Origin of the sequence: Bradyrhizobium lablabi (genome assembly GCF_018129385.1) — a bacterium.
In the GTDB taxonomy this organism is placed as follows: domain Bacteria; phylum Pseudomonadota; class Alphaproteobacteria; order Rhizobiales; family Xanthobacteraceae; genus Bradyrhizobium; species Bradyrhizobium lablabi_C.
In genome coordinates this window covers 111258-165065 of the sequence record NZ_JAFCLN010000017.1, presented here as the reverse complement: position 1 = coordinate 165065, position 53808 = coordinate 111258, and the positions used below count along the sequence as shown (strand labels likewise).

Annotated in this window: 62 protein-coding genes and 1 tRNA gene; 26 read left to right on the top strand and 37 right to left on the bottom strand. The window is 62.3% G+C overall.

Annotated elements, in window-relative coordinates; all coding sequences use genetic code 11:
• Window positions 1–54 precede the first annotated feature (54 nt).
• A complete protein-coding gene (locus JQ628_RS26660; RefSeq protein ID WP_212227074.1) occupies window positions 55–2736 on the top strand; it encodes a PAS domain S-box protein in 2682 nt (893 codons plus the stop codon).
• 686 nt (window positions 2737–3422) lie between these two features.
• Here the strand turns inward: JQ628_RS26660 and JQ628_RS26655 are convergent.
• The 4 genes from JQ628_RS26655 to JQ628_RS26640 all read right to left on the bottom strand — a co-directional run bounded on the left by JQ628_RS26655 (window position 3423) and on the right by JQ628_RS26640 (window position 6483).
• Window positions 3423–4403: a DUF3108 domain-containing protein gene (locus tag JQ628_RS26655; RefSeq protein ID WP_212227072.1), complete on the bottom strand. Its 981-nt coding sequence runs from the start codon at window positions 4401–4403 to the stop codon at window positions 3423–3425.
• Complete coding sequence (locus tag JQ628_RS26650; protein WP_212227069.1) at window positions 4337–4696, bottom strand: hypothetical protein; 360 nt, start codon at window positions 4694–4696, stop codon at window positions 4337–4339. Before JQ628_RS26650 ends, JQ628_RS26655 begins: the two co-directional genes overlap by 67 nt.
• An 11-nt stretch (window positions 4697–4707) precedes the next feature.
• Window positions 4708–5628: an SDR family oxidoreductase gene (locus tag JQ628_RS26645; protein WP_212227067.1), complete on the bottom strand. Its 921-nt coding sequence runs from the start codon at window positions 5626–5628 to the stop codon at window positions 4708–4710.
• 117 nt (window positions 5629–5745) lie between these two features.
• A complete protein-coding gene (locus tag JQ628_RS26640) occupies window positions 5746–6483 on the bottom strand; it encodes a hypothetical protein (protein ID WP_212227065.1) in 738 nt (245 codons plus the stop codon).
• A gap of 131 nt (window positions 6484–6614) precedes the next feature.
• Here JQ628_RS26640 and JQ628_RS26635 point away from each other — a divergent pair, with 131 nt between their 5' ends.
• From JQ628_RS26635 to JQ628_RS26620, 4 genes are all read left to right on the top strand, one after another.
• The gene (locus JQ628_RS26635; protein ID WP_212227063.1) at window positions 6615–7235 is read left to right on the top strand and encodes a TetR/AcrR family transcriptional regulator; all 621 of its coding nucleotides are present in this window, start codon (window positions 6615–6617) and stop codon (window positions 7233–7235) included.
• A 429-nt stretch (window positions 7236–7664) separates the two neighbouring features.
• Window positions 7665–8312: a hypothetical protein gene (locus tag JQ628_RS26630; protein ID WP_212227061.1), complete on the top strand. Its 648-nt coding sequence runs from the start codon at window positions 7665–7667 to the stop codon at window positions 8310–8312.
• A 187-nt stretch (window positions 8313–8499) separates the two neighbouring features.
• The gene (locus JQ628_RS26625) at window positions 8500–9171 is read left to right on the top strand and encodes a hypothetical protein (RefSeq protein WP_212227059.1); all 672 of its coding nucleotides are present in this window, start codon (window positions 8500–8502) and stop codon (window positions 9169–9171) included.
• A complete protein-coding gene (locus JQ628_RS26620) occupies window positions 9168–9809 on the top strand; it encodes a hypothetical protein (protein ID WP_212227057.1) in 642 nt (213 codons plus the stop codon). The genes JQ628_RS26625 and JQ628_RS26620 overlap by 4 nt, the downstream gene beginning before the upstream one ends.
• Window positions 9810–9938: 129 nt before the next feature.
• On the opposite strand, the gene JQ628_RS26615 is transcribed toward JQ628_RS26620, so the two are convergent.
• Complete coding sequence (locus tag JQ628_RS26615; RefSeq protein ID WP_212227055.1) at window positions 9939–10289, bottom strand: GrlR family regulatory protein; 351 nt, start codon at window positions 10287–10289, stop codon at window positions 9939–9941.
• A 337-nt stretch (window positions 10290–10626) separates the two neighbouring features.
• On the opposite strand from JQ628_RS26615, the gene JQ628_RS26610 reads away from it, so the two are divergent.
• Window positions 10627–11070 carry a hypothetical protein gene (locus JQ628_RS26610; RefSeq protein ID WP_433996166.1) on the top strand — a complete coding sequence of 148 codons (444 nt, stop codon included), beginning with the start codon at window positions 10627–10629 and terminating at the stop codon, window positions 11068–11070.
• A 95-nt stretch (window positions 11071–11165) separates the two neighbouring features.
• Here JQ628_RS26610 and JQ628_RS26605 read toward each other — a convergent pair whose 3' ends face one another.
• The gene (locus JQ628_RS26605) at window positions 11166–11549 is read right to left on the bottom strand and encodes a VOC family protein (protein WP_212227118.1); all 384 of its coding nucleotides are present in this window, start codon (window positions 11547–11549) and stop codon (window positions 11166–11168) included.
• Window positions 11550–11987: 438 nt separating this feature from the next.
• Here JQ628_RS26605 and JQ628_RS26600 point away from each other — a divergent pair, with 438 nt between their 5' ends.
• Together JQ628_RS26600 and JQ628_RS26595 are read left to right on the top strand one after the other, a co-directional pair.
• Window positions 11988–12398 carry a hypothetical protein gene (locus JQ628_RS26600; protein ID WP_212227053.1) on the top strand — a complete coding sequence of 137 codons (411 nt, stop codon included), beginning with the start codon at window positions 11988–11990 and terminating at the stop codon, window positions 12396–12398.
• 138 nt (window positions 12399–12536) lie between these two features.
• Window positions 12537–12968 carry a hypothetical protein gene (locus tag JQ628_RS26595; protein ID WP_212227051.1) on the top strand — a complete coding sequence of 144 codons (432 nt, stop codon included), beginning with the start codon at window positions 12537–12539 and terminating at the stop codon, window positions 12966–12968.
• 162 nt (window positions 12969–13130) lie between these two features.
• On the opposite strand, the gene JQ628_RS34895 is transcribed toward JQ628_RS26595, so the two are convergent.
• Window positions 13131–13484: a KTSC domain-containing protein gene (locus tag JQ628_RS34895; RefSeq protein ID WP_212227049.1), complete on the bottom strand. Its 354-nt coding sequence runs from the start codon at window positions 13482–13484 to the stop codon at window positions 13131–13133.
• Window positions 13485–13597: 113 nt separating this feature from the next.
• On the opposite strand from JQ628_RS34895, the gene JQ628_RS26585 reads away from it, so the two are divergent.
• Complete coding sequence (locus JQ628_RS26585; protein WP_212227047.1) at window positions 13598–13861, top strand: DUF3551 domain-containing protein; 264 nt, start codon at window positions 13598–13600, stop codon at window positions 13859–13861.
• Window positions 13862–14510: 649 nt separating this feature from the next.
• Complete coding sequence (locus JQ628_RS26580) at window positions 14511–14822, top strand: hypothetical protein (RefSeq protein WP_212227045.1); 312 nt, start codon at window positions 14511–14513, stop codon at window positions 14820–14822.
• Between the two features lie 1184 nt (window positions 14823–16006).
• Here JQ628_RS26580 and JQ628_RS26575 read toward each other — a convergent pair.
• Both JQ628_RS26575 and JQ628_RS26570 read right to left on the bottom strand, forming a co-directional pair.
• Window positions 16007–17179 (bottom strand): alpha/beta fold hydrolase, encoded by a 1173-nt coding sequence (locus JQ628_RS26575; protein WP_212227043.1) that lies wholly within the window; start codon window positions 17177–17179, stop codon window positions 16007–16009.
• Window positions 17180–17220: 41 nt separating this feature from the next.
• Complete coding sequence (locus JQ628_RS26570) at window positions 17221–17847, bottom strand: permease (RefSeq protein WP_212227041.1); 627 nt, start codon at window positions 17845–17847, stop codon at window positions 17221–17223.
• Between the two features lie 306 nt (window positions 17848–18153).
• Here JQ628_RS26570 and JQ628_RS26565 point away from each other — a divergent pair, with 306 nt between their 5' ends.
• Window positions 18154–18738 carry a winged helix-turn-helix transcriptional regulator gene (locus tag JQ628_RS26565; RefSeq protein ID WP_212227039.1) on the top strand — a complete coding sequence of 195 codons (585 nt, stop codon included), beginning with the start codon at window positions 18154–18156 and terminating at the stop codon, window positions 18736–18738.
• A gap of 55 nt (window positions 18739–18793) precedes the next feature.
• Here the strand turns inward: JQ628_RS26565 and JQ628_RS26560 are convergent.
• Together JQ628_RS26560 and JQ628_RS26555 are read right to left on the bottom strand one after the other, a co-directional pair.
• Window positions 18794–18870, bottom strand: a tRNA-Arg gene (locus JQ628_RS26560).
• Between the two features lie 47 nt (window positions 18871–18917).
• Window positions 18918–19178, bottom strand: a complete 261-nt coding sequence (locus JQ628_RS26555) for a hypothetical protein (RefSeq protein WP_212227037.1) — start codon at window positions 19176–19178, stop codon at window positions 18918–18920.
• A gap of 230 nt (window positions 19179–19408) precedes the next feature.
• Here JQ628_RS26555 and JQ628_RS26550 point away from each other — a divergent pair, with 230 nt between their 5' ends.
• Window positions 19409–19855, top strand: a complete 447-nt coding sequence (locus JQ628_RS26550; RefSeq protein ID WP_212227023.1) for a hypothetical protein — start codon at window positions 19409–19411, stop codon at window positions 19853–19855.
• Between the two features lie 6 nt (window positions 19856–19861).
• On the opposite strand, the gene JQ628_RS26545 is transcribed toward JQ628_RS26550, so the two are convergent.
• From JQ628_RS26545 to JQ628_RS26535, 3 genes are all read right to left on the bottom strand, one after another.
• Window positions 19862–22120: a cation:proton antiporter domain-containing protein gene (locus JQ628_RS26545; RefSeq protein ID WP_212227021.1), complete on the bottom strand. Its 2259-nt coding sequence runs from the start codon at window positions 22118–22120 to the stop codon at window positions 19862–19864.
• Between the two features lie 108 nt (window positions 22121–22228).
• On the bottom strand, window positions 22229–22660 hold the full coding sequence (locus JQ628_RS26540; protein ID WP_212227013.1) for a nuclear transport factor 2 family protein: 432 nt from the start codon (window positions 22658–22660) through the stop codon (window positions 22229–22231).
• Window positions 22661–22705: 45 nt separating this feature from the next.
• Window positions 22706–23833, bottom strand: a complete 1128-nt coding sequence (locus JQ628_RS26535) for an S-(hydroxymethyl)glutathione dehydrogenase/class III alcohol dehydrogenase (protein ID WP_212227011.1) — start codon at window positions 23831–23833, stop codon at window positions 22706–22708.
• Window positions 23834–23933: 100 nt separating this feature from the next.
• On the opposite strand from JQ628_RS26535, the gene JQ628_RS26530 reads away from it, so the two are divergent.
• Entirely contained in the window at window positions 23934–24806 is an 873-nt protein-coding gene (locus tag JQ628_RS26530) for a DMT family transporter (protein ID WP_212227009.1), read from the top strand.
• Between the two features lie 100 nt (window positions 24807–24906).
• Here the strand turns inward: JQ628_RS26530 and JQ628_RS26525 are convergent, their stop codons facing one another.
• Window positions 24907–25194 carry a hypothetical protein gene (locus JQ628_RS26525; protein WP_212227007.1) on the bottom strand — a complete coding sequence of 96 codons (288 nt, stop codon included), beginning with the start codon at window positions 25192–25194 and terminating at the stop codon, window positions 24907–24909.
• 485 nt (window positions 25195–25679) lie between these two features.
• Between JQ628_RS26525 and JQ628_RS26520 the strand changes: the two genes are divergently transcribed.
• The gene (locus JQ628_RS26520) at window positions 25680–27410 is read left to right on the top strand and encodes a methyl-accepting chemotaxis protein (protein ID WP_212227004.1); all 1731 of its coding nucleotides are present in this window, start codon (window positions 25680–25682) and stop codon (window positions 27408–27410) included.
• Window positions 27411–27478: 68 nt separating this feature from the next.
• Here JQ628_RS26520 and JQ628_RS26515 read toward each other — a convergent pair whose 3' ends face one another.
• On the bottom strand, window positions 27479–28138 hold the full coding sequence (locus JQ628_RS26515; RefSeq protein WP_212227002.1) for a peroxiredoxin: 660 nt from the start codon (window positions 28136–28138) through the stop codon (window positions 27479–27481).
• Window positions 28139–28517: 379 nt separating this feature from the next.
• Here JQ628_RS26515 and JQ628_RS26510 point away from each other — a divergent pair, with 379 nt between their 5' ends.
• The gene (locus tag JQ628_RS26510) at window positions 28518–29087 is read left to right on the top strand and encodes a hypothetical protein (RefSeq protein WP_212227000.1); all 570 of its coding nucleotides are present in this window, start codon (window positions 28518–28520) and stop codon (window positions 29085–29087) included.
• 35 nt (window positions 29088–29122) lie between these two features.
• On the opposite strand, the gene JQ628_RS26505 is transcribed toward JQ628_RS26510, so the two are convergent.
• Window positions 29123–30961 (bottom strand): alkaline phosphatase family protein, encoded by a 1839-nt coding sequence (locus JQ628_RS26505; RefSeq protein ID WP_212226998.1) that lies wholly within the window; start codon window positions 30959–30961, stop codon window positions 29123–29125.
• 859 nt (window positions 30962–31820) lie between these two features.
• On the opposite strand from JQ628_RS26505, the gene JQ628_RS26500 reads away from it, so the two are divergent.
• On the top strand, window positions 31821–32195 hold the full coding sequence (locus tag JQ628_RS26500) for a YkvA family protein (protein ID WP_212226996.1): 375 nt from the start codon (window positions 31821–31823) through the stop codon (window positions 32193–32195).
• Window positions 32196–32240: 45 nt separating this feature from the next.
• Entirely contained in the window at window positions 32241–32945 is a 705-nt protein-coding gene (locus JQ628_RS26495) for a PepSY domain-containing protein (protein WP_212226994.1), read from the top strand.
• Window positions 32946–33001: 56 nt separating this feature from the next.
• On the opposite strand, the gene JQ628_RS26490 is transcribed toward JQ628_RS26495, so the two are convergent.
• From JQ628_RS26490 to JQ628_RS26465, 6 genes are all read right to left on the bottom strand, one after another.
• Window positions 33002–33199: a hypothetical protein gene (locus tag JQ628_RS26490; RefSeq protein ID WP_212226992.1), complete on the bottom strand. Its 198-nt coding sequence runs from the start codon at window positions 33197–33199 to the stop codon at window positions 33002–33004.
• 403 nt (window positions 33200–33602) lie between these two features.
• Window positions 33603–33881, bottom strand: a complete 279-nt coding sequence (locus JQ628_RS26485; RefSeq protein WP_212226991.1) for a hypothetical protein — start codon at window positions 33879–33881, stop codon at window positions 33603–33605.
• Between the two features lie 35 nt (window positions 33882–33916).
• A complete protein-coding gene (locus JQ628_RS26480) occupies window positions 33917–34453 on the bottom strand; it encodes a DUF4142 domain-containing protein (protein WP_212226989.1) in 537 nt (178 codons plus the stop codon).
• Window positions 34454–34504: 51 nt separating this feature from the next.
• Window positions 34505–35140: a cysteine hydrolase family protein gene (locus JQ628_RS26475; RefSeq protein WP_349628129.1), complete on the bottom strand. Its 636-nt coding sequence runs from the start codon at window positions 35138–35140 to the stop codon at window positions 34505–34507.
• Window positions 35137–35553, bottom strand: a complete 417-nt coding sequence (locus JQ628_RS26470) for a DUF3147 family protein (protein ID WP_212226987.1) — start codon at window positions 35551–35553, stop codon at window positions 35137–35139. The genes JQ628_RS26475 and JQ628_RS26470 overlap by 4 nt, the downstream gene beginning before the upstream one ends.
• Before the next feature lie 8 nt (window positions 35554–35561).
• Complete coding sequence (locus tag JQ628_RS26465) at window positions 35562–35900, bottom strand: DUF3147 family protein (protein ID WP_212226985.1); 339 nt, start codon at window positions 35898–35900, stop codon at window positions 35562–35564.
• Between the two features lie 74 nt (window positions 35901–35974).
• Between JQ628_RS26465 and JQ628_RS26460 the strand changes: the two genes are divergently transcribed.
• Complete coding sequence (locus JQ628_RS26460; RefSeq protein WP_212226983.1) at window positions 35975–36526, top strand: phosphatase PAP2 family protein; 552 nt, start codon at window positions 35975–35977, stop codon at window positions 36524–36526.
• A 25-nt stretch (window positions 36527–36551) separates the two neighbouring features.
• Here the strand turns inward: JQ628_RS26460 and JQ628_RS26455 are convergent, their stop codons facing one another.
• From JQ628_RS26455 to JQ628_RS26425, 7 genes are all read right to left on the bottom strand, one after another.
• Window positions 36552–36809: a hypothetical protein gene (locus tag JQ628_RS26455; protein WP_249128444.1), complete on the bottom strand. Its 258-nt coding sequence runs from the start codon at window positions 36807–36809 to the stop codon at window positions 36552–36554.
• Between the two features lie 180 nt (window positions 36810–36989).
• Complete coding sequence (locus tag JQ628_RS26450) at window positions 36990–37685, bottom strand: calcium-binding protein (protein WP_212226981.1); 696 nt, start codon at window positions 37683–37685, stop codon at window positions 36990–36992.
• Between the two features lie 32 nt (window positions 37686–37717).
• The gene (locus JQ628_RS26445) at window positions 37718–38458 is read right to left on the bottom strand and encodes a calcium-binding protein (RefSeq protein WP_212226979.1); all 741 of its coding nucleotides are present in this window, start codon (window positions 38456–38458) and stop codon (window positions 37718–37720) included.
• 305 nt (window positions 38459–38763) lie between these two features.
• The gene (locus tag JQ628_RS26440) at window positions 38764–39672 is read right to left on the bottom strand and encodes an AraC family transcriptional regulator (protein WP_212226977.1); all 909 of its coding nucleotides are present in this window, start codon (window positions 39670–39672) and stop codon (window positions 38764–38766) included.
• Between the two features lie 62 nt (window positions 39673–39734).
• A complete protein-coding gene (locus tag JQ628_RS26435) occupies window positions 39735–40703 on the bottom strand; it encodes a helix-turn-helix transcriptional regulator (protein ID WP_212226975.1) in 969 nt (322 codons plus the stop codon).
• Between the two features lie 212 nt (window positions 40704–40915).
• Window positions 40916–41425 (bottom strand): ferritin-like domain-containing protein, encoded by a 510-nt coding sequence (locus tag JQ628_RS26430; protein WP_212226973.1) that lies wholly within the window; start codon window positions 41423–41425, stop codon window positions 40916–40918.
• A 106-nt stretch (window positions 41426–41531) separates the two neighbouring features.
• The gene (locus tag JQ628_RS26425; RefSeq protein ID WP_212226971.1) at window positions 41532–42257 is read right to left on the bottom strand and encodes a DUF72 domain-containing protein; all 726 of its coding nucleotides are present in this window, start codon (window positions 42255–42257) and stop codon (window positions 41532–41534) included.
• A gap of 163 nt (window positions 42258–42420) precedes the next feature.
• Between JQ628_RS26425 and JQ628_RS26420 the strand changes: the two genes are divergently transcribed.
• Both JQ628_RS26420 and JQ628_RS26415 read left to right on the top strand, forming a co-directional pair.
• Window positions 42421–42912 (top strand): ferritin-like domain-containing protein, encoded by a 492-nt coding sequence (locus tag JQ628_RS26420; protein WP_212226969.1) that lies wholly within the window; start codon window positions 42421–42423, stop codon window positions 42910–42912.
• Between the two features lie 222 nt (window positions 42913–43134).
• A complete protein-coding gene (locus tag JQ628_RS26415; RefSeq protein WP_212226967.1) occupies window positions 43135–43383 on the top strand; it encodes a hypothetical protein in 249 nt (82 codons plus the stop codon).
• Window positions 43384–43462: 79 nt separating this feature from the next.
• Here the strand turns inward: JQ628_RS26415 and JQ628_RS26410 are convergent, their stop codons facing one another.
• Window positions 43463–43636, bottom strand: coding sequence for a hypothetical protein (locus tag JQ628_RS26410; RefSeq protein WP_212226965.1), 174 nt, complete (start codon window positions 43634–43636; stop codon window positions 43463–43465).
• 136 nt (window positions 43637–43772) lie between these two features.
• Here JQ628_RS26410 and JQ628_RS26405 point away from each other — a divergent pair, with 136 nt between their 5' ends.
• The gene (locus tag JQ628_RS26405) at window positions 43773–44219 is read left to right on the top strand and encodes a PPC domain-containing DNA-binding protein (protein WP_212226963.1); all 447 of its coding nucleotides are present in this window, start codon (window positions 43773–43775) and stop codon (window positions 44217–44219) included.
• Between the two features lie 9 nt (window positions 44220–44228).
• Here JQ628_RS26405 and JQ628_RS26400 read toward each other — a convergent pair whose 3' ends face one another.
• Complete coding sequence (locus tag JQ628_RS26400; RefSeq protein WP_212226961.1) at window positions 44229–44699, bottom strand: DUF6496 domain-containing protein; 471 nt, start codon at window positions 44697–44699, stop codon at window positions 44229–44231.
• Between the two features lie 115 nt (window positions 44700–44814).
• Between JQ628_RS26400 and JQ628_RS26395 the strand changes: the two genes are divergently transcribed.
• Both JQ628_RS26395 and JQ628_RS26390 read left to right on the top strand, forming a co-directional pair.
• A complete protein-coding gene (locus JQ628_RS26395; protein WP_212226959.1) occupies window positions 44815–44976 on the top strand; it encodes a hypothetical protein in 162 nt (53 codons plus the stop codon).
• A gap of 12 nt (window positions 44977–44988) precedes the next feature.
• Window positions 44989–45216, top strand: a complete 228-nt coding sequence (locus JQ628_RS26390) for a DUF6894 family protein (RefSeq protein ID WP_212226958.1) — start codon at window positions 44989–44991, stop codon at window positions 45214–45216.
• A 197-nt stretch (window positions 45217–45413) separates the two neighbouring features.
• Here JQ628_RS26390 and JQ628_RS26385 read toward each other — a convergent pair whose 3' ends face one another.
• Complete coding sequence (locus JQ628_RS26385; protein WP_212226956.1) at window positions 45414–45800, bottom strand: hypothetical protein; 387 nt, start codon at window positions 45798–45800, stop codon at window positions 45414–45416.
• Between the two features lie 124 nt (window positions 45801–45924).
• Window positions 45925–46125 (bottom strand): DUF3072 domain-containing protein, encoded by a 201-nt coding sequence (locus JQ628_RS26380; RefSeq protein WP_249128440.1) that lies wholly within the window; start codon window positions 46123–46125, stop codon window positions 45925–45927.
• Between the two features lie 60 nt (window positions 46126–46185).
• Here JQ628_RS26380 and JQ628_RS26375 point away from each other — a divergent pair, with 60 nt between their 5' ends.
• Complete coding sequence (locus JQ628_RS26375; protein WP_212226954.1) at window positions 46186–46458, top strand: hypothetical protein; 273 nt, start codon at window positions 46186–46188, stop codon at window positions 46456–46458.
• Here the strand turns inward: JQ628_RS26375 and JQ628_RS26370 are convergent.
• Complete coding sequence (locus JQ628_RS26370) at window positions 46426–46857, bottom strand: CBS domain-containing protein (RefSeq protein WP_212226952.1); 432 nt, start codon at window positions 46855–46857, stop codon at window positions 46426–46428. The two genes, JQ628_RS26375 and JQ628_RS26370, sit on opposite strands and share 33 nt — an antisense overlap.
• 242 nt (window positions 46858–47099) lie before the next feature.
• On the opposite strand from JQ628_RS26370, the gene JQ628_RS26365 reads away from it, so the two are divergent.
• Window positions 47100–47489: a septal ring lytic transglycosylase RlpA family protein gene (locus JQ628_RS26365; protein ID WP_212226951.1), complete on the top strand. Its 390-nt coding sequence runs from the start codon at window positions 47100–47102 to the stop codon at window positions 47487–47489.
• Between the two features lie 74 nt (window positions 47490–47563).
• Complete coding sequence (locus JQ628_RS26360) at window positions 47564–50284, top strand: bifunctional diguanylate cyclase/phosphodiesterase (RefSeq protein WP_212226950.1); 2721 nt, start codon at window positions 47564–47566, stop codon at window positions 50282–50284.
• A gap of 204 nt (window positions 50285–50488) precedes the next feature.
• Here JQ628_RS26360 and JQ628_RS26355 read toward each other — a convergent pair whose 3' ends face one another.
• The gene (locus tag JQ628_RS26355) at window positions 50489–52945 is read right to left on the bottom strand and encodes a hybrid sensor histidine kinase/response regulator (RefSeq protein ID WP_212226949.1); all 2457 of its coding nucleotides are present in this window, start codon (window positions 52943–52945) and stop codon (window positions 50489–50491) included.
• Between the two features lie 52 nt (window positions 52946–52997).
• Window positions 52998–53759, bottom strand: coding sequence for a thermonuclease family protein (locus JQ628_RS26350; protein ID WP_212226948.1), 762 nt, complete (start codon window positions 53757–53759; stop codon window positions 52998–53000).
• Window positions 53760–53808: the final 49 nt, after the last annotated feature.

Genomic DNA, 53808 nt, shown 5'->3' with positions numbered 1-53808 from the left:
AGCCTGAAATCCAGCGTATATTGTTGCCGTTTTTAGCCCGGTCGCATCATCATCATGTCCGCCGAATCGCAGCCGAATTCCCCGAAAACGCGCTCGTTCGCGTTCTCGATCGGCCAGTTGACCTTCGGCAGCTTCCTGCTGGTGCTGGCGGTGATCATCATCACCTCGACCGCCAGCGTGATCGCCATCCGCCATATCGGCCAGACCTTCGGCGAATTGCAGCGGCTACAGAGCGTCAGCGACCTTGCGGAGGACATCGACCGGCGCATGAACGAATTGCGGCTGGCGGCGCGCGACTTCGTCATTGAACCCGGCACGCAGTCGAACCAGGTCGCCGAGGCCGTCACGGCGCTGGCCGACGTCTTGAAGAAGACCCGGATCGAGCTTGCGCCCGAGCAGCAGGACATGATCGACGGCGTCACCGAACGCCTTGCCACCTATCGCGGGGGCATCGAGCGGATTTCCGCCCTGATCAGCCGCCGCGCCGATCTGATCGTCGCCCTGCCGCCCTTGCGCGAAAAGTTCGACGCAGCCGTCGCCGCCAGCTCCGATCCGGACCTGAAGTCGACCCTGTTCGAGATCCAAAGCCGGATCGCCACGGCCCTGTTGGCCCGCAATCCCTCGGCTGCCGAGGTGGCGGCCGAGGGCATGCGGCGGTTGCAGATTTCCGATCCGGCGCTGCGCGGGGCCGTCGACGGCTATGCGGAAGCGATCGTCGCCATCGCGGTCCGGGAACGGCAGATCGCCGATATCGACAGGGAGGTGCTCGGCACCGAGGGCAGGCTGATCCAGCGCGTCACCGAGCTCCTGCGCCAGGTAGCTACCCAGCGCGGCCATATCCTGTCGCGCGATTTTGCGAGGACGCTGGCGGAGGCGAGATGGCAGAGCATCGTGCTCGGAACGGCCGGCGTCATCATCGGCGTGTTCGCGGCGCTGCTGGTGGTCCGGCGCACGGTGCGTCCGCTCGCCAGGATCGCCACCGCGATCCGCGCGGTGGCCGGCGGCGAGAAGAGCACGCGCATCCCGGCGATCGACGTCGACAACGAGATCGGCGACATCGCACGCGCCGCCGAGGTGTTCCGCCAGACCCTGGTCGATGCCGATGCCGCGCGCGAAGCGGCGGTGAAGGCGCTCGCCGAGCAGCGGCTCGCCGAGGAGAGCTACCGGAAACTGTTCGAATCCTCGGTCGACGGCATCTATGTCACGACGCCCGGCGGCGATCTGCTCGACGCCAATCCGGCGCTGGCGCGGATGATGGGCTACGGCACGCCCAGGGATCTGATCGACGGCATCAAGGATGTCGCCACCAACGTCTACCTGCATCCGTCCGCGCGCGAGCAATACCAGCACCTGATGCAGCGCGACGGCATGGTGCGCGAATTCGAATACCAGGTGCAGGCGCGCGACGGCACGATCCTGTGGCTGTCCGACAGCGCCAGCGCGGTGCGCAACGAGGCCGGCGAGATTACCCGCTATGAGGGCGTGGTGCGCGACATCACCGACCAGAAGCGCGCCGAAGACGCCATCGCCGAAGGCCGGCGCCTGCTTCAGCAGGTTATCGACACCGTGCCCGCGGTCATCAACGTCAAGGACAAGGACCTCCGTTACGTCCTGATGAACCGCTACATGGCGGGCATTTTCGGCGTGGAGCCCAACGAGGCGATCGGGCGCACCACCGGCGATCTGATGTCGCGCTATGGCGCCGCCAAGACCGACGAACATGACAAGCGGGTGCTGGCGGGCAGCAGGGAGCTCGGCTTCTACGAGGAGGAGTACAAGGATTCCGCGGGCAATATGCGGCAATGGCTGGTGAACAAGCTGCCGCTGCTCAATGCCGACGGCGAGATCGAGAATATCGTCACGGTCGCACTCGACATCGGCGACCGCAAGCGCGGCGAACAGGAGATGCGCAAGGCGCGCGATGCCGCCGAGGCCGCCTTGCGCAATCTGCGCGAGACCCAGAATTCGCTGATCGAGGCGGAAAAGCTCGCAGCTCTCGGACGGCTGGTGGCAGGCATCGCACACGAGGTCAACAATCCCGTCGGCATCAGCCTGACGGTGGCGTCCGCGCTCGAGCGCAAGACGGCGGTGTTTGCCGGCGAGGTCGAGCGTGGCAATTTGCGCCGCTCCAGCCTCAACGACTATCTTCAGACCAGCCGCGACGCCTCCGCGCAGCTCGTCGCCAACCTCAACCGCGCCGCAGAGCTGATCACCTCGTTCAAGCAGGTCGCCGCCGATCGCAACTATTCCGACCAGCGCGTGTTCGACCTCGGCGATCTCACCGAGCAGGTCGTGATGAGCCTGCGGCCGGGCTTGCGCAAGCACAATCTGACGCTCAACGTCGAATGCCAGCCCAACCTCACCATGAACAGCTATCCCGGCCCCTACGGCCAGGTGCTGACCAATTTGTTTCTCAATGCGGTGGCGCACGCGTTTCCGGACGGCAAGGCGGGCACGGTCGACATCCAGGTACGTGCGTCCGGCAAGGACAATGTCGAGATCATCTTCTCCGACAACGGCGTCGGCATGAGCCTGGACGTGCGGCGCCGCGCCTTCGATCCCTTCTTCACCACGCGCCGCGACCAGGGCGGCACGGGTCTCGGGCTGCATATCGTCTACAGCATCGTGACCACGCGCCTCGGCGGCCGCCTCGACCTTGATTCCGAGCCGGGAGCCGGCACCCGCATCCAGATGATCCTGCCGCGTGTGGCCCCGCTGGAGCAGGCAGCGGAGTAGGGGTCTTTCCGAGGCGGTGTTGCTCGACGAACTCATTGATTGAAACGCTGGCCCTACCATGACGCGCATAAGCAATCCCGCGGCGCTGATACGCCCGGGCTGTGCGATCTCCTTGCTCCCCTCCAGAGAGAGGGCGCAGGGGTGCCGGGTGCGCGCTGCACCCGCGGTTTCGTGTGCCTAGTTGCGCAAGCAAAAAGATGCACACGAACATACAGGTGAAGCGGAGAACACTCCGACAGCCCCTGCGCAATGGTGTTACGGCTTACTTCGTGATCTTCCCGGCGGGGCGAACTCGTTGTCACCGTCGCCCGTGAGAGGCGCGAGGCTTCCCACGAACTTGACGCCAGTATCCGCGGCGTCAGAACCACACGACTTGACCGTACGCCTTGGCTTCAATCGCCGAGTGAAGCCACCGCGTCCATCGCAATCCCGCGCCCCACGTGTCGTGACGATGGCGAAACGCCCCTCTGGCGGGCGCGAGACGGGCGGACTTGTGCCAGTGATTTGCCCGACATGTTAAGCGAAATATTTTCGCGCGGGGGCCTTGACACGAATTCTGATAATCAGAACTGATTTGCACGTCGTGCTGAAATTGTCACACCCATCCGAACAGCATCGGCCCTGCGTCGCCAACGGCTGGAGGGGCTCCGTTAGCCGCCCGGATAATCACTGCACGCCGCCGTCTCTTAATTTGCTCGATTTTGCCTGGAAGTACCGGGTGGCGAACTTCCATCCGTGAATTCCGTCAAGGTGACGCTAACGGCACCATATTGCGTTCGGGCTTGCAGCGACATCGGCAGGTGAAGATCGAGTACGTTGACGCGGCCGAATGTGACATCAATCTGACTCTCATCGGCATTTGCCGCCCTCGAATTTTCTCCAGCGCCCATCATCCCAGCCAGGGGTTTCAGCACAACGCGGCAAACCGCCGTCGGTCCCGCAAAGCCTTTCTGGCTGGTGGTGCCGGTTGCCTGCGGCTCGAGCCTGACATCGTAGCGCCGCAAGCCGTCGAGGATCGACAGGGTACGATCGCAGGCCCCGACTTGTGTCTTGTTCTCGACCCTCACCGCCGAGATGAGCAGAGCACTCAAGGGATCGGCTATCGCGCTCAGGTGCCTGGCTTCGATCGGGAGCTGATCGGACGTCAACTCGAGAGGCGGATCGACCATCATCGTCCTGACGACGCCCTCGGCGATGCCGAGCGCGACCTTTTGCCTGCGCCGGCCATTGCGATATTCGAGATCGAAGCCGGCCGGAACGAAACGGCCGCCGGTGTAGGCGCCGTTGGACGTCGCCACCCCCGCTGCATCGCGCAACAGCCTGGCCGCGCCGGAGGTCTGATAGCTGACGCGAGCCGTGTAGACATTGCCGCGCACCGCCAGGTCAAACGTCGCGTTCGCGAAAGGCAGGCCGGTGAACGTTATGGCGTATGAAGCGCGAATATCGCCATCGGCCGCCGCCGTGACGGGAACGGCAAGCAGGAGCCAGCAAGTCCCGAGCCCCAACATCCATCGCTTCATCTTCTTTGCGCTCCCCAACGCGAATTTCGCCTGTTGCCAGGCCAGGTGGCGATGATCACGCTCGATCCGAGCGAGTGCACTCAAGCCGTCGCCGCGGCGGCGATCACAAGCAGCCCGAACGCTGCGACAGCGACCTTCGGCTCCCAATGTTCCATGAAGAGAAAACCGATCACGACCCAGCCGGACGTCGCGGCGAGACTGACCATGACGGCCGTCCACTGGTCGAGCAGCTTGACCGAGTGCGAGGCGATCCAGAGTGCGAGGATGCCGAACACCACCTGGCCCAGCGCGTAGGCGCTGTGCAGGCCGTAATACAACGACACTTCGACGCCGGGCGGATGCTTGCCCCGCAGATATTGCGAGACCACATCGACGGCAAAGTGCCCGGTGCCGATGAAGACCAGCCAACCGTATGCGGCGTACACAAGGTTTGTGTGCATGCGATGCGGCATCATGGCAGCGCGAAGTTCGCGCCGGTCAATCGTGCCGAAACATCCCACAGACGCGATGCCACGGCGTCGTCGTCGGCTTGCGGCGGCACGCGCGCCACCGCAGGCGAACCGCGCGTTTCTCCGAGCTTGTCCGGACCATAATAGCCGCCGGGTACGGCGTCCGGAGAGGTCGCTGCGAACAGCGTCGGCAGCGCGCCTTGCGCCGGCGGCTGAAACAGGAACCACAGGAAGGTTCGCACGAGGCCGGCAAGGCTGATCCTGCCGGCGCCGTTCGGAATCAATTCGGTGCGCGATACGCCGGGATGGGCGGCAACGCTGGTGATCCCCCACCCGGCTGCCGAGCTCCGACGCTGCAACTCGAACGCAAACATCAGATTTGCCAGCTTAGACTGGCTGTAGATCGGCATCGGCTTGTAGCTGCGCTCCGCCTGAAGGTTTTCAAAGTCGATCGCTCCGGCCCGCGCGGCCACGCTGGAAACGTTGACGACGCGCGGCGCGCTGCCCTTTCGCAGGAGCGGAAGCAGTTCGGCCGTCAGCGAGAAATGGCCGAGGTAGTTGGTGCCGAACTGCAATTCGAAACCATCGGGCGTCACTTGCCGCGTGGGCGGCGTCATCACGGCGGCATTGTTGATGAGCAGGTCCAGGCTGTCGCGTTCGGCCCGCAAGCGGGAGCCGAACGACCTCACCGAGCGAATATCCGCCAGATCCAGCAACGCGAAGCGCACATTCGCATTCGGCTGACGAGATCGGATTCGCGCGATGGCATTGGCGCCCTTGGCGGGATTTCGGCCGGCGATGATCACCTCGCCGCCGGCACGCGCCAGGGCGAGCGCATCTTCGTAGCCCAGACCGCCCGTACCGGTGACGACGGCAGATCGCCTCTGCTGCGATGGAATATCGCTGGCACGCCAACCCGACATCCGATTACTCCCATCAAGTGCAACCTTGCACCCGATACAATTATTACACTCAGTGTAATTTTAGAAGTAACGATCCTGTGGGCGGTTATTTGTGCCGTGTCGCAAGCGGCGTCCGGTTCACCTCTGTCCAGGCGTGCTCTTTTGCGAAAGGGACTTTCCGGCTCCGCGTAGCCACACAAGCGCGATTGCGGCCAACGACCGCAACCTCGACAGCATCCCGGCGCGAATGACGGTCAGCGCGGGCAGCAGCGCGAGCAGCAGACTCAGGCCGATCCAGCGCGCCAGGCGGCCGGCCAGAAAGGCCTGAATCGTCGGCGTCCAGTCGTTGACGACGAGATCGACGGTGGCGACGAACGCCGCCTTGGCACCGAGGCACAAAAAGCTGCGGGAAATGATGTCCGACAAATTGAAGCAAGGGTGAAACGAGATGGCGCACAGCAGGACGAAGACGCCAATATTGGTGAGGTACGGCGACCGCAGTGCTTGGACTGCGCGGGGGAGATTTCGAGCGGCGAACCCGCGCTCGCGGGCTTCCGGATGCGAAGCTTGCAATGCGCCGTCCACGCGAACCTCGGCGGGATGATCGGTTCGCAGATCGTGCACTGCCCGATGATGCGTTCGCTGCTCCCGAAGAGGTCTTGCCAGAGAACGGCGACGCCGGTGTACTCCGGTTTCGTCGCGTATGATCGCGATGTGACTTGGGCGAGCCCGGCGTCGAAGTTCGAAATTGCCGGAGCGGTGCATGCACCTCTCATTGTCGACCACCAACTGCCGCAAACCGGGCTCGGTGTCCTGAGAATCGCTGCGCGAGGCGTCGGCATCCCGGCCGCTCACCAGACTGTCCTTGTCAGTCATTTGATCCTCTTCGCTTTTTGCCTTCAGACATCGCACCGGGGCGAGCCTTGCCCCGCGGCTTGGCATGCAGTAACTTCGCACTTGATGCGAAATTTATTCGCACTCAGTGTAATTTTGAATGAGGCCGTTTCGTGTCGAGACCGTCGGCGGCGGACGCACCTGCCAAAAAGGAGGGACTGCGGGAGCGCAAGCGCCGGGAAACGTTGCGGCGCATCGCGGAGACCGGGATCAGGCTGTTCCTGCAAAACGGCTATGCGGCCACGACGCTCGAAGCGATCGCCGAGCAAGCCGGGATCTCGCGCCGAACTTTCTTCTATTATTTCAAGTCGAAGGAAGAAATCATTCTGGTCTGGCAGAGCGGCTTCGCGGAATTGATCCGACGCGCCATCCTGGAGCAATCGACGAAGCAAGCGCCGCTCGACGCGGTAAGGAATGCGCTGGTCAAGCTCACGGGCGCCTATGAGAGCGCTCCGGCCCGCAAACAAATGATGGAGATCGACCGCTTCATTCGCTCCAACGAGACCCTGCGCGCGCGCGAAGCCACCAAATACGCGCAGCAGGAGCAGGCCGTATTCGAAACACTATGCGAGATGTGGCCGCAGCCGAAGCGGCGGCAGGCACTCCGCATCGTCGCCATGATGTCCATCGGCGCCTTTCGGCTGGCGATCGACAATTGGAGCAAGGATGAAGGACGGCGCCCCTTCGCGGCTTATTTGCGGGACTGTTTCGCCAGCATTAAAGCGGAAACCTGACGCAGGGGATGCGACGCCTGCCATTATTACGGTGACAGAATTACGGTGACAGTGCATTCAATTGTGACCTGCGGCTCGCGAAAGCTATTGGCGTCCGCTGCGGAATTAAGTGCACTGTCACCCGTAATACGTAATTAAGCGCACTGTCACCGTAATAGAACTGAGGTTACGTGTAGAGATCAATCTAAAATCGCCGAACAATTTTATGCAATCTTCACTTGCCTGCCGATCTGAGTTAGACATGGCATTGGAACGTTGAACTGCTGGATTCGCTGTTGCGTGTGAAGTCGGAGGCGAGATGATGGTTGACAGGCCGGCTGACGAAACTCCGGCTCAGCTTTGGCTTCCATCGCCTCAGGTCCGGATAAAGTCGCGGCGGCTCGATCTCCACGGCCTGCTCGGCGCAATCGTTTCTCTGCGCGGTGCGTCATGAAAGTCCGCAAATGGATACCGTTAGCGATCGTGCTGGGCCTTGCGACCGTCTACGGCGCGCCGTTGTTGCTTACCTATATTACGAATGGTGAGCAGGATGAATGCTCCTTTGGCCCGGTATCGAACGCTCAATACCGCGACTATTTGCGCCGAGCGAAGGAGCTGTCGTCAATAGCGCCCAGCAGTTTTTCGTCGAATAACAAGGAAGCGCAGGCTCGTTTCAATGAGCTCTTCGAAAGGCTGATTGATGGAAATCCTTCTGTCTACGAGAGGGTGGCGGCATCGCACGCGTTGCTTCGTTCGTTTGGGGCTCAATATCGAAACACGAGCGACATACGCCCTGACCCATATGGGACGGTCGCGGCAAAGGGCGGGGTTGTACGCTTCAACTATTATCTGGATATAAACCGGCTGGGCTTCTTCCAACCCTTTCAGTTCTTCATGCGGCAGGTGTGGATCATAGCAAACCTGACCGGACCGGGGGATTTCTATCGCGGGCTCGAACCGTCAGTTGCTGGGGACATTCGCTTTACCGTGAACTACCCGGCCTTCGAACCGCATCCTTCCATTGATCGTGCTCCGGAGCCATGTCCTCTCGTCCCAAGTCAAGCGCTCTCCGGGAGTTTCTCGCGCGCGACGAAATAGGAAGCGGCAATGCCAGCAGCTCTTCGCATATTCTTGGTGTCGAAAGAAGAGTTACGGTGACAGTGCATTCAATAAATGTCCTGCGCTTCGCGAGGGCAGTTGGCGTCCGCTGCGGCTGAATTAAGTGCACTTGTCACCGTAATGCACAATCTTTCAAGGTGCCGCAAGGAATGGTGAGACTCTTCGCATGAAATGGGCAATTGGCGTGGCGGTGATTGTTGCGGTTGGAGTAATCGCATTCAAAATTGCTTTCCCAAGCTATTCGTATCGCTACCGACTTCAGATATCTCTGTCAGTTGATGAGAAGATATACGCTGGCTCAAGCACCATCGAGGTCACCTGGAAGTGTGGGCCTAAAATTGCTGGGATAGGTCGATGCACACCGAGCCTAGGCGGGCAGGCGGCTGTCATCGACCTTGGTCCTCGCGGCGTTGTTGTTGCAGCGCTTCGCAGCGGGGAGACCTTCAGCCCAATCACGGATCGACCTGTTGACGCGACGGCGCTTTGCGCAAACGCGTTTGGCCACCAAAGTACGGATGAGCAGCTACCCGAACTGCCGCGCCTGACGGGCCGCCGCGATCTGTCGCCTTCCAATTTTCCACGGCTGATATGGTTTCCAAATCCAGCCGACATGAAATCCGCTCAAAAAATCGTAGCTCAGAACGTCGCAAGCGTTCTTGGACCTACAGCACACATCACGGAAGCTTTCGTTGAGATTACGAAAGATCCGATCGTGGTGGACATACCGAAGCAATTGCCGTGGTTTCCGGCACTGCTCGTGCAAAAGGGCAAGATGATTGGTTCTGAGCCGGGGCAGTTCCGGCTCATCTACAACATGTTCGTGGGAGAAAATTCATGAGTCCCGACGGACATTTAGCGTACCGTCGCAAGTGGAGTGCGCGTTGTGCTGTCGCGGCACTGTTTCTAGTTGCGACTTTCCATTCATCCCCCGCTTTTGATCAGCATCTTGCGGGAGACGTTTTTTTAACGCCGCGCACCTGCGTAGACGAGGAACGACCTGTGCTTCTGGCTCAAACCAGCAGCAATGAGGAGACGCTGCTCAAGTATTTCCTTCAGGAGCAACCAACGATCCTGGAAGGATCGACGCTGACCAAAGCCGCGCAAGACATAGTCGTTGCCCGCGTGCGCATCCTAGGCAGCCCGATCTATTTGATGGGACGCAGTCAGAGAGATCCAAAACCTCCCAAGACCGCGTTTTCGGTGCGGTTGAGAGTGAATGAGGTCCGACAGGGGGAGGCTGAACTTGATGCGACCCTCAGAGCCTACTTTGGCGTTATCGGCCCGACGTCTAGTCCGTCGCATTTGCCGCAAACGCCCGGTCAACTCACGCGCGACTATTTCGTCGTTATGTTCACCAATGAAGATGGTCAGCACGAGTTGGCGGGATTTGCACTGACGAGGCAAGAATACGAAGCTTGGAGTGACGAGGTCGAACGCCACAGGCGGGCTCAAAGGCCCGGAAAAACTGCTCGATAAGCAGAACAATACGAATCGGGGAGAGATAGATGGCTTGGGTGAGCGATACTCGCGTGACCCTGGGACGGCCCGCGCGAGGGCCTCAAGCCCTCCGTCCCGACTGCTTGCAGGCTACGAGCAATGACTGCCTTAATCCGCGTCCGCGAGCTTGTGCAGCGTGGCGCCAAAGATCTGGCTGGCCTTGCCGACCAGCGCGGTGCCGTTCATCACGCCGCGGGTGTCGGTGAAGGTGCCGGAGACGCCGATGCCGACCGGGGCAGGGCCTCCGAACAGCGGATTCTCATTCTGGCGCGGGGTGGTGTGCCGCTGCACCAGCACCTCGCCCTTGAAGGTGTCGTCCTTCACCGTGTAGCTGCCGGTGTAGAAAAGGTAGGCGTCTCCGCCGAGGATTTTTCCATCGCGGAACATGATAACTCCGCTGCCCTTGCCGACGCGCCCGTCGAGCAGGGTGACGTGGATCGAATACAAACCGTTCTTCATCAACGTCCCGATGCCGGCCTTCGTCGCCCAACGAAAGCCGGTTCCGCAACTATGCCAAAGCGCGGCAGGCGGTGCAACGCGGCCGCATTGACCGGTTTGGACCGCGAATCGGGAGGGCCCTCTGTTTCTGCCAATAAGTGACACCGCTGCCACGCTCAGCGAATCAAGTTGGCCCGGCACATGCATAGCTTGATGGCACTGGGGTAGGGCATTTCCCGGCCGAGTGGGAACCGGTTGGCCGCCAGGAAATGCTCCCAAAGAAACGCGTGCGCGCACTCGTATCGCAAGGCCGGTAGCCACTTTTTGCGGAGCGCGCGCCGGGTGCTGGAGCAACAAAGTGAGCAACTGGAGCAATTCCGGCGGCCATGCGGCGCGCCGTTGCGATGACATGCGTGCAGTCAAGGACCTCGATGGTGCGGCCCGATCAAGGAGAGCGCTGGGCCTCGGCCTTGCCGTGCTGCTGTCAGTGACGTCAGTTCAACTCGTTCATGCGCGCGATCCCGACGGCCGCTACGCCAATTCGCCGCTCAAGCAGTGGTTCGACAGTCTCAAGAGCGGGAAGGGACCCTGCTGTTCGGATGCCGACGGCAGCGCTGTCTCCGACGTCGATTGGGAATCGAAGAACGGGCATTACCGTGTTCGCATCGAGGGCGAGTGGTTCGACGTGCCCGAAGACGCCGTGATCACCGAGCCGAACCGCGTCGGCCGCACCATGGTGTGGCCGATCCGCGGTTACGGCGGAATGACCATCCGCTGCTTCATGCCGGGGTCGATGACATGACCGTTCCGGAGTGAGACCGGTCCGCTGTCCGCCGGAGCTTTGGCGAGGGCGGAAGCCGCGAAGCATGACAATGAGATGACATAGCGGAGTGCGGCTCACGCGTATTTCTTGTCGCGCTCCAGCAACTCGATCGAAATGCCTTGCGGGCCGCGCAGGAAGCAGATGCGTACGCCTGGGCGGATGGTGGTCGGCTCCTTGGTGAACTCGACGCCTTTGGCCCTGATCTCGGCGGCAACGGCGTCGATGTCTTTCACCGTCAGGCCGAAATGGTCGAGCCCCTGATAGGGCGTCACCGGCGGCGAATGGACGCCATCGCCGGCAGCGACCGGCGCGATGAACACATTGGCGCCGCCGAGCCTGACGTCGATCCGGCCAGGCGAGCGGACGATCTCGCCGCCCAAAATGTCTTCCAGCCATTTTGCGGTCGCTTCGGGATCGGGACTGCGCAGGTGGACATGGTCCCAGGTGACGGTCGGCATGTTGTTCTTCCCCGTGCTGATGTTGTTGTTTCGGCGCTTGCCGTCGCGGTGCAGCGCAATGTCGCAGACTGTAGCTGCGCCCTTGTCCCCATACCATGCCGACGTCCCGGCCAGGCGCCGCAATATTGCCGCTCCGGCCTGCAACTAAACGGCCTGTCAGCGATTGGTAGGGAGTGGCGGACCCCGTGCGCGGCTTTCGTCCTTGAGAGCCGCACGGCGTTTACGCCGGGGCGGCTTTTTGGTGGGCAACACAGCCGGGTCGTGCTGTGTACGCGCTGAGGTGAGGCTATGGCGTCAGGTTTCTGGTCGTCGTTGCAAAACTCCCGGGCAGGTCTCTATGCGCTGCCTGTCATCGCAATTGCCGGATGCGGCCTATGGCTGATGCTTCCGGGATCGAGTGGCGCCCAAAATTCCCCAGCCCCATCACAGCAGGACGCGGTGCCTCTCAATACTGCGGTCATACCCACGGAGGAGCCGGCAGCCTCCTCGCAACCGTCGACATCGACCGTTGGGGTTGCTCCGGCCGTTGCTCCCGCAGCGGAAGGCTCGCCGCTGGACGGGCTGAAGATCTCGTCCCAGTCATGGCGCCGGGGAGGGCTGGGCTCAAAGGCGCTCGTCACCTTCACGCTGCGCAACGCCAATGATTACGCCGTGAAGAACATCGAGATCGCCTGTAGCTTCACCCGCCGGGACGGCAGCCATCTGACGGACCGCAAGCGGCTGATCAGTGATACCGTCGAAATGAAGAGCCGGAAGACCTTTGCCAAAATGCACGTCGGTTTCGTCAATGTGAACGCCGACAAGGCCAAATGCGCGCTGGTATCCGCCAACCGCGCCTCTTCGGGCTAGAAACCCCGAAAAACCGCCGATTCTCCCGAAAAAGTGAGCGCCCCGGTTGAACCGCCAGGGGGTGGCCGGGACTAACTGGCATATCAGCCAATTCGGCCAAGGATCCGCGCGAGCCCGTGCGGGTGGAGCGGTAGGAAAATGAACCTCGTGGCGCGTTACTTCCTGTTTGTCGGCGGAGCGCTTCTGGCCGTGCTGTTCGCGTTCGATGCCTTTGCCCCGAAGGCCTCGGCCAACAATACCGCCCAGCCGACAGCCGGCGTCGACAAGTCCACCTTGCGCATCCAATCCAACCAGAAATGGCCGGAGAAGATCGTTTTCGACACCACCCAGCCGACCGTCACTCCGAAGGCGGCGCCCGTCCAGCAGGCTGCCGCACTGCCGGGCCCCGAACCCGCGCCGGAGATGTCGGCCAAGGCTCGCGTCCGCGAAACCTTCGCCCAGTTCGTGCCGGTCGAGCCGAAGGCTGACACCCCGGCGCCGCGCAAGCGCAAGGTCGCCAAAGTCCGCCACAACCAGCCGATGCGCTTTGCCCAGCAGCCCTACGGCTTCTTCGGCCCCAGCACCTGGTAAGCGGCGCGATCAAATCCGAAGTTTCGAAAGGCCTCAGCTAGAGCGGGATGACGATTCTTCGAATCGTCATCCCGCTCTAGCTTTTTGTTTGAGCATGATCTCCGCGCAAACGCTTCGCGTTTGTCGCAGGGAAAACCGGTGTCCACTTTTCCGGATCATGCTCTAGGTTGGGCCTTTTCCATTTTGCCGTAACGCAGAGCGAGGGCAGGTGAAGGGGCCATCGACATCGGACCTGGCAAAGGTCTGCCGGTAATAGTAGCCGAGCGAGCGCGCCGTCACGAACGCCTCGAAGGTCGCCGGCGGCACCTCGCAATAGTCGCGATACGAACCGCGGACGCCGACCAGCAAATGGCGGCTCACCTTGTCGTAGCAAATGCGCTGGATCATCGTGCTGCGCGGCGTATCCGTGCAGGCGAACGGGGTGAGATCGACCGGGCTGTTGGCGACGTCGACCTTTTCCGTCACCACCGGCGCGGTCCACAGCAAGGCCAACGTAGTCGCAATGGTCCGGATCACGATCTCGCCTGGAAACGAACGGACTTTCGGGACGTTGATGCAACGCCTGCACTGAGAATAGGCATTGTTACCCGATCGCGATATATGATGGCAGGCCCAAACGGGAGGTTCTGATGCGCATACTCGCTCTGACTATTTTCGCCATCGCAGCAATCGCCGCAGCACCGTCAGCGCGCGCCCAGACCTATGACCCGGCCTATCCGGTCTGCCTGCAAGTCTACCAGGGCTTTACCGACTACTATTTCGAGTGCGCCTATACCTCGATTCCGCAATGCCAGATGTCGGCCTCCGGCCGCTACGCAAGCTGCGTGGTCAATCCCTATTACAGGGGCGGCAAGAAGCCCCCGCGCAAGGCGCGCAAGCAACGCGTATACTGAGCGGATTGATCGCTTGGGGCGGTCGCGCCGGGACGGACATGCGCGTTGTCCGGGGCCGGTGGGCTCCCATTTCTGACGGGAACCGGCTAGCATCGATGGGCTGGCGGTCCATGATGATCGTCGATGCAGCCATATTTTATGAGGACAGACGCAATGAAAAGGACAGCGCTTTTTCTGGCGGCCGCCACCCTTGGAGCCACCCTTGGACTTGGTACCGTCGCAACGCCCGCGCTAGCCGGCGGATTGGTCGCCGTCGGGGGATTGCCTCCCGCGCCGTACTCCGCCTGGGGAGCCGCTCCGGTCTACTACGGTCCCTACGCGCCACTGGCGTACGACAGCTATGTTTTCGCCTATCAATACCCGGTCTACACCGGCCGCACCGTAACGGCGGTGGCTGTCGAACTTGGCAATTCTCGTTTTCGGCACCGGCGGGTTACTGGCCCGGGCGTTGCCTATTACAGCACTTACATTCCGGGCCCATATCGTATTCGTGCGAACTGGTGAACCCTCGCAAGGGAAGGGGAATGGCACCCTGTGAGATTGCCGTTCCCAATCCCTCCAGCTCCGGCGCCTGATCGCTCGAGCGACTTTCAGTTCGCGCGCCGTGCGGCCTTGAGGTCGCAGGCAACCAGCGGAAAGGAGACTCGCCGTGAACCGCTCCAAACACATTGCCTTGACCAGGGTTATTCCAGTCGCGGCTCTTGTTTCGGCCAGCATGCTATTCGCGCACGTTGCAAGCACTGAAACGGCTGCGGAAGTGATCGCAGTCCAGGTACGGGCCCAGGGCCATGCTTGCGGTAAAGCGCTGCAAGCCACCCGCGAGCCAAAGCTGTCGAAGCCCGACTACGACGTCTGGCTTCTCAAATGTGACAACGCGACCTACCGCTTTGGCCGATACCCAAACCTGCCGGCCAACATCGAGAAACTGAGCGATGACGAGGCCGCAGGCCGCAAGAAGTGACGGCGCGGCTCGGCCGGGTGCCGTCGGCGCACGTCTGGCCGGCGCTCGTAGAGCGTTGCTGCAACAACCCCGTTTTTCTGAATGTGCTGAAACCGATGCTTAATTGTAGAGACGGAAACGGCTTGAGCTGGTCGGCCGGAGGCGCATATTTGCGGCATGTCAGGCGCCATATGGACCACCGAGCATTTTAGCTGTCCCGATTGCGGGTTGCCCTATACCGCGACACGGGAGGATCAGCCGTGCAAGCGCTCCGGCAGTTTTAGCTGCGAGGTTTGCGGATCCAGCGTCCACGCATGGTCCGGCAATGTTGATTTTTTCGGATGGAAAGCCGCTCAGCCAAGATCCCCCGTCTTTGGGAAGAGGTGGGGCTAACGAGACCCTGTTTCTCGCCGCCAGCAAACGCGAGCGGTGTGGTCAGCGCACTGACTGGTTATCCCGTTCGATTGGCTTCAGCATCCCCGACAAATCGTTTTCATCTTCGCATCCAGCTTCGAGTTCTCGATTTCCAGCACGTCGACGTGTTGTGGCTCCTGGCTGCTCGAGGATTTCGATCTGGTCGGCGCAACGCGAGCTTCGGATGTTTCGGGGGTCACAGGCCTGGACCTTTTTGTCCTGCCCGCGGCGGGCGGCGGCGCAGCCCCTTCATAGCAAGAGATCAAATCGCCGGCGCCTTGCATTGAGTTGCAACCGGTTTGCGCGCTGCCAACATCGGCAGACAAGCAAAGCAAGACCACCAATCCTGTTGTCCGCATTTTCATTTCATACGACAGAGTTGCGATGCAACGTCATCCGCGATGCGGAGCGCCCTGTCGGATACCGGCAAGGCTCGACCGCATCGACAGTTCATAGATCAGATTCAGTACACAAGCCAACATGATCCCCTCCATAACCCGCAAGAAGGTTGCGCCAGGATTGTTTCAGATCGGCTTCATGGCCGAACAGAACGGCTTCTTTCACGCGAGAGTTATAGGAGAACGATTCAGGATTCCCGTCTCATTGACCAAAATCAAAAAGACTGGCTTGCCCGAAAGGATGAAAATGGAGCCGCTATGCTATTGCAGTATCTCTATAATTTCGCGAGCGCGTTACGTTAGCGCGCTTGGAAAGGAGGCCTTTCGTCCACTTCTACGTAAGCCTCTTCTCCGCAACAGCATCAAGATCGCGACGCATCGGGTCTGGAATGTCTACTTGCCTGCTTTCGGCGGAACATCGCCCAGCCACTGCATGAACTCGTCGACATGCGCTGCCCAAAGATCGGGACGCGTCATGGTGAAATGGCCGGGCGACGATGGCGTTCCCGCTTGAATCACGTACCGGCCTTGCCTGAGCTTCGGGACGAGCCGTTCGAGGACCTGCAACTTGTCGGGATTGAATTCGTCGTCGGAAAAATTGAGCGCATAGAGCTTCGTCTTGATCCTGGAGAGCCCAGGCTCAGGATTATAGCTGAATGAGGACTTGAGTGAATAGAGGATATCGTTGGGGTCGATATGCTCGGCCTGTACACGGGTGGTCGCAAGAAATTTGTCAGCCGCAACGCCGTTAGGGATCTGTTGCTGAAGGGCCGCAGCGCTGTCGATCATCATTCGAAGCACGCTGAAACCATAAATCCAGCCGCGCGGAGTCTGCGTGTAGTTTCCGTCGTTCCAATCCGGGTCTGAACGAATCGCGTCGATCACCATGCGCCGCCACAGAAGGTTGCGGCCCGAGACCGTGATCGGCAACGAGACGACAGGCATCACGCCGTCCATCATGTCGGGGTAGGCTTCGGCCCATTGCCACGCATTCATGCCGCCCATGGACATGCCGAGAATGGCGTGAAGGTGCTTGAGGCCCAGCGCTTCGGTTACCAGCCGGTGCTGAAGATCGACGATGTCGTCATAGTCGTAGTCCGGAAATTTCGCCTTCAGGGCATCGCTCGGTTTGCTCGATTGTCCGTGACCCACGTTATCGGGAAAAATCAAATAGTAGCGGCTCGCATCGAGCGGGCGGCCCGGGTCGAAGAGCGCCTTCGTATAGGTCGCGTCCAGCAGGGTTCGGCCGTCCGCACCGGTCCAGTGCAGGACCAGGACAGCGTTGTCGATGTCACCCTTAGCGTTGCGGTGCGGTGTGCCCAGTGTCGCATAGTGAATCTTCAGCCGCTCCAGGGTTTCGCCGTTGCGGAACTTGTAGTTATCGAACCAGGCGTCGGCCTGAATTGCAGCGGGATTTACCTGTCGGTCCCATGGTGTAGCCGTGCTGCTGGTAGCCTCGGCAGGTGACGAAGCTGCTTTTGCAATTCTGTTATTACCAGGCATTGCACCGGACACCAGGAGGCCGAGCAACGCGCAAGCCGCGGCACGACTACGTTGAGACTTCACAGTGGCCTCCTTTGCCGTTCAAATGGCGTTCGACGTTTTTGCTAGGCTCGGACAGCATCACTCTTCACCTTGTGTTCGATGCCAACGTGACGATGCAACAGGTCGAACGCCATGATGTGGCTCGCACCCGAAATGCCGACGCCGTAGAGCGGGATCAGCGCCATCGGCAAAGTCTGTATGCCAGCCATGCGAGGGTCATTGAGGAGAAACAGAGTCAGCCCGGTGCCGACGGCCACGACAAAATCGGCGAACCCAACGATATGGAAGATCAGATATCGGTTACGGTTTTCAGGCAGCAGGGTGACGCCGAGGGCCAGCAGTCCGGCAACGAGATCGCCCCATCCGGCATTCCGAACAAAGACTTCGGGAAGAAGGTTGTGTGCGCCGTACCAAAAGAAAAGTAACGCCGCCCCAATGCGCCAGATATGGAACGCCGTTAGCGACCGCAACCCAATGACTTCGATATACGCACGAAAACCCTTCGACATCGCGTAGACAACGACGGGCACCACGATCCCCAAGGCGATGATGGGCGCGAGCAAAAATGGATTGATCGCACTGTAGACCCCTGTCTCGGCGGCGATCGCCACTGCCAATCCCCAGATTGCCAGCACAGTCAGCAGGACGTACGTGCCGCGGCGTTTGCGGGTCTCAATTTCCAGATCCATGAGATATCTCCATTGAACTGCCGTGCAGATTTTCTCTGCCGACATCTCTCACCCGCGACTTCAGCTGCGCTCGCGCCAGGGCGGCCATCAGCGTTCGCCGGCCATGGCAATAACTCTAATAATAAGAGCTACGGCAAACAAGCGCGATCAAAGGGATTTGAACGGAGCGTGAGATTTGGGGTCGTCCGAGCACTGAACACGCTTCGCTCTGCGTGAGTCCGATTGAAACAGTCGAGTTCCCCGACTAATTAACTCTCGTTATAAGAGCTTGGCGATTTTGCCGCATAGTTCAGGGTGAAATGTTTCATGCGCTTAAAGGATTTTGACGGAATGGTATGTTCGATCGCCGGTACGATGGCGGCGATCGGCGATCGTTGGGGCCTGCTGATCCTGCGCGATCTCGTCCTGGGCCTCAGCCGATACGAGGACTTTCGCCAATCGTCTGGCGTGACCAACGCGACCCTTAGCGACCGGCTCAAGCACCTGGAGGCCAATGGCCTCGTCGAGCGGCGGCGGTATCAGCTGCATCCGGAACGGTTCGAATACCTTTTGACCCCAAAAGGAAGACTCATCGCACCGATGATGCCGGTGCTTGCCCAGATAGGAGATCGCCTGCAGGTCTCCGGCGCGCCAGCGCCACCGCTGAAGTTTGTGAACCGAAAAACAGGTGCCGAAATACGTTGGGGTCTTTTCGATGGGAAGAGCGGCAAGCGGGTCAGCCCCTCCGATCTCGAAATCAGGGAAGGCGCCGGTGCGGACGACCTGGTTCGTTGGCGACTATCGCGCAAGGAGCCTGGAAACAGAGATCAAGTCAACGACGCGGCTCGTTCGCCGAACCGTGCGTCACCTGCAAAACCGAAGAAGCTCTCGACCAGAAGGCGACGCCCCTAACGCCGCCGCAACAGTGATCCACCCCCCGGTGCGGCAATTGATTCGGAGTAGTGATTGGCGCGCTCGGAAGGATTCGAACCTCCGACCCTCGGAATCGAAATCCGATGCTCTATCCAGCTGAGCTACGAGCGCCTGCGGCAGCGATTATCAGACTTGGCCTGACGGGACCAGCCGCCCGCTCAGTTGCAGGGGTGCCGGCGACGGTCCTGGCCGATATAGGCGGCCGCGCCCCGGTAGCAGCGGACGGTAGCCGGGCCGTCGTAATAGGCGAAGGTGCCCGGCGTGAAGCCCGGGCCGTAATTGTGCAGGTAGCTGATGGAGTAGGGCAGCACATAGTGGTGCCGATGATACCGGTGGTGATGGCGCGCTTCGGCGAGGCTCGGGGCGATGGCAACGGCCGCAAGCGTTACGGCGGCGGCGAAGAGCTTCACGGGGGTCATCACGATTCTCCGGTATCCTATTGAAAACCGGGACTTTTGGGTCCGGTTCGGTTCCATTTTACGCGCTCCCGAGGCAGAAAACTGCGGGAAAATCGCCACAGACCACAATTTTTGGCCGTTCAGGAATGCTTAACCAAATCCCAACACAGTCCCGCCAGAGTTTTGGGGCTTGGTCCTGCCTTAGGACCGGTTCCCGACGTATTTTGACAGGCTGCCAGTACCCTCGACCCATGCGCATCACGCCCCTTGTCCTGATCGGCCTCCTTGCCTTTGCCGCGGTGCCGGCCAAGGCCGACCTGCATATTACGCGGGATCACGGCGGTTATGTCGAGGAGTACAAGGCCAAGTATGCGCGCATCCGCGACCGCAAGGAGCGCGTCATCATCGACGGCATCTGCAATTCGGCCTGCACGCTGGTGTTCGGCATCGTGCCGATGAACAAGATCTGCGTGACGCCGAAGGCGAGCGTCGGCTTCCACCAGGCTTATTACGACAAGGCCTTTACCTTCGGCATCAAGGTGACCAGCGCCGAGGGCACCTCGGACCTGATGTCCTATTACCCTGAAACGGTGAAGGACTGGATTCGCCGCAATGGCGGGCTCACGCCGGAGATGAAGAAGATCAAGAACGGCGGCGAGCTCTGGAAGATCGTCGATCCCTGCCCGGAAGAGTGGTAGCCGCATTCACGCCTTTTGCGGCGCTTCGCCGTCCGCGATCAGCAGCACCGACACCTTCGATTTGCTCAGGACAGTCTGCGCCACGCTGCCGAAATTCAGCCTGTCACCTGGAATGCGATCGACGCCGAGCACGACGAGATCGGCGCCGCTTGAACTGATTTCCTCCAGTATCGCTTCATCGGGCGCCGTGTTGGCGCGCAGCGCTGTCTTGACCTCGACATTGTAACGAGCGGCCGCTGCGGCAGTGTCCTTCAGGATCGCTTCCTCGGGAGCAAGCGAAAGGCTGGCGCGGCGCCGGCGAGCGCCCTTGTCGCGCGTCGTCGAGACGTAGACGATTTTCAGCGGGGTATCGTGGAGGCGCGCGAGAGTTATGGCTATTTCGGCGCCACGCCGCGAGACGCTGCTTCCGGATACCGGCACCAGGATATTGAAGCTGGTCGTCGCAGGCGGCTCCAGGTGAAGGCCTTTTGCGGCGACGATTGCCATCGGTCCCTTGAAGCCGGCTGCGATGTCCTCGATCTTCTTGTCGAAATCGCCCCTGGCATTCAGCACCTTGTCCATACCTATGACGACGAGGTCGAACCCTTTCTTGGCTTCGTCCGCAATCGCTTCCGCCGGCTTTTCCTTGCGATCGCGCGTCGTAATGTCGACCTTGCCGGTGCTGTCCTGATCCGCTTCGGCGATCGCCCTGACCGCATTCCTGACGATCGCTTCGAGACTTCCTTCGTCGTCTCCTTTCTTCTCGCGCTGTTCCGTGCGGGGATCGACATGGAGCACGGTGATTGGCAGGCCCCGCCCTCCGGCAAGCACACCGGTAATGTGAGAGGCGAATTTTGCATTGGCGCTCTCGTCGGCGGCGAGCAGCAACCGCTCGAGATTGGCGACGAAGCCGCTCTGTTCGAACTCCTCCCGCTCCAGCCGGGCCTTTTCGTCCTTGCCGAGCGGCAGGCGGGACAGCGCGGCGCGCAGCATCGGCGGCATCGCCATGGTGGTCAGGATCGCCATGGTCACGATCATCGAGAACAGATTCTGGCTCAGTACACCCATCGACAGGCCGATGGTGGCGATGATGACCTCGGTCGAACCGCGCGCATTCATGCCGGCAGCCAGCGCGTAGGACTCCCGCCGCGTCAGGCCGCCAAGCGCGCCGCCAGCGAAGGCGCCACCGAACTTTCCGATGCTGGCGATCAACACCAGCGCGACCGTAAGCATCGCCAGGTTCGGGTCTTTCAGCACGGTCAGATCGGCGCTGAGACCGGCAAGACCAAAGAAGACCGGCATGAACAGGCTGCTGATCAGCCCGCGCAGCCGCTCGTCGATCTGCCGGGTGAGGATCGGAGACTCCCCGACCAGCACACCGGCGATGAAGGCGCCGAGCACCGTGTGCACGCCAATCAGATGCGTGATCATCGCCATCACGCTCATCAAGAGCAGGATCACGGTGATGACAGCCGCAGAGCTCACGAGATGGTCATTGGCCCAGCGGATAAGCCGGAAGACGATCCGCCGGCCGATCGTAAAACTCACGGCGAGGAAGGCAAGCGTACCGAACAGCGCCTTGCCGACGGAGTAGACGTCGAGGCTGCCCTGGGAGGCGAGGCTGAAAATCATGGCAATGATGATCCAGCCGACGGTGTCGTCGATGATGGCGGTCGCGACGATGATCTGCCCGACGTTGCGGCGCATGAAATTCATTTCGCGCACCACGACGGCCACGATCTTCACCGAGGAGATCGACAGCGCGGTGCCGAGAAACAGCGACGCCACCAGACGGGCTTCCGGATGCGGCAGCAGGTCCGGCGGCAGGAACTGGCCGAGCGCAAAGCCGCAGGCAAAGGGCACCACGATGCCCGTTATCGAAATCGAAGCCGCAGCCCTGCCGACCTTGCGCACCAGCTTGAGGTCGGTCTCCATGCCCGTCAGCAACAGCAGCAGCAAGATGCCGAACTGCGCGATGCCATCGAGCAGCGCTTTTTGTTCCGCTGACGGTGGAAAGATCGCGTGCTGCGCTTCAGGCCATACCCAGCCGAACAGGGAAGGGCCCAGAATCAATCCGCTCAGTAACTCACCGATAACGGAGGGCTGGCCGATCCGCTGCATCACTTCGCCGAGGCCGCGGCCGACGGCGATCAGCAGCGATATCTGGACCAACAGCAGGAATTCGGACGGCTTGCCGGCCTTGTCGCCGTCCGCGCCCGCCGCCGAGACCGTCAATAAGAGTGCCACCCCTGCCCAGAACAGCGACTGGAGCAGTCTCCATCGCATTCGCGCTTCCCCCGTGAGGAAGAGCAACGAACGGACTGGCTGGAAAGTTCCCGGTTCTCCGCCGAGCGTCGTGCGGTTCGTTTGAGTTTCCGCCACGTGGAGCGGACTTCAGATGATGCCGTGCTTCTTCAGGAGCGCCTGCTCATCGCCTGACACCCAGCCGAAAACTTTCGGCTCTCCCTCCAGCTTCTGGACGAAGTAGTGAACATCGAAATCTATCGCTACATCCGGTTGATCCTTGCGGGCATAGGTCGCCGTCCAGGCAACATGCGCGACGCAGTGATGGTCATCTATGGACGACAGGCCGACACTACGTATCCGCATTTCCTTCGTCCCCATGGCCCGATAGCGCGCATAGCCCTGCGCCATTACCTGCTTGAGGTGATCGTCGTTCTTTCCGGCCATCACCCCGGCAGGCGAGGCGGCTATGAACTCGGAAGCATACAGCGCGGCGACTTCATCCAGGTCCATGTCGCCGCCGATGGATCGATTGAAGATGCTCTCGTACTGCTCGAAGAACTTCCTTACGCTGGCTTCCATCACTGTTCTCCAGGTGCAGCGACGATCAGGTGCGCACGGGCAGCCCTAGAACGTCACCACGCCCCGGATCGATTCCCCGCGCTTCATCAGTTCGAACGCGTTGTTGATCTCGGCCAGCGGCATCACGTGCGTGATCATCGGGTCGATCTGGATCTTGCCCTGCATGTACCAGTCGACGATCTTTGGTACATCGGTGCGGCCGCGCGCGCCGCCGAAGGCGGTGCCTTTCCACACCCGGCCGGTGACGAGCTGGAACGGCCGCGTTGCAATCTCGGCGCCGGCCGGGGCTACGCCGATGATGATCGACTGGCCCCAGCCGCGGTGGCAGGCTTCCAGCGCCTGCCGCATCACCGTGACATTGCCGGTGCAGTCGAAGGTGTAGTCGGCGCCGCCGATCTGGTCGGCGCCTGATTTGGTCATGTTGACGAGGTGAGGGACGAGGTCCTTGCCGACTTCCTTCGGATTGACGAAATGCGTCATGCCGAACCGCTCGCCCCATGCCTTGCGGTCGGGGTTGATGTCGACGCCGATGATCATGTCGGCGCCTGCGAGCTTTAGTCCCTGCAACACGTTCAGGCCGATGCCGCCGAGGCCAAACACGATGGCCTTGGCGCCTTCCTCCACCTTGGCGGTGTTGATGACGGCGCCGATACCGGTGGTGACGCCGCAGCCGATATAGCAAACCTTGTCGAACGGCGCGTCCTCGCGGATCTTTGCCACCGCGATTTCCGGCAGCACCGTGTAGTTCGCAAAGGTCGAGGTGCCCATGTAGTGATGGATCGGCTTGCCGCCGATCGAGAAGCGCGAGGTGCCGTCCGGCATCAGGCCCTGGCCCTGGGTGCTGCGGATCGCGGTGCAGAGGTTGGTCTTGCGCGACAGGCAGGACGGGCACTGCCGGCATTCCGGCGTGTAGAGCGGGATGACGTGATCGCCTTTCTTGACGCTGGTGACGCCCTTGCCGACATCGACCACGACGCCGGCGCCCTCATGGCCGAGGATCGCCGGGAACAGGCCCTCGGGATCGGCGCCGGAGAGGGTGAATTCGTCGGTGTGGCAAATGCCGGTCGCCTTGATCTCGACCATCACTTCACCTTCGCGCGGCCCCTCGAGCTGGACGGTCGTGATCTCCAGCGGCTTTCCAGCTGATGTGGCGACGGCGGCGCGAACATCCATGGCGGTCCTCATTCTTGTTGGTCGTTATGTGAATTCGCGCGAGGGGCTTTGCGCGGGCGGGCTTGCCGCATAGCACAGGATCGGGCAGTCAGGGCAGCAAATGAGCAGCGACTTCGACAAATTTGCCGCGCGCGCGGCGCCGGCGGTTTTCGTGCTGCTCTGGAGTACCGGCTTTGTCGGCACCAAATACGTCGTCAACAACGCCGATCCCCTGACGTATCTGGCCATCCGCATGGCGCTCGTCGTCGTCCTGATGGCGATCATCGTCGCCATCGCGCGGCCGGTATGGCCTGATCGTACCGAGATCGGCCACAGCATCATCGCCGGCATTCTGGTGCACGGGTTCTATCTCGGCGGCACGGCGGTGGCGATCTCGCTTTCGATCCCGGCCGGCCTTTCGGCGCTGATCCCGGGCCTGCAACCGATCCTGATGGCAACCATCGCCAATCGCTGGCTGGGCGAGCGCGTCACGCCGCTGCAATGGGCGGGTCTGGTGATCGGGCTCGGCGGCGTTGCGTTGATCCTGCATGACCGGCCGATGACCGGGCAGGCGGGCTGGGGCTGGTTCGCCTCCGCCGTCTCACTGGTCAGCATTACGCTGGGGACGCTGTATCAGCGGCGCTATTGCAACCGGATCGACTGGCGCAGCGGCAATCTCGTGCAGTTTGCCGCGGTGACCGTGTTCTTCACGGTCGGTGCGTTCCTGTTCGAAGATCGCGTGGTGCACTGGACGACCGAGTTCATCCTGGCGCTGGCCTGGCTCGCGGTCGCGCTGTCGATCGGCTCGATCGGGCTGTTGTACTGGCTGATCCGCCACCAGGCGGCAACGTCGGTGGCCAGCCTGTTCTATCTGGTCCCGGCCGTGACCGCGGTGATGGCCTTCGTGCTGTTCAATGAGCGGCTCGATGCGATCGCTATTACCGGCATGGTCATCTGCGCGGCCGCCGTGTTTTTGGTGAACCGGCGGGCTTGAGCGACGTGTCTTCGTCATTGCGAGGAGCGAAGCGATCCAGAACGGGCACCTTCGCTTTGGCTCTGGATTGCTTCGCTTCGCTCGCAATGACGATGGAAGCTCAGCGCTTGGACTTCTTCGCCTTCTTTTTCTTGCCGGCCTTCTTGCTCGCTTTCTTCGCGCCCTTCTTGGCCTTCTTCGCTGATTTCTTGACTGTCTTCCTGGCGGCTTTCTTGGCCTTCTTTTTCTTCGGCGAGACCTTCTTCACCGCCTTCTTGACGGCTTTCTTCGCCTTCTTCGCGGTCTTCTTGACTGCGGTAACGGTGGTCGTTGCAGCGTCAGCGGTCGCGCTGGCGGCACTGCTGACCGCGTCTGCTATCGTATCCATTACGGGCTTGTCGTCGTCCATTCTCATCCCCCAGGGTTTTGACGAGGTTGCAACGATAGCGTGAATCTTTTGCGCGTCAAATTTGACTCGCTGTTCATCGCTCGCGGATCGCTGTGCAAGCCTTCAACGCGCACTCGTCTCGATGATCGCCTCGCGAACGATCTCGGCAACGACCTTGACGGCGCACCCTTACGGAGCGTCAGCGATGCGCCGGCGAATTGCAGGATGGCGTTCAATGCTCGTGGCGAATGTGCGAGCCACGACCGCGCGCTAGCGGACGCGGGGCCGGTAGCTCAATAGCAACTCAGCTCGTCGAGGATGGAGACGGAGGGCCGGCGTACCGGAGGATCCGAGCAGGCGAAGCCGTCGCGAAACCAGACGATGATTGGGCCGGTCATTGCTCGCATAAGTTAGGGCGCCGGCTGAAAACATTGCTCAGGGTTGCAATCTTAATCCAATCGTAAACAAAAAACGTCAAATGTGAGCCGTTTTGGGAGCATTTCATCATGTCCAGCGGTTCGTTTGGGAAGTTCCTGCCGTCACTCAAGATCGGGACCAAGGCCGTCATCTGCGCGGGCGTTCTGATCGCGCTGAACACGGGACTGGTGGTCGGCGCCGCCTGGTGGTCACTGACATCGGAGTTCAACCAACGCGCCCTGCGGGATATCGAGGTCAACCTTCGTACCCTGGCGATGACCTTCTCCGAGGCCTATGGCGACGCCCGCATTGCGATGAAGGACGGCGTGGTCGCCCGCGCCGAAATCGCCCGGATGCCGGAATTCAAGGATCATGCGATCGTCGATCGCGCGGTGTCCTATGTCGGCGGCAACGCCACGCTGTTCGTCTATGACGACGCCAGCAACCAGTTCATCCGCCGCTCCACCAATCTGAAGAAGGAGAACGGCGATCGCGCCGTCGGCACTCAGCTCGCTCCCGATCACCCCGGGCAGGCCGTGCTGCGCCGTGGCGAGGCCTATAAGGGGCCGGCGGTGCTGTTCAGCAAGAATTACATGACCGCCTACTATCCCGTTGTGAATGCGACCGGAAAGGTCATCGGCATTCTCTATGTCGGCATTCCGATGGAGCAGTTCGAGGGCATGCTGGCGCATGCGATCAAGACCATGGCGATCGCGGCCGGCGTCGCCGCGCTGCTGGTGCTGTTGTTGACCATGCTGGTGGTGCGCCGGATCACCAGGCCACTGGGCTCGGTCACGGCGTCGTTGACGGCGATCGCGAACGGCAACAGCGACATCGAGATCAATTATCACGAGCGGGCGGACGAAATCGGCGAGATCGCCCGCACCATTGCGATATTCAGGAGCAACTCCCAGGAGCGCCATCGCCTGCGCACCGAGCAGGCTGCGGCTGCCGCAGCGGCGGCCGAACAGCGCAAGGCGGAGCTGCGCATGTTCGTCGACGAGTTCCAGGCCGGGGTCGGCGGCATCCTCGACAAGGTGCTCAATTCCTCCGGCGAATTCGAGCGCGTCGCGCGCCAGCTCACCGAGACCGCGCGCTCGACCGCCGAGCTTTCCGGCGAATCCGCCAGCGCCTCGGAAGCGGCTTCCGAGCACGTCCGCGCGGCGGCTGCGGCTTCCGACGAACTCTCCAGCTCGATCGCCGAGATCACCCGCCGCGTCCAGGAATCGAACGGCATCGCCGCCGAAGCGGTGCGCCAGGCCGAAGCGACCGACCAGCGCATGAGCGAGCTGTCGCAGGCCGGCACCCGCATCGGCGACGTCGTCAAGCTGATCACGACCATCGCCGAGCAGACCAACCTCTTGGCGCTCAATGCCACCATCGAGGCCGCTCGCGCCGGCGATGCCGGCCGCGGCTTTGCCGTGGTGGCACAGGAGGTCAAGAGCCTCGCCGGTCAGACCGCCAAGGCCACCGAAGAGATCTCCAGCCAGATCGCCAGCATGCAGCTTGCGACCGAAGAGTCGGTCGGCGCGATCAAGGCGATCGGCCAGACCATCGAGCGCATCAGCGACATCGCCACTTCGATCTCGGCGGCGGTGGAGCAGCAGAGCGCGGCGACGAAAAACATCGCCCAAAGCGTGCGCGCCGCGGCGAGCGGCACGGCGGGCGTTGCCGTCAATGTCGGCAACGTCGCCCGCGGCGCCGAGGAGACCGGCGAGACCTCCAGCCGGATGTTCGCATCCGCCCAGGCGCTGTCCGGCGAGAGCCTGCACCTGAAGGCCGAGGTCGAAAAATTCCTCGACGGGGTGAGGGCGGCGTAGCGCCTGGTCTAATCGACGAGATCCCGGGTTCGATGCTTTCGCATCGCCCCGGGATGACCGCTACGCGGTCACTTCGGCTGCGGCACGATCCGGATGTACGGCTTCGGTGCCTTCCAGCCCTGCGGATAGATCGTCTTGGCCTCATCGTCGGTGACCGAGCCCGCGATGATGACGTCCTCGCCCTGTTGCCAGTCGGCCGGCGTCGCCACGCGATGCTTGGCGGTCATCTGAAGGGAATCGATCACGCGCAGGATTTCCGCAAAGTTGCGGCCCGTCGTCATCGGGTAGACCAGCACCAGCTTGATCTTCTTGTCCGGGCCGATGACGAAGACGTTACGCACGGTCTGGTTATCGGCGGGCGTGCGGGTGAGCGGGTCGCCGGACGTCGAGGCCGGCAGCATCTCGTAGAGCTTGGACACGTTGAAATCGGTGTCGCCGATCATCGGGTAGTTCGGCGCCGCACCCTGCGTCTCCTTGATGTCCTCGGACCATTTGGTGTGCCGGTCGACCGGATCGACCGAAAGGCCCATCAATTTCACGCCGCGCTTGTCGAATTCCGGCTTCAGCTTGGCCAGCGCGCCGAGCTCGGTGGTGCAGACCGGGGTAAAATCCTTGGGATGGGAGAACAACAGGGCCCAGCTATTGCCGATCCAGTCGTGGAATTTGATTTTTCCTTCGGTGGTTTGGGCTTCGAAATCGGGGGCGGTGGCGCCAATCGGGAGTGCCATGTTTCGACCTCATGTCGTTCTAGTTGCAGGGGAATTTCGTCGCAGCGAAGTATAAGCCGTGAAGCGGGTTAGGTGAACTGGTTCATCAACAAGATGAATTCCTTCTCCGTGCGGCGGAACTTCTAGCATCATCCACTGATGTAGGGGTCTGCGGCGAAAAAACCCAATGGAACTACCGAGCCCGTCCTGCCCCGATATTGCCGCTTATCGCCGTCACTACGCCCGGCCCGGTTGCCGGTCGAACCGTGACGGGCCGCACAGCGACAAATCGGCAACCATCTAAAAATGTGGGAATGCGAGTTTCGAATCATTAACCACTCGTTTACGCCCGCATGGAATTGCTGGTCCGAACAAGAAATCTGGAAGTGTGAACTGAACTATGTCTGCCCCGAGTACCAAGGCCACCGAGTTGGTGGCCGCTCTGCAACCGTCCTGCCGCAAGACCGCGGCCCACGCCCTGACCATCGTGCGCGATGGCGTGATCACCGGCGAAGGTCCGACCACCAAGGGCCGCATCCACTTCTCCCGCGCGCTCGATGCCGATGACGCCGCCTGGTGCGCACGCATCCTGACCGCATCCGCCGTCGAGCATCAGCCGGTCTGCCGCGCCGAGGTCGAGGCGCTGCTCGAAATCCACGACGCCGCCGCCGAGCGTACCGATGGCGGCCGGTTCGACGACCTGCTCGCCAAAGCGGTCGCCCATCACGCCGCCTCCGAATCCGGACTGACGGTGCCGCCGCGCACGGTGGCGCTGTCGCCCGACACCGACATCGCGAGTTGGGCGCCGGCCATCAAGGCCGACACCGAGGCGCTCAAATGGCTTGCGAACCAGATGCGCGGCAAGCGCCGCAGCAACCGCACGCTGATGACCATGGTCGCCACCATCATCGGCGCCGCGGCCCTGCCGCTGTCGCAATTTCCGAACGTGTTCGATATCGGGATGATGTGAGATCATCTTCCTTGAAGGGGCGTTGGACGGCGGGGTTACTTCCCCGCCGTTTTTTGTTTGTCGGCATCCGCCTCAAGGCCGAGCGTGCGGCCGGGAAAGCCGGCGGCGTCGAAATAGCGCTGGGGGCCGACGCGCTGGAACAGCAGCACGGTGCGCAGGCCGTTGGCCGCCGGCCGCGAGCTTGCCGTGCCGGTGAAAGCCTTTGGCGTTGCGCCGTTCGGCATCGCTTCGGTGACGACGCGGCCGACCAATGGTCCCTTCGCCTTCTGGGTCAGTCCCATCAGCCGAGCGGCGGTGGCGCCGACATCGGCGTTGCTGACGGGCAGGGGATCGACATAGCCCGTCTTGAAGTCAGGTCCGATCGCCGCGGTGAAGTTGAGCGTGTCGCCGCGGCTGAAGCTGCCATGCATGCCCTGGCCCTGGCGCAGCACGGTGTCGGCGACCTGCACCGAGCAATTGGTCGGCTCCGCGCAGCCCGAGGACCATGAGCGGAAGTTGACGATGATCGAGGGATGCGGCGTCACCGCCTTGCCCCGCAATCCGAGCGCCGACATCGGCAGCGCGCCGGGGAAGCGACCGAGGTCGTCATTGATGAACAGGCCGCTGACATAATCCTGCTCCAGCAGCGCCTTGATGATGCGGTCGGCGAGCTTCTTGTCCTTGTTCGGCAGGTAGATCAGGTCGGATCCGCCATTGGTCGCAACGACGACGTCGGGTTTGGTTGGATCCGCACCGAGCACGCCGTTGCCGGCTTTCGGATGCGCGTTGTCGCCGACCTTGGCGTTCTTGTCGTTGGGGTCGAACAGCGGCAGGTTCAGCGCCTTGGCGAGGTCGATCGCGAGGAAGCCCATCGGCAAGAAATCCTTCGGCGTGTCCTCATAGGACATCTTCGCGGAGGGACTGGTCTTGCTCTCCTTCGAGATGGTCGAAAAGCCGTGATCGGAGGAGACGATGATGTTGGTGTTTGCGGCAAGCCCGAGTTCGTCGAGCGCCTTGCGCAGTTGCGCGAGGTTATCGTCGGCGTTCTTGATGCCGGCCATCGAGGTCGGGCCGTTGATGCCGGGGGTGATGGTGTTGAGACTGTCGCCGGTATTGTGCTGGCTGCCGTCGGGATCGCGCGACCAGAACACCAGCACGAACGGCTTGTTGCGCGCCTTGAACATCGGGAGCACGACCTTGGTGGCAACATCCGCCATGTAAGCCTGCTGCCCGACATTGGCCGAGGTCGTGCCCGGCGTCTTGGCATCGCCCGCCTTGCTGTTGTCGCCGCGGCTTGGGGTCGCGAGCGGCAGACCCGCCTTGGTCAGGGCATCCTTCATCTCGTCGGAGAGGGGCACGCCGGTCTTGCCGCCGGTGGAGTCGTCGATCACGATCGTGTTCTTGCCGCGATCGGTGTGGTCGAAGATCAGGGTGGGGCCGACCTTGCCGATGGCGGCGGTGCTGAAGCCCTTGTCGCGTGCCATCTTCAACAGCGTCTCCTCGTTGAGATAGTCGCCATTGAAGTGATCGTCGACGTCGGCGAGCACCGCATCGTTCTCGATGAAGGGCACCACGGTGTCGCCGGCCGGCACGGAGCTGTAGCCGGTGTAGATCGTGTTGGAGAACGTGCCGGTGTCGCCGAGATAGTGGCCGCTCGCCATCGCCGATCCGTTGGCCATGGTGAAGGTCGGGAACAGCGAATGCGAATTCTGGAAATAGACGCCCTTGTCGCGAAGCTCCGCCATCGCCGGCGCGGTCTGCGCGCTGACGATCTTGCCACGCAGGCCGTCGGGGATGAACAGGACGAGATTGCGGGGCGTGGCGTTCTGCGCGGATGCGGCGCTTGCGGATAATGTGATCAGGCTCGCGGACAGCAATGTGATTGCGCGGCGCATCGGAATTCTCCCCATGTCATGCGGATGGCTTCGGGCGGGTGTCTCGGTCTAGATTTGCTACATGACACTATTGTTGCAGCAAGCGCGACGGCGGCTGGCTCGCGGATTTGTGAGGGGATAGGGAGGGGCAAGGGCGCATTGTTGTTGGATGAACGTGTTTCCCCGACCCATCGGCCGTCATGCCCCGCGAAGGCGGGGCATCCAGTACGCCGCGGCTTCTCGGTTCAATCATTGCTGTCTCTGGAATACTGGATCACCCGCCTGCGCGGGTGATGACGGGGAGAGTGTGAGGCGCACTCGCGCTTCAGATGCAGTTTCGCGTTCTCGCGACACCATGTGCCCGAGCTATTCAAGTTCATCGCGCCTCTAACGATAGAGGGCGCAGGGGAATGCCGGGTGCGCGCTGCACCCGCGGTCTCGTGTGCCTGATGCGCAAGCAAAAAAGGCGCACACGAGCATACGGGTGAGCGGAGAACACTCCGACATCCCCTGCGCAATGGCTTTACGGCTTATATCGCGCTCTCCCTGGTGAGCGGGCTTGTTGTCACCATCGCCTCGCGGAAAACTCCGCAAGGCTTAGCGCCAGCGTCGCGGCGCCAGGACCACACGACTTCGCCGTACGCCCTTGCCCAGTCGTCTGCTGAACAAGCGCGTCCACCGCATCCCATCCCAACGTTTGGTGGCGACGGCCAACGCCCCTCCTCGAGGATGAGGTGCCGTTGTTATAATTCTGATTTACCGAAATTAACAAGCAGAATATTTTTGCGCGAGGGGGCTTGACATGATTTCCGAAATTCAGAATTGATTTGCCCGACAGGTCGTTTGGCTGGCAAACTCGAGGTCCGGGAAAGCCTCTGAAATGAATCTGAAGGATTGGGCGCGGATCATCAAACGCGATATCCATGCGCTGTATCTCGCCAGCCGGGACCGGCGCGTTCCATGGTACGCAAAGGCGCTCGCGATCGTCGTGGCGGGATATGCGCTTTCGCCGATCGACCTGATCCCGGATTTCGTTCCGATCCTGGGTTACCTGGATGACGTGATCCTGGTGCCGGCGGGCATCTGGCTGGTCGTCCGGCTGATCCCGCCTGACGTCATGGAGGAGCATCGGGCGCTCGCAGCCGCTGCGGCAGAGCGGCCCGTGAGCAGGACAGCGGCGGTTGCCATCGTGCTTGTTTGGGCGGCTTCAGCGGCGCTGATCGGCTGGTGCATTTACAGAGCAATTTTGAACTAGCCCCGGAACCTATCGGCCGGCCAATTGGATCTGCGATGAAACCGCGTGTCCGGTTCCAGGGTGGAACGCGGCCGCCTTACCGGCAGCCAATCAGCGCCCTATTTGTATGTGCAGGTGGAGCCTGTAGCCGCAAGTCAGGAAAGTTCTTTGATTGTTCCCAGGTCAAGCGGATGGTTGATTGCCGCCATCGGGTTGCTTCTCGCCTCGCCAGCCTGCGCAGATGCCCCATTGGTGATTCCGGTCGAAGCGCCTGATGTCGACAAAGCAGATGGCGTCGGATCGGTGGCGAGCGAGATTGCACGCTTCAACGCGATCTCATTGCCGATACAGGATGCGCTGGTCGCCGCACTTGCATTGCACCCGGGCGCACGGGTGATCGATGCGAGCTTCGATGGCCGCGAGACGCTCGCCGTGTTTCGGGTGAGAACGCTCCGCGGCGACCTGATCTACGAAGACGCAATGGACGCATCGTCCGGCAAGCTCGTGGGGAAGACCGGAGAATCATCGGCGCGCGAACTGAACGCCGAAGATCTGCGCATCCTCGCCGCCTTCGGCAACGTTCGCCAGGAGATGATGGACGCCATCCTCGTTGCGGAGCGCAACACAAAGGGGCGGACCATCAGCGGAGGATTGAAGCGGCTGGAGGGGCGTCTGAATTTCGTGATCGTGACCGTCGCCGGCAACGATCTGAAGCAGGTTGTTCTCGAGCCGCCTTTGGCAAGGAACAACGCACGCAAGACACGGAAGTGATCGGGGGCGCTGCTCCCGGTCTCCTGCACCTGACGGCAATGAGCAGGGTGCAGGTCTTATCTTGGAGGCTGCAATCCGGGAGACTCCAGCCACGCGCTCATGTGCGAGCCGGTTTCTGCCTGCCGGGCCTTTCGCAGCAAGGCGTCGCGTGCTGCGCCGGGCTCCAGCAATCGGGCTTGCTCGCGAAGCCGTTTTGCTTCCTCGGCAAGACGTTCTTCCAGCGATCGAATTTGTTTGAAACGGCGTCGTTGCATCGGCGCTGCTCCATTCCGCTAGAGGAGGCGGGAGCGCAACCGAGCGTTCTCATCACCGATGAAAGCCATAGACCGTGCGGTGATGATGGATAACGATGCCGCCGGAGCATCGTTCCTATCATTTGATAGGGCCGATCAGGATCCGAAAGCGCGAAGGGACAGCGCGTCTTACCCGCCGAAGCCGCCCGGATCAGTCTGGCGGCATGGTGCGGGGCGATCTCCGAAAAGAACGCATCCGAATGGCCGATGGCGCAGCGAAAGCGCAATCCGGCATGAGCATGATGTGTTGCAGAAGTCCGATGATCTCGCACAAGGGCATGGGCATGAAGTCAGCTGCTGCTTCCAGCTTACCGCCGTCCTGTTACTTTGATAGCTGTCGCGTCCGGCTCCCGCAGGCCCTTCGTCAACGCCGCTTTGTCGCGCGCCGGTTGTAAGGCGGCCGGTTCACGGGCCGCAGCGAAATTCCCTCGCGCTGCGCCTTGCTTCGGATCGCTGCGACAGGGCGCTGAAGCTTGACGCTCATCACGCCGGCCGGGGTGTTTCCCTTTGCGAGCTGCTTGAGCATCCGTACGTCCGCCGTCGACCAGGGCTCACGCGAGCGCCGCTTGTATGAGGGGTTTTTCTTGCGCGGGCCCTTCTTGCCGATCGGCGAGCCCGGCCGCTTCCATGCTGCTTTTGCCATGTAGTTCCTCCTTCATTGGTTGAACGAAGGAATCATCACTTTCTATTCTTATCGAGCGCTTGCGCCATCTCCAGGTGGTGCTGAAGCGCCGGCAGCGTCTTGCCTGCCCACTCCTTCAGCTTCGCATTCTCGCCGCCCTTGGCGTAGCGTTCGAACAGCGAGACCGCGTCCTTGTGGGCGCTCACCTGCATCGAATCGTATTCGCTGGCGAAGTCTTCGGGCTTGGCGTCGCGCAATCTGGCGAGCTTCTTCTGGTGGGCGTCGTCGAGGCTGGTGGGGATCGCCGCCTTCATCTCGCCGGGCACCATGGATTTCAGCTCTTCGCTGGTCTTGGTGTGGTCGGTGATCATCGTCTCGGCAAATTTCTTTTCGTCGGCATTGCCCTTCTGCTGCGCGATCCTGGCTGCCTCGATCTCGGTCATGTCGCTCATGGCGACTTCCTTGATGAAGTCTTCAGTTTTCGGCGCGATGCCGAGCGCGGAATTGATGCCGGTCTTCTCGCCGACCGACTGCGCGAGGGCAGGCGAGGCCAGCGCTGCGGCCAGCGCCAGAGCCAGAATGGTCGTTTTCATCGTGTTCTCCTCGGTGTTACCGGGGTCAACAGGCGCTGCTGGCAGATGTTCCTATTTGCGAAGGTCGCCCCACACCTCGGGGAGATGCTCGGCCGTGATCAGATCGATCTGCTCGCTGTAGCGAAGCCGGTACATGGTCATGAGCGCATCGTGTCCGGGGTCGGAAGAGCTGCACAGGCCATCTTCCACGATGACGACGCGATAGCCGACATTGACGGCGGCCAGCACGGTCGACAGAACGCACACGTCGGTTTCGGCTCCCGAAATAATCAATGTTCCGACATTGCGCTCGGTCAAGAAATCTCCGAGTGCCGAACGATGAAAGGCCGAATAGGCGGGCTTGTCGATGATCGCCGCCGGCGGGGCGTAGCGCGCGAGCGCCGGGACGAGATCGAGTTGCGAAGAATCGAGGTTTTCGCGCGTCGCCGCCGACCAGCGGCGATAATATTGGCGCCACTGGCCCGGTGCCTTGTCCGCATTCTCCGGCGGTATGAACCGCGTGAACACGGTTCGCTCGGGGCACAGGGCGACGGCGGCTTCGATCGTCGGCAGCACGCGCTCCATCCACGGGGTTTCCCAAAGCCCGCCCTTGGCAAACAGGCGCTGCATGTCCACACACAGGTGAACGGCGTGTTCGATGCGTTTCGGCAGCGTGTGTTCGCTGCCTTTTTTCGCGGGCGAGGTCACAGGAAATACCCCGTCCGCCAGGCTGCCACCGCGACTGCCAGCCAGGCGGCCAGCGCGAGGGCGAGAGCGGCGGGGAAGGGCAATGCCGGCGCCGCGAACCACACCACCATGGCGAATGCAGCGAGTCCGGCGCTGCCACACACCGCACCCTGTGCCTCGAGCGCCGCCGCCTGCCGGCCCCGGCGTGCGCCCTGCATACCCTTCTCCCGCTTTCGCCGCCGCTCATGCGACTCGATCATGCCGACGCTGGCGAGGAAAATGGCGGGAAACGCCAGAAAGAGCCCGCCCGCAGAGGGACCGCCGAAGTCGGCAACCAGACCTGCCAGGCAGGTCGCAAGGCCTCCCAGCACGAAGCGCAGGGGATATTCGTACCAGCGGCCTTCCTTCAGCGCGGCAAACTTCAGATGGATCATCGCGGCCCTCATCCGATGAGAGCTTGTTCGAGACCGAAGGCGGCAACGAACCAGATCAGGAGGCTCGCACTCGCGGCCGCAAGAGCGCTCCAGTTCAGCCGCATGATCAACTGGCATACGAGCAGGCTGAACAAGGCGAACGCCAGCGCGCCGAGCGCCATCGAACGGGCCTGGACAGCGACGTAGTCCGCACCATGTTTGCCGAATGCGAGAGCGAGCGTGGCGAGCGCGACGGAAGGCGCCGCACCAAACAGGCCGGCGAAACTCTTCGGGCGAAGCACTTCGGCCAGGGCGGCAAATGCGACCACCACGAAGCCGCCGACGATGAAGCGCAACACATATTCCATGGTACTTCAAACAGGTGTCCGCAGCTTCGTTCCAATTGCAGGGAACCGGGAGCGCGACAGCCGCGTTTCCGGACATGGCGATCACGATCGAGCCGACCAGGCCAGACATCGAAATTGCAAGAGCGGTTGCGCGGCGCACAACGCCGCATATCGAAAAGGCTTCGGAGGTGCTGACATGGGGCGCCGACGAGCATGTGCTCTGCGCAGCCGCAATCGTCTGGTGGCTGTACGCGCGAAACCGGCCGGCCCAGCGCGTGGCTGCAAATCATGTTCTTCTGACCACCGTCGCGGCAACTGCCCTGCCGCATTTGTTGAAGGGGATATTCAATCAGCGCCGTCCCGACAGGGTAACGGTGCTCGGGCATCTTCACGGCGTTCCGTTGTCCGGCGATCGGCTGGATGCATTCCCCTCAGGACATGCGATTCACGTCGGCGCGCTGGCCAGCGCGGCGACCCGGCTGCCGCCGGGCAAACGAAGCCTTGTCTGGAGTATCGGCGCAGGCTTGGTGGCAACGCGCGTCGTGCTGCTGGCGCATTGGGCGAGCGACGTGGCCGCAGGGCTTGCCATCGGCGTGGGGCTGGAGCGGCTGCTGCGTCGGGTAACCGGGTTCGGCAAAGGTCAGTGAGACCGGCGCGGTCCGTGCGTTGGCCTTACTTCGCCGCGGCTTCCTCGAGGCAATGGTTCAAGAAGGCGGTGCGGTCGCGCGGCAGAACCTTTTCAGTGTCCGCCTTCATGGCGCATTGGCGTTGCCGGATTTGCTCGGCCCGGCGTTTTTCCGCGGCCTCGCGATATTCGGGCGCGACCCTCTCGGGATCGACGAGCCGTTGCGCGGAAGCAGACTGGAGGGAAAGCAGGCAACAAGCGAGCGCGGCTAACGCCGTCAAGGTTCTGGTCACGGGCCCCACCATGCTTTGAAATATCGCCGATAATAGCCTCGTGACTGAAATGCGTCCGTGATCTGGTTCACATCCCCTTTGTATGGGGTGGTCCGGTCAGGCTGGCGCAGGCGATCCGCGGTGAAACGCAAAAAAGCCCCCGCTGTCGCGGGAGCTCGCATATGCCGGTCGTCGGTCTCGTCCAGGTTCAGGTTAGACGATGTTCATCCAACTGAAGTCGTTCACGGAGTCGAGGCCCCACAGTCCCACCCACGTTTCCGTGGTGTCGGCGTGTCCCGAAAACAGATATCCGTCGGTGCCGTTGGTGATGAAGACGTGCTGGAATTTGGGGTCTGCGATGGCGAAATCAGCCAGCGCCTTCATCTGATCGAACGTGGCGTTTGCGAATTCGTACTCGATGTAGTTGGCGGCGGTGCCGGGGATCGTGCCGTGGCCATAGACGATGGCGATCTTGTCTCCCGCTTCGAAATCCAGGATGACGTCGGCATGGGCGGATTGCTCGGAGCGGGTGAAATAGAACGTGTCGTTTCCGGCGTCGCCGGCGAGAAAGTCCTGGCCGGCGCCGCCGAAGATGCGATCGTTGCCGGTGCCGCCGCTGATCTGGTCGCTGCCTGCACCGCCATGGAGGAGATCGTTGCCGGCGTCGCCGCGCACGAAATCATTGCCCGCGCCGGCGTCGATCCTGTCATCGCCGCCGAAGCCGTAGATCTTATCGTTGCCGCCGAGGCCATAGATGGTATCGGCCAGATAGCCGCCGTTGAGCGGCACGTCGTTGTTTTCGGTGCCGTAGATCGTGGTGTCGTAGGGAGGCAGCGGCGGGTGGTCCCAGACGGTGCCGTCGCCCGGCTGCGTCGGATCGGTCGGATCGGTGGTCGTGTTCTTGGCCATTTTCAGTCTCCCGTGTGTTGCTGAGTTCGCGTTCAGACGATGCAGTCCCAGGAAAATCCATCGACGCTTCCGACGCCCTTGAGCGTGATCATCGCGCGCTCGCCGCCGGCGGCGTCGACGAACAGGTATCCGTCGGTGCCGTCAGCCACGAACACGAAATCGCGCCAGCTTGTTGCAAACAGAGCATCCGCCGCCGCTTCAATGGTTGGCAGGCTCGCGCCCGGGGCGACCGACGTCTCGGCGTAGTTCAGGAAACTGCCGGGATGGGTGCTGAGATCGTGAAAACCCTTCACGGTGTAGAAGTGCAGCGTGTCCTCGCCGGCAACGAAATCATGGATCACGTCGCGGCCGATCCAGTCCATGTCGCCGCGAACATGGAAAGAGAAAGAGTCGTCGCCCGATCCGCCCCACAATTGATCGTTGCCGAGTCCGCCGTTGAGGTCGTCGTTGTCGGCGCCGCCATCGAGCAGATCGTCGCCGGGCCCGCTCGACAGGAAGTCCTGGCCGGCTTCGCCATACAGCTTGTCGCTGCCGGTGCCGGAAAAGACCCAGTCGTCGCCGCCGCCGGCATAGACCCTGAAATCGGTGCCGGCGGGTGCCGACTCGACCTGGATCACGGTGTCGTCATCGTTGAAATGCGCGGTGACGATCTTGCGGTCGCCGCGACCGTCTGTGACCGACCAGGACAGGCGATCGGCCTCGGCTTCGTCACTGAAGAGCTGGCCGAAGTAATCGATCCAGAGCTTGGGACCGTTCTTGTCGTGCGGCGGCATCGAACATCCTCCACATATCCAGACTGGTTCCGGAAGGCTCGCTCGGCGCTTCCGCCCAGTGGTCGCAAGATGTTTGTGCGCGGTTCACGGACGATGTGATTTTCATCGCATGAGGCGGCCTGCATGCCTCGCGCAGATATTTCCGACATCGGTGTTCGCCCTCCAGATCTTCCGCGACAGCGTGAATCGGAGAGTACCGGGCGCACCGGCCGGCGGCTTGGGCGTGGCCGAACTGCTATTGTGCTGAAGCGAAGCCGGGCGAAGACGGCTTCGCCTGCTGCCGACAGGCCACGCGGGAGGCGGCGTCAGTCCGTCTGGCGGCGCGCGCGGTTTCGTACGTCGGATGGTGTTTCGCCGTAACGCCGGCGAAAGCACTGGTTGAAATAGGACAGGTCGCCAAAGCCGCAATCGGCCGCGATCGCGCTGATCGGCAGGGGCATAGAGCCGGGATCGCCAAGCCGGCGATGCGCGAGCGCGAGCCGCGAAGCCAGCAGGAACGATGAAAACGTCGCGCCTTCGCGTTCGAACAACTGCTGGACGTAGCGCGCACTGACCCCTTGCCGGCGTGCGATGTCATGGACGGACAATGACGGATCGCCCAGCCGCTCCAGGGCGTGCTTCTTCATGGCATCGAGCCGCGCGGCGCGCAGGCCGCGGTCCCCGGCCAGCTCCGCGCCGTCGCGCGTGGCGCCGAGCGCAAGGGCGACCAGATCGCAGATATGCAGGACCATGGCGCGCTGTAGCTCGATGTCGGCGGCCGCCTGATCGGCATGGATCGTCGCCAGATAGCTTTTCAGCAGCCGCAATGCATCGGTTTCGGTGGGGACCGGCTGCATGAAGGTGTCTTCCAGTCCCCTGACCTGGGCCTTGAGAGCAGCGCGAGGGATTTTCAGCGTGACCATCGTTGTCTTCGAAGAAGGACTCTCAACCCTCGCCTTGTCTGCACTGGATATCAGAAGGGCCGGTCCGGCTCCGACCGTGATATCCCGACCCAGTTGGCGGAACGAGACGGGAGCGGTCGACCAACCCAAAACACAATCATCGTCCGATTTGCCGGGGTCGCGGCATTTCTCGAAACGATGCGGGGTGTGGCCACCCCACATCACGCTGGCGCCGGGGAGCATGCGCAGTTCAAGGTCCGCGCTGCATTCCGCGGCTAACGGCGTGATTTCCATGTTGGCAACACCGCGCCCGATCATCTCACGGAACATCATCAGGCGATCTGATTCCGGAAAATGCGCCGTCGAAAACCGAACTATCGATTGAGGGTTCATCGTCAATCCATGTGGCGGCGGGCGCGGTTGCGCACGTCGGACGGCGTTTCGCCAAAGGTGCGGCGGAAAGACTGATTGAAATAGGAAAGATCGCCGAAACCGCAGTCGGCCGCGATCGTGCTGATCGACGAGGACAGGGTGCCGGGATCGCTGAGGCGGCGATGCGCGAGCGAAAGGCGCGAGGCGAGCAAGAACGACGAAAAAGTGCTGCCGCCGGTCTCGAACAGTTTTTGGACGTAGCGCGGGGTGACGCCCTGGCGCCGCGCGACGTCATTGACGGACAAGGACGGATTGGACAGTTGCTCCAGCACGTGCTTCTTCATGGCGTCGAGCCGGACCGCGGGAAGGCCCCGGCGGCTCGCCAGCGCCGCTCCATCGCCCGTCGCGCCGAGCGCGAGCGTGATGAGATCGTAGATGTGCAGCACCATCGCACGCTGGGCGTCGATGCCGGCCGCCGCGTGATCGGCATGCACCGTCGTCAGATAGCCTTTCAGCAGCCGCAGCGCGTCGGTGTCCGCCGGGACGAGACGCAAAAACGCGTCCTCCAGGCCCTTGATCCGCGGTTTGAGCGTGGCGCGCGGAACCTTCAGCGTGACGTGGTGAATGGAGGAGCCGTTCTCGACGACCGCCTTGTCGTTGCACGACATCAGCACGGCCGGCCCTGCGCCAACCGTGACTTCCCGGCCGAGCTGGCGGAACAGGCCGGGCGTGCTTGCCCATACGAACAGGCAGTCATCATCGGCCTTGCCGAGATCATAGCCATTGTCGAAACGGTGCGGGGTGTTGCTGCCCCACATGACGCTCGCGCCGGGAAACAGGCGGAGCTCGATATTCGCGCGGCATTCCTCGCCCAGCGGCTCAATGTCCATGTTGGTGACGCCGCGTCCGAACATCTCGCGAAACATCGGTAGGCGGTCACGCTCGGCATAGTCCGCCGTTGAAAACCGAAGGATCGACGATGAGTTTGTCATGCGCGACCGTCTGGTGATGCGAAATCCGGAGCACGCAGAGTAGAGGTTTCCCGGCGACGTGGGAAGTGTGGCCGGGTCAGCGATGGGACCATCGATCGCGCACGTTATGCGCGTGTCACAAAAAGCGTCAGGCAATTATAACAATTATAGTGGAAAGGCCCGCGCGGGGCCTTTCGCATTGTCTCACAGGGCTGACTGGTACGCCCCGCGTTTCAGCTTGCCGCCTTGCGGTTCACGCCCTTGCGCAGCGCCACCGTATTCAATTTGGTGTTGGCCGCCTTCTCCTCGTTCAGATTGGTGGTGAGGAAGCGAACGATGTCGTCGTGGCCGAGCTCTTCCGCCCAGGCGATCAGCGTGCCGTAACGGGCGATCTCGTAATGCTCGACGGCCTGCGCGCTCGCCACGATCGCGGCGTCGAGCACGGACTTGTCCTCGACGTCGCCGGCGGTCGCATCCGCTTCCTTGATCAGGCCGTCGATCGCGGGGCAGTCGGTGCCGGAGGGCTGCTTGCCGAGCTTCTTGAACACCTGGTCGAGCCGCTCGATCTGCTTGTTGGTTTCCTCGAGGTGATTCTTCAGGCCCAGCGAGAGATCGCGATTGGTCGCTTGCTCGATCATCTTCGGCAGCGCCTTGGTGATCTGCTGCTCGGCGTAATAGATGTCTTGCAGGCCGTGCAGCAAGAGGTCGTCCATCGACTTGATGTCTTTCGAAAACAGTCCCACGTCATCCTCCATTGATAAATTCGAATAGCCGAGAGGGCCGAGCGATCAACGGAGGCCGGCGGCGGAGGTTCCAAGCGTTGCTCGGGCAGGCCGGGTGACCTCTGACCTAACCCAGCATCTGAAGCAGCTTGAGCGCATCGGCCGGGGCAGCGCTCTTCTGGTCGTTGTCGAAATAGACGTAAACGTCGCAGCCCTGCTTCTTCCAGGAGCGGATGCGCCTGGCCCATTGCGCCAGCGCGTCGGGCCGGTAGTGCCCCTTGTAGCGGCCGCCGGGCCCATGGCCCCTGACGTAAACGAAATCGGCCGTCCGCTTCCACGGGGAGGGCGCATCATGATGGTCGGAAATGCAGAGCGAAATATTTTGCCGGGACAGCAGCCGAAAAACTTCCGGCGTGTACCAGCTCGGGTGACGGAACTCGAAACAGTAGCGGCGCTTTGCGGAAAGCAGATCGAGGAATGCGTCGAGCCGGCCCGCGTCCATGCCGAAGTTCGGCGGCAACTGAAACAGGACGGGACCAGCCTTGTCGCCGAGCAGCGAGAGCCGGTCTTCCAGCAGTTCGAGGCTGTTGACGGATTTCTCCGACAGGCGCTTCCAGTGGGTGATGAACTTCGATGCCTTCCAGGCGAAGACGAAATCATCGCCTGTCTGCTGCCGCCAGCCCTTCACGGCTGCGGGCGTCGGCGTGCGGTAGAAGACGCCGTTCAGCTCTGTGGTCGCAAACTGGCTTGCGTAGTACGGCAACTGGTCCTTCAGCAGCAGCTCCTTCGGGAAGAACGGACCGCGCCAGGACTGGTAGTGCCATCCCGATGTGCCGATCAGGATACGCGCCATCGTGAAACATCACCGTCGTGCCAAAACAGCTATAAGCGCGCGTTGAGCGGTCCGGTTCCTGTGCGGGTGAGGGAGCACGATATGGAAAGAGCACGCGTGAGGAGCGGATAGGAACTTTTGGTTTCAATCACGGTTTCCGGAAAACCAACCAAGGGAGTGACCGATGGCCGAGAAGGACCTCAACGAACTGTTTCTGGATACGCTCAAGGATATCTATTACGCCGAAAAACACATTCTCAAGGCCTTGCCGAAGATGGCGAAGGCCGCGAATTCCGACAAGCTCCGCACCGCTTTCGAAAAGCACTACGACGAGACCGAGGGGCAGGTCGAACGGCTGGAAAAGATCTTCGAGATGCTCGGCAAGGCGGCGCGCGGCAAGAAGTGCGACGCGATCGAGGGCATCATCGACGAAGGCAAGGAGGTCATGGACGAGTATGTCGACACGCCTGCGCTCGATGCCGGCCTGCTGGCGGCAGCCCAGGCGGTCGAGCACTACGAGATCTCCCGCTACGGCACGCTGAAAGCATGGGCCGAAAAGCTCAACATGCCGCAGGCCGTCAAGCTGCTCGATCAAACGCTGGCGGAAGAGAAGAAGACCGACGAGGCGCTGACCAAGCTTGCCGAATCCGAAGTCAATTACGAAGCGGCGGCTTAGGAACGGGCGGACCTTTTCGGGATTGGCATGTCGGTCACCGCAGGGTGATCCCTCCCAAGACTGGACCCCCGGCTCACTGCGAGCCGTGGGGTTTCTTTGGGACTTCTTCTGGCTGACCGGTGGCCGATGAACCGGCTCCGGCGCAACGCTGCTCCGCGGAACGTGCAGGAACCGTTCCGCACGAGCCGTGTTGGCGTTCACTTCAACTCCAGGAGTCAAGACATGAAGAAGACCATTTTGGCGTCTGCCTGCATTCTCGCGCTATCGATGGGCGGCGCGTTCGCGCAATCGCAGCAGCCGGCACCCGGCGCTTCGAGCTCGGGCAATGTCGGTCCCGGCGCGGGAAGCGACATGAACGCGCGCGGCCACAATATGAAGAAGGGGACGACGACCGGCGCAGCGCCGATGAAAAAGCACAAGGGCGCCAATCCGTCCAGTTCGGGCAATGCCGGCGCTGGCACCAACAAATGATGCCACCCGGCAGGCTGGCTGCTGCCAGGCAACACAAATGCCGCCGGAACACGATCCGGCGGCACTCTTGTGTTGGCAATTACTCGTTTGGCCCGTCTGACGGACCCTGTTCGATGTGAGGATCGGAGGCGTGGGCTTTTAGCTCGGCCTCGTGCTCCTGCTCCCGGCCTTCTTCCACCAGTTGCTGATCGCCAATCATCTGGCCGACCACCTGCTTGGTGAGGCCCTGCGCTTTCTCTCTGAACGTGCTCATCGCTGGATATCCTTTTCGGGGAGAACGAGAGGAACCGGCCGATGTTTCCGCTGCGGGACTTCACAGTTTGAGGAACGATGCGCGACATCGCCGATTGGTGCGGGATCACGGAACATCGTCGAACGAGTGACGAGACATGAAAAGCCAGCTCCTTTCCGACACCGCGGACGCCCAGATCCATGTCGTCATCCTCGACAGCGGGGAGGAGGCGTTCGCGGCGCTGACCAAATTCGCCAATGACGCAAAGTTGACGGCGGCCTCGCTGACGGCGATCGGCGCCTTCGAGAAGGCCACCGTGGGCTGGTTCGACTTCGCTTCGAAAAGTTACAGGAAGATCGAGATCGGCGAGCAGTGCGAGGTGCTGAGCGCGATCGGCGACGTCGCCAGGGGCGACGACGGCAAGGCGAGCCTGCATATGCATATCGTGCTCGGCATGGCCGATGGCTCGACCCGCGGCGGGCACCTGCTCGCCGGCACCGTGCGCCCGACGCTCGAAGTGGTACTCACCGAGGTGCCGTCGAAGCTGCGGCGCAGGAAGAGGGCGGATCTCGGCATCGCCCTCATCGATATCGGGGCGAACTGACAGCCGGCATCAACGGATGCCGAGCGCGTTCTCGAGCTGCCGCTTGGTCATTTTGGAGCGGCCCTCGATATGACGGCGCTGCGCCCTGGCGTAGAGCTCCTTGCGGGTGTGCCCGTCGGCCTTGCGGGCGCGGGCGACCGCGGCGCGGCGGCCGCGGGCGGTGGGTTTGCGCGCGTTCCGGCCGCCCATCGCGCGGGTGCTCTCGCGTTTGCGCCCGGCGCCGACATGCGACTTGCCCTCGCGCTCCTGCTGCGCGGTGCGGCCGCGGGATTCCTTGCTCTCGGTCCGGCGCAGGTTGCGCCGGTTGCGCCGCTCGCTCTCGTATTTCGAGGCGCCGGCTTCCTCCAGCGCGATGGCAATGGCCTGACGGCGGCTCTTGACCTTGCCTCCCTTGCCGCTGCGGCCACTCTTGAGCTCGCCGTGCTTGAACTCATGCATCACCCGGCCGGTGATGCGCTTCTGACGTGATGACTGGGCCATCGCGATTTCCTCCGTTGCTCCGGCAAGAACCGACGATGCCGCAGGAGGTTCCCCGCGAAACGAGGAACGGCCCCGCGCCGCAATCGTTGATCCTGTGGGGTCCGAGGAGGATTTCATGAGCAAGGAAACGCCAAAGGACGATCCCCGCCAGCGGACGGACTGGGGTTCGAAAAGCCAGACGAAAGAGCCCTGGAAAGGCAATCCGGAGAAGGAGCAGCGCTCTGACGACAGCAAGAAGCCCGACCTGGAAAACTGGCACGAGAGCAATACGCACTGATGAGGATGCGCCATGCCGCGTTTTCGCTTTGATATTGTCGATGGTAAGCGCGTGATCGATCCGACCGGCCATCCCGTCGACGACCGCGATCAGGCGATCGCAGTGGCCAAGCGCCTGGCCATCGATCTTGCGGAAAACCGGCAGGGTTTTCTCGGCAAGGGGTATTTCGTATCGGTTGTCGACAAGGACGGCGACGAGATTCATCGGGAAAGCGTCGATAGCGCCGAAAAGAGCGGCTAGACCTGGGAGAGCAGGATGGGGAAGGCATTGCTTGGCCTGATCGCAGTGAGTATGGCGCTGCTGATCGGGCTTTTCGTATACGCTGCATTCACGTTGTGAAGCTGGCCTGACGCAGACAAGAAGCTGTTCGCTGAAGACAAAAAAGAGGCTGCCCACCGGGCAGCCTCGAGGTCATGCGTCAGCTTGATCGGGTATACTTACTGGCAGACGTGAAGTCGCCCGTCCTCGCCGCGGAACGTTGTGCCGGGCTGACAGACGAACCCGCTTCTCACACCGTAGCTCCGGCCGTAGTAGCCATCGTTATAAGCGTAGGCGTCGTTGCGGAACGGCGCCGTGGCGATTGCGCCGGCGGTGCCGACGACAGCACCGGCCGTGCCGATCGCGCCGCCGACTACGCCGGCGGCCACGTCACCCGGCCAGAATCCGCTGTCGCGATGATAGGCCCGCGTATCACGATGATAGACCCGCGCCTGATCCTGCTGAGCGCGGACGGATGGCGCCCGTGCCGCGGGATCCTGCGCGAATGCAGGCGCTGCGATCGCGGTCGAAAGAATGGCGGCTGCGGTTGCAATCTTGAAGTTCATTCACTGTCTCCATCGTAGTGACGTGAGGCCAACGATGCGCGGCAGCAGCCGTTCCGGAATTGTGAAGTGCTCGCTTCAAGCAGGCGTGAGGTTTCGGTTCCGGTTCGATGAACCGGAACATCGCTCAGAAAGAGTCGGCGAGCGCGATCTCGGCCTCGAGCGCGCGGATGCGGCGCTCGGCCTCGTCCGTCGTGAGATCGCGCTCGTATTGCCTTGGCTGGTAGGCCTCCTCGCTCAGGCGCTTGAGACGCAGGGCCTGTGCACGCGTCATTTGCGCCGCGAGGCGCTCCTGAACGCCGCCATATCTTAAGGTTTTGTTATCCATGTCCGTCTCGTTCACCGATTTGAGACTTGACTATATGTTCTTATTTTGTTCTAACAAGCCATGGACAACCGAATTAATGAAATACGGCGCAAGATCAGCCTGTTGCGGGGCAAAACGCTCGAACTGGAAACGCTCGTGCGCAACCAGATCGGCAAGGGCCTCGACTGTGCAGAGGCGGCCGGCGAGCAGCTCGAGGCGCGCAAGGAAATCGCCCGCCTGATTGGCGAGTGGAAGGCGGCCGGCGGCGGCGATCGGCTGCCCGATCCGGGCAGCCCGAAGCGCGTGTCGAAGCGCGAGGAGCTACGCCTGCGCGTGCTGGCCGCCCGGGCGTGAGATCTGGCTCAGTGCCGCGGCCGTTCCGTCGGCCGCGTGGGCGCGTGCGATGTCGCCGAGTGCGATGATGCCGACCAGGCGCTTGTTGCGGTCGAGCACGGGCAGGCGGCGCACCTGGATGTCGCCCATGTTCGTGCAGACCTCTTCGAGGTCCTGATCCTCGAAACAGTATTTCACGTCTGACGTCATGACATCGCCAATGCGGGCATCGGGACCACGGCCCAAGGCAACGCCGCGGATAGCAATGTCGCGATCGGAAATCATGCCGACGAGACGATCATTGTCGGTCACCGGAAGCAGCCCGCAATTGAGCGCCGCCATCGCTTCGGCAGCATCGCGCAACGTATCTTCGGGCGTGCAAAGCTGGACGTCAGGGGTCATCGCGTCTCGAACTTTCATAAGCCACCTCCTGGATTGCTCGGTTGCTTTGGCGGCTAACCAGAAGCGGCCCTGGGTGTTCCTGCGAAAGTTTGCGGTGGCCACGGGGCTGGTTCCAGCGTGGCTTTTCAGTGGCGAAATTCTTCAGATGCGATTGTTCCGCACGGTGGCGTGCGGAATGCGCGACATGCAATGCCGCATGTCTGGAAACCACGATTGCGTGATCGCGTTTCCTGCGCGGGGCCGACCCATGCAGACGCAAAATGAGAATCGAAAAATATGTTGGTGCGCTGTTGTTGACGACAGTCGGCAGCGCGAACGCCTTTGCTGAATCCGGTCTTGCTTCCTTCTACCCCGGCATCGGCGCCAAACGCGGCGAAATGACCTGCGCTCACCGCAGTCACAAGTTCGGAAAAATCCTCCGGGTCACCCACGGCAAGATCTCGATCCAGTGCCGCGTCAACGACCGCGGTCCCTTCATCAAGGGCCGGATCATCGACGTTTCCACCAGCGCGGCCCGCGCGCTCGGCATGGTCAGCGCCGGCGTCGTGCCGGTCCTGGTCGAGGTGGTCGAACAGGCCAGGGAGGCGGTGCGGGAAGCCGAGCAAAAGGTGGATCAGGAAGAGCTTTCCGTGCCGCGGAACGCGCTTTAACCGATCGATAACTCATTTTCCTAACGCCCCCTTCGGTTGTGTTCCCGTAGAACCGCCGCCCTGGGGGCAAGGAAATGCAAAGTGCATCTTCGGACGGCGCCTTCTCCGCGCGCCTTCTGCTGTCGACAACGATTGCGCTGGTCCGCACCAGGAAGGGCGCGATCCAGTGGCTGATCGTGTGCGGCGTCGCGCTGGTGGCGGCGATCGCGCTCGGCACGGCCTATCTTGCCCTGCAATTCCGCGAACGCACGTTGGAAATCACCGAGCGCGACCTGAACAACACCGCGCTGTTGCTGTCGCGGCATTTCGACCAGCAGCTCGGCGATCTCCAGCATGTGCATGACGACGTCGTCGCCTATCTACAGGTGGGCCAGTTCGATACCGAAGACTCTTTCGAACGGCACATGTCGATGTTGAGCGCGCACGAGATGCTGCGCTCAAAGCTCGCCGCGCTGCCGCATGTCGGCGCGCTGAACCTGTTCAATGCCAGAGGCTGGCTGATCAACACCTCGGAGATGTGGCCGGTGCCGGACGTCAGCATCGCCGACCGCCGCTATTTCCGCGAATTCACCTCCGGCAAGGCGACGCCGGATGTGATCGTCGAGCCGGCCGTCAGCCGGGTGACCGGCAAATGGACGACCATTTTCGCGCGAAAAATCACCGGCCGCGACGGCAGGATCATCGGCTTTACCAGCCGCGGAGTCGAGCCGACCCATTTCGAGGACTTTGTCGCCTCACTGGCGCTCGGAGAGGATACCGCGATTTCGATGATCCATCGCGACGGCACCGTGATCGCGCGCTATCCGCACGATCCAAGGCTGGTGGGCCGCAGCGTCGCAGGCTCGCCCTCGTTCCAGCGCGTGCTGACGTCGAACGGCAACGTCTCCGGACGGTTTGTCAGCCAGTCCGAGGGTGATGACCGGGTCGGCGCGGCAAGGCCGCTGAGCCATTTTCCGATCCTGATCGTCGCCACCACCAAGACGGAAACGGCGCTCGCCGACTGGCGCGCCCAGACCAAGCTCCAGTTCTTCGCCGCGGTGCTTGCCGTCGTCGTGGTCGTCGTCACGATCTTCTTCATCGTGCGCCAGCTCCAGCGCCAGCACCGGGCCGCGCAACGGCTGCTGTCGGAGAAGAGCCAGCATCTCGACACCGCCATCAACAACATGACGCAGGGGCTGCTGCTGTTCGATGCCTCGGCCCGGCTCGTGATCTGCAATCAGCAATATATCGACATGTTCGGCGTATCGCCCGATGTCGTGAGGCCGGGCTGCCATCTGCGCGAGCTGGTCATGCACCGCCAGCAGCTCGGATCGTTCGTCGGCGACGTCGATGCCTACTGCGCCAAATTCCTCAATCCGCAAAATGACGAGGTGCACGACACCGTCATCTCGACGCCGGACGGGCGCATGATCCGCCTGATCTACAAGCGTTCGCCGGACGGCGGCTGGGCCACCACGCTGGAAGACGTCACCGAGCACCGGCGCGTCGCGGCGAAGATCGAGCATCTCGCCCATTATGACCCGCTCACCAATCTGCCGAACCGCGCGCTGTTTCAGCGGCACGCGGAAGGCCTGCTGATGCAGACTTCGGAAACGCCGTTCGCGATCATCTATATCGACATCGACGAGTTCAAGCGTATCAACGACTCGCTGGGACATCTGATCGGCGACGAATTCCTCAAGGGCGTTTCGGCGCGGCTGCTGGAAGCCGCCGGCTCCCAGGATTTCGTTGCCCGTCTCGGCGGCGATGAATTCGCCATCGTGCAGCACGACGTGCGCTCCGACGAGGATGTCAACGAGTTGATCGCAAAGGTCTATGCGGCGCTGCGCACGCCGTTCGATTGTCATGGCCACAGCCTTGCCAGCGACGCCTCGATCGGGGTGGCGGTGGCGCCGCGCCACGGCTCGGATCTGCTTCGCCTGCTCAAGAGCGCGGACCTTGCGATGTATGCCGCCAAAGCCGCCGGCCGCAGGACCTACCGCTTCTTCGAGCCGTCGATGGAAGCCGAGGCCAATCTGCGCCGCGAGCTCGAGCACGATATGCGCAGCGCGCTCGCCGAAGGCGGCTTTGAGCTTCACTATCAGCCGCTGGTCGATCTGCGCAGCGACGAGGTGACCGGCTGCGAGGCGCTGCTGCGCTGGCGGCACCCGGTGCGCGGCATGGTTTCGCCGGCCGACTTCATCCCGGTCGCCGAGGAAACCGGCCTGATCGAGGAGCTCGGGCAGTTCGTCCTGCGCACCGCCTGCCGGGAGGCCGCGAACTGGCCGGCCGACGTGCGCGTCGCGGTCAACGTCTCGCCGATTCAGTTCCGCTCGCAGACGCTGTCGCTGAAGGTAGCATCCGCGCTGGCGGAGGCCGGGCTCGATCCGCGACGGCTGGAGCTCGAGATCACCGAAGCGGTTCTCATCGCCGACGACGATGACGCGCTGGTGACGCTCAATCAGCTCCGCAAGCTCGGGGTGCGCATCGCGCTCGACGATTTCGGCACCGGCTATTCGTCGCTGAGCTATCTCCAGCGTTTCCCGTTCGACAAGATCAAGATCGACCGCAGCTTTGTGAAGGCGCTGACGCGCGGCTCGGGCTCGACGTCCATCATCAAGGCGGTCGTCAGCATCGCCGCCGACCGCAACATGGTCACGACAGCCGAAGGCGTTGAGACGGACGAGCAGCGCGACACCGTCCAGGCGCTCGGTTGCACGCAGATGCAGGGTTACCTGTTCAGCCCGCCGCGCCCGGCGGCGGATATCCGGAAGATGCTGGCTGCAGCCGGGACGGACGCCGTAGACGCGGCGTAGCGCGAACCGGTACCCACCCCGCATCTAATGCGGGGCCATCGCATTTGGCCAGACTTTAGCGGTTGCGGCCATCCTTCGAGACGCGCGCGATGCGCGCTCCTCAGGATGAGGTCCTGATTTGCGGCGAAATGCCAGACCCTCATGGTGAGGAGCCCGCAAAGCGGGCGTCTCGAACCATGCAGGCCTGGCCGTTCGTTGAAAGCTTTAATGCGCCGACGCCCGCTCGGAGATCGCCTTCCGCAGGATGCGGGACAGCGACTCCACGGAATAGGGTTTCTGAATCAGCTCGAAGCCGCGGTGGGCATTTTCGGCCAGCACGTTGCTGTAACCGCTGGTCAGCACCACCGGCAGGCCGGGATAGCGGTCGCGGATGACGCCGGCGAGTTCGACGCCGTTCATGCCGGGCATGATGACATCCGAGAAGACGAGGTCGGCGGCGAATTCGTCCCGCGCGAGAATGGCAAGCGCCGTGTCGGCGTTGGCCGCGCGCTTGACGGCATAGCCGAGATCTTCCAGCAATTCCGTGGAGAACTGCCCGACCTCGTCATTGTCCTCGACGACCAGCACCCGGTAGCCGCGCCCAGCGGCCGGCTCGACGCCCGCGGCGGCGACCTGCTCGCTGCGAGCGGGGGCCGTGGCCTCCGGCAGGTAGATGGTGAAGGTCGCGCCCTGGCCGGGAACGCTCTTCACCTCGATGTCGCCCTCGGACTGCTTGACGAAGCCGAACGCCTGGCTGAGGCCGAGGCCGGTGCCTTTGCCGACCTCCTTGGTGGTGAAGAAGGGCTCGAAAATCGCTTCGATCTTGTCGGGTGCGATGCCGGTGCCGGTGTCGGCCATCGAGATCGCGACGAACTCGCCGAGGCGGCCGGCTTGTCCGCGCAATGGCGGGATGGTGCCGACCTTGCGGACGGCGATCGTCAACTGGCCTTCGCCGTCCATGGCGTCGCGGGCGTTGACTGCCAGATTGATCAGCGCCGTCTCGAACTGCGCGATGTCGGCAGTGGCAAAGCAGCCGGCGTCCGCAATATCCATGTCGATGCGTATGCGCGTGCCGACGAGCGGGCGGATGAGCTGCAGGACGCTTTCGACCTGCGCGCCGACGTCGAAGACCTGCGGCTTCAGGGGCTGCCGGCGGGCGAATGCCAATAGCTGCGCCGTCAGCTTCGAGGCGCGCTCCACGGTGTCGGCAATCGCATTGATATAGCGGCCGCGCCGTTCCTCGGCGAGATCGCGGCGGCGGAGGAAATCCGTGGCCGAGCGGATGATGGTCAGGAGGTTATTGAAGTCATGCGCCACGCCGCCGGTGAGCTGGCCGATCGCTTCCATCTTCTGCGACTGACGCAGCACTTCGTCGGCCCTGCGGCGTTCGGTGGTGTCGACGGCTTCCGGCACGGCGCCGACCACGGCACCGTGCTGGTCGAGCAGGGGACGCATCGCAAAATCGAAATAGCGCTCGCCGATCGGAAGGCGGAGCTGCACCTCCCATCGCACCGCTTCGCCCCTGAGCGCCGCCTCGAAGGCGTCGCGCACCACCTCGGCCATGCCGAGCGTGCCGCTGAACCACGGCGTTTCCCAGAACGGTCGGCCGATGACGTCGGCGGCCGCGGACCGGATGCCTTCGAGCGCGGTCTTGTTGGCGTAGAGCACATTGCCCTGCCGGTCGAGCAGGCCCTGATACTGGTTGCTGGTTTCGAAGATCGCGCGCATCTGCGCTTCGCTGGATTCGAGCTGCGAGGTGCGCTCGGCAATGCGCTGCTCCAGGATATCGTTCATCCGGCGAAGGTCGATCTCCGCCTGCTTGGCGGCGGTGATGTCGTGGGCGATGCCGATGAAGCCGATATGCTTGCCGGTCGGGTCCCAGCGCGGCTGCGATTCCGATCGCAGCCAGCGCCATTCGCCGTCGGCGCGCTTGTAGCGAGCCTCCAGCACGAACGGCTTGAGCGAGGCCTCGCCTGCAACCGATTCCTGGACGATGCGCTGCATATCGTCCGGATGCAGGACCTTGCGCCAGTCGAACTTGATGGCTTGCTCGTAGGGAAGTCCGACGAAATCGCAATAGGACTGGTTGGCGAACAGCCGCGTGCGGTCGAGCTTGGTCACCCACATCGGCACCGGCGCGCTGTCGGCGATCAGGCGGAAGCGCTCCTCGCTTTCGCGCAGGGTCGCCTGCGCCAGCATCTGATCGGTGACGTCGATGTCGGCGCCGACCAGGCGCAGCGCCTGGCCGCCGCGGTCGCGGTCGATCCTGGCGGCGACTCGTATCCACCGCACTTCGCCGTCATTCGGCCGGACGATCCGATAGACGGCGGAATAGTCCTGACCTTCGCTCTTCAGGGTATCGAACAGGTGTTGTTGCGTCCGCTCGCGATCCTCGGGATGGATGCGCGATACCCAATCCTCATAGGTCTCGTTGACTGCCTCGGGCGGCAGGCCATGGACCAGAAGATATTCGGGAGATCGGCGGTTCTTGACGCCGTCGCGAAAGTCGATTTCGAGGCCGCCGACGCGGGCGATGCGCTGGATGCGGGCAAGCTCCGCTTCGCGATCCTGCAAGGCGCGGTGGGCGCGGTCACGCTCGCGCGCAATTTCTTCGAGATGTTGCCGCAGCCGCTCGGCTGCTGCCGCCTCGGGGAGGGTGCTGGTAGGGTCGGTGGAACTCATCTGCGCCTGCCGTGAGATACCTTCTCATAATCGGCGCAGGTTTTGCCAGCCTTCATTTGTCCGGCAAACCTCTCCTACAATTGTAGGCTTTCCGGAACCCGGCGGCCAGCGCGTCGTCTTCCGAACAGAACCAGCGGTCCTGGTCGAGGCCCGGATAGCTGCGGCATGTCTGGAGGTGATAGATGCCGGTGTTGCCGGTGACGCGGGCGCGCACGGCGTATTTGCCCTTGATGTTGCAGCCATCAGGCATGGCGGGATCGTCGGGGAACAGCAGCGCGCGGATTTCGCGGTCCCGGTCGGCGCGGCAGGCGCCGCCCTGAAGCGCGGCATCCTGTTTCCAGCGGCGAAAATCCGTCGGCGTGATGAAGCAGCCCTTCCAGAGGCCGCGCTTGGCGTCGTGCGCGGCCGTCTCGTCCGCCTTGAATTTGCCCCTGGCGTCCGCGAGCGCAAGACCATCTTGCACCATCTGCTGGTTCAAGCTCGTGCTTGCCCCCTCGACGGTGCAGACGCCGAGGCGCCGCCGCTTGAAGGAGGGATCGGCGCCGAGATCGTCGCACCGCACCGGCTTGCCGCCGATCAGCTTTGTCAATTGATCGCGCGCGGCGGCGCCGCAGGCCCAGGCATCCGCATGCTCGTCGATGCACGTCTGGTCGAAGGCGGGCGCCTCGATGCCGTCGAGGCGAAAGGTGACATCGCCGAGCTCGATGTTGTTGCCGTCCCTGGCGGTGGCGGGCGCGGTCCAGCCCTGCGTTGCCGGCAGCGTCGAAAGTATCAGGATGAAGGCGGAGGCGAGGAGGGACGTCGGGGACCGCATATGAACTCGCATCGGGGCGTTTCGCGTTGCGGGAGGCTTTCTAGCACAG

What these genes read in the sequence shown, in the direction of transcription:
- JQ628_RS26460 (WP_212226983.1), top strand. Translation starts at nt 35,975, where the DNA reads ATGGCGATCACGATCGAGCCGACCAGGCCAGACATCGAAATTGCAAGA.
- JQ628_RS26570 (WP_212227041.1), bottom strand. Translation starts at nt 17,847, where the DNA reads ATGGATCTGGAAATTGAGACCCGCAAACGCCGCGGCACGTACGTCCTG.
- JQ628_RS26395 (WP_212226959.1), top strand. Translation starts at nt 44,815, where the DNA reads ATGAGCAAGGAAACGCCAAAGGACGATCCCCGCCAGCGGACGGACTGG.
- JQ628_RS26425 (WP_212226971.1), bottom strand. Translation starts at nt 42,257, where the DNA reads ATGGCGCGTATCCTGATCGGCACATCGGGATGGCACTACCAGTCCTGG.
- JQ628_RS26355 (WP_212226949.1), bottom strand. Translation starts at nt 52,945, where the DNA reads ATGAGTTCCACCGACCCTACCAGCACCCTCCCCGAGGCGGCAGCAGCC.
- JQ628_RS26470 (WP_212226987.1), bottom strand. Translation starts at nt 35,553, where the DNA reads ATGATCCATCTGAAGTTTGCCGCGCTGAAGGAAGGCCGCTGGTACGAA.
- JQ628_RS26500 (WP_212226996.1), top strand. Translation starts at nt 31,821, where the DNA reads ATGAATCTGAAGGATTGGGCGCGGATCATCAAACGCGATATCCATGCG.
- JQ628_RS26625 (WP_212227059.1), top strand. Translation starts at nt 8,500, where the DNA reads ATGAAATGGGCAATTGGCGTGGCGGTGATTGTTGCGGTTGGAGTAATC.
- JQ628_RS26650 (WP_212227069.1), bottom strand. Translation starts at nt 4,696, where the DNA reads ATGCACACAAACCTTGTGTACGCCGCATACGGTTGGCTGGTCTTCATC.
- JQ628_RS26540 (WP_212227013.1), bottom strand. Translation starts at nt 22,660, where the DNA reads ATGGAAGCCAGCGTAAGGAAGTTCTTCGAGCAGTACGAGAGCATCTTC.
- JQ628_RS26380 (WP_249128440.1), bottom strand. Translation starts at nt 46,125, where the DNA reads ATGGATAACAAAACCTTAAGATATGGCGGCGTTCAGGAGCGCCTCGCG.
- JQ628_RS26660 (WP_212227074.1), top strand. Translation starts at nt 55, where the DNA reads ATGTCCGCCGAATCGCAGCCGAATTCCCCGAAAACGCGCTCGTTCGCG.
- JQ628_RS26485 (WP_212226991.1), bottom strand. Translation starts at nt 33,881, where the DNA reads ATGGCAAAAGCAGCATGGAAGCGGCCGGGCTCGCCGATCGGCAAGAAG.
- JQ628_RS26630 (WP_212227061.1), top strand. Translation starts at nt 7,665, where the DNA reads ATGAAAGTCCGCAAATGGATACCGTTAGCGATCGTGCTGGGCCTTGCG.
- JQ628_RS26360 (WP_212226950.1), top strand. Translation starts at nt 47,564, where the DNA reads ATGCAAAGTGCATCTTCGGACGGCGCCTTCTCCGCGCGCCTTCTGCTG.
- JQ628_RS26640 (WP_212227065.1), bottom strand. Translation starts at nt 6,483, where the DNA reads ATGACTGACAAGGACAGTCTGGTGAGCGGCCGGGATGCCGACGCCTCG.
- JQ628_RS26480 (WP_212226989.1), bottom strand. Translation starts at nt 34,453, where the DNA reads ATGAAAACGACCATTCTGGCTCTGGCGCTGGCCGCAGCGCTGGCCTCG.
- JQ628_RS26595 (WP_212227051.1), top strand. Translation starts at nt 12,537, where the DNA reads ATGAACCTCGTGGCGCGTTACTTCCTGTTTGTCGGCGGAGCGCTTCTG.
- JQ628_RS26520 (WP_212227004.1), top strand. Translation starts at nt 25,680, where the DNA reads ATGTCCAGCGGTTCGTTTGGGAAGTTCCTGCCGTCACTCAAGATCGGG.
- JQ628_RS26605 (WP_212227118.1), bottom strand. Translation starts at nt 11,549, where the DNA reads ATGCCGACCGTCACCTGGGACCATGTCCACCTGCGCAGTCCCGATCCC.
- JQ628_RS26565 (WP_212227039.1), top strand. Translation starts at nt 18,154, where the DNA reads ATGCGCTTAAAGGATTTTGACGGAATGGTATGTTCGATCGCCGGTACG.
- JQ628_RS26615 (WP_212227055.1), bottom strand. Translation starts at nt 10,289, where the DNA reads ATGAAGAACGGTTTGTATTCGATCCACGTCACCCTGCTCGACGGGCGC.
- JQ628_RS26515 (WP_212227002.1), bottom strand. Translation starts at nt 28,138, where the DNA reads ATGGCACTCCCGATTGGCGCCACCGCCCCCGATTTCGAAGCCCAAACC.
- JQ628_RS26585 (WP_212227047.1), top strand. Translation starts at nt 13,598, where the DNA reads ATGCGCATACTCGCTCTGACTATTTTCGCCATCGCAGCAATCGCCGCA.
- JQ628_RS26620 (WP_212227057.1), top strand. Translation starts at nt 9,168, where the DNA reads ATGAGTCCCGACGGACATTTAGCGTACCGTCGCAAGTGGAGTGCGCGT.
- JQ628_RS26440 (WP_212226977.1), bottom strand. Translation starts at nt 39,672, where the DNA reads ATGATGTTCCGTGAGATGATCGGGCGCGGTGTTGCCAACATGGAAATC.
- JQ628_RS26490 (WP_212226992.1), bottom strand. Translation starts at nt 33,199, where the DNA reads ATGCAACGACGCCGTTTCAAACAAATTCGATCGCTGGAAGAACGTCTT.
- JQ628_RS26530 (WP_212227009.1), top strand. Translation starts at nt 23,934, where the DNA reads ATGAGCAGCGACTTCGACAAATTTGCCGCGCGCGCGGCGCCGGCGGTT.
- JQ628_RS26510 (WP_212227000.1), top strand. Translation starts at nt 28,518, where the DNA reads ATGTCTGCCCCGAGTACCAAGGCCACCGAGTTGGTGGCCGCTCTGCAA.
- JQ628_RS26545 (WP_212227021.1), bottom strand. Translation starts at nt 22,120, where the DNA reads ATGCGATGGAGACTGCTCCAGTCGCTGTTCTGGGCAGGGGTGGCACTC.
- JQ628_RS26555 (WP_212227037.1), bottom strand. Translation starts at nt 19,178, where the DNA reads ATGACCCCCGTGAAGCTCTTCGCCGCCGCCGTAACGCTTGCGGCCGTT.
- JQ628_RS26350 (WP_212226948.1), bottom strand. Translation starts at nt 53,759, where the DNA reads ATGCGGTCCCCGACGTCCCTCCTCGCCTCCGCCTTCATCCTGATACTT.
- JQ628_RS26375 (WP_212226954.1), top strand. Translation starts at nt 46,186, where the DNA reads ATGGACAACCGAATTAATGAAATACGGCGCAAGATCAGCCTGTTGCGG.
- JQ628_RS26410 (WP_212226965.1), bottom strand. Translation starts at nt 43,636, where the DNA reads ATGAGCACGTTCAGAGAGAAAGCGCAGGGCCTCACCAAGCAGGTGGTC.
- JQ628_RS26370 (WP_212226952.1), bottom strand. Translation starts at nt 46,857, where the DNA reads ATGAAAGTTCGAGACGCGATGACCCCTGACGTCCAGCTTTGCACGCCC.
- JQ628_RS26415 (WP_212226967.1), top strand. Translation starts at nt 43,135, where the DNA reads ATGAAGAAGACCATTTTGGCGTCTGCCTGCATTCTCGCGCTATCGATG.
- JQ628_RS26455 (WP_249128444.1), bottom strand. Translation starts at nt 36,809, where the DNA reads ATGGTGGGGCCCGTGACCAGAACCTTGACGGCGTTAGCCGCGCTCGCT.
- JQ628_RS26365 (WP_212226951.1), top strand. Translation starts at nt 47,100, where the DNA reads ATGAGAATCGAAAAATATGTTGGTGCGCTGTTGTTGACGACAGTCGGC.
- JQ628_RS26525 (WP_212227007.1), bottom strand. Translation starts at nt 25,194, where the DNA reads ATGGACGACGACAAGCCCGTAATGGATACGATAGCAGACGCGGTCAGC.
- JQ628_RS26465 (WP_212226985.1), bottom strand. Translation starts at nt 35,900, where the DNA reads ATGGAATATGTGTTGCGCTTCATCGTCGGCGGCTTCGTGGTGGTCGCA.
- JQ628_RS26390 (WP_212226958.1), top strand. Translation starts at nt 44,989, where the DNA reads ATGCCGCGTTTTCGCTTTGATATTGTCGATGGTAAGCGCGTGATCGAT.
- JQ628_RS26550 (WP_212227023.1), top strand. Translation starts at nt 19,409, where the DNA reads ATGCGCATCACGCCCCTTGTCCTGATCGGCCTCCTTGCCTTTGCCGCG.
- JQ628_RS26400 (WP_212226961.1), bottom strand. Translation starts at nt 44,699, where the DNA reads ATGGCCCAGTCATCACGTCAGAAGCGCATCACCGGCCGGGTGATGCAT.
- JQ628_RS26450 (WP_212226981.1), bottom strand. Translation starts at nt 37,685, where the DNA reads ATGGCCAAGAACACGACCACCGATCCGACCGATCCGACGCAGCCGGGC.
- JQ628_RS26420 (WP_212226969.1), top strand. Translation starts at nt 42,421, where the DNA reads ATGGCCGAGAAGGACCTCAACGAACTGTTTCTGGATACGCTCAAGGAT.
- JQ628_RS26535 (WP_212227011.1), bottom strand. Translation starts at nt 23,833, where the DNA reads ATGGATGTTCGCGCCGCCGTCGCCACATCAGCTGGAAAGCCGCTGGAG.
- JQ628_RS26645 (WP_212227067.1), bottom strand. Translation starts at nt 5,628, where the DNA reads ATGTCGGGTTGGCGTGCCAGCGATATTCCATCGCAGCAGAGGCGATCT.
- JQ628_RS26445 (WP_212226979.1), bottom strand. Translation starts at nt 38,458, where the DNA reads ATGCCGCCGCACGACAAGAACGGTCCCAAGCTCTGGATCGATTACTTC.
- JQ628_RS26385 (WP_212226956.1), bottom strand. Translation starts at nt 45,800, where the DNA reads ATGAACTTCAAGATTGCAACCGCAGCCGCCATTCTTTCGACCGCGATC.
- JQ628_RS26405 (WP_212226963.1), top strand. Translation starts at nt 43,773, where the DNA reads ATGAAAAGCCAGCTCCTTTCCGACACCGCGGACGCCCAGATCCATGTC.
- JQ628_RS26435 (WP_212226975.1), bottom strand. Translation starts at nt 40,703, where the DNA reads ATGACAAACTCATCGTCGATCCTTCGGTTTTCAACGGCGGACTATGCC.
- JQ628_RS26505 (WP_212226998.1), bottom strand. Translation starts at nt 30,961, where the DNA reads ATGCGCCGCGCAATCACATTGCTGTCCGCGAGCCTGATCACATTATCC.